The organism is Porphyromonas circumdentaria (assembly GCF_900167105.1).
GTDB classification, from domain to species: Bacteria; Bacteroidota; Bacteroidia; order Bacteroidales; family Porphyromonadaceae; genus Porphyromonas; species Porphyromonas circumdentaria.
Map to the genome: position 1 here is coordinate 115,343 of NZ_FUXE01000002.1, position 57,671 is coordinate 173,013.

At 43.5% G+C, this 57,671-nt stretch carries 42 protein-coding genes and 1 tRNA gene (1 of these 43 cut by a window edge); 29 read left to right on the forward strand and 14 right to left on the reverse strand.

The features are described from left to right. The 4 genes in view from carA to B5D06_RS01300 are tightly spaced (at most 59 nt apart) and all read right to left on the reverse strand, a layout consistent with a single transcriptional unit that may run on beyond the window. Positions 1 to 645, reverse strand: the 5' portion of a protein-coding gene (carA, locus tag B5D06_RS01285) for a glutamine-hydrolyzing carbamoyl-phosphate synthase small subunit (RefSeq protein WP_078736224.1). 432 nt of this gene lie to the left of the window's left edge; 645 of the gene's 1,077 nt are visible here — the first part of the coding sequence; it begins with the start codon at positions 643 to 645; its stop codon lies beyond the left edge, outside the window. Positions 646 to 647: 2 nt separating this feature from the next. Continuing rightward, positions 648 to 2,537, reverse strand: a complete 1,890-nt coding sequence (locus B5D06_RS01290) for an amidophosphoribosyltransferase (RefSeq protein ID WP_078736225.1) — start codon at positions 2,535 to 2,537, stop codon at positions 648 to 650. Positions 2,538 to 2,554: 17 nt separating this feature from the next. After that, complete coding sequence (yidC, locus tag B5D06_RS01295; protein ID WP_078736226.1) at positions 2,555 to 4,414, reverse strand: membrane protein insertase YidC; 1,860 nt, start codon at positions 4,412 to 4,414, stop codon at positions 2,555 to 2,557. Positions 4,415 to 4,473: 59 nt separating this feature from the next. Beyond that, complete coding sequence (locus tag B5D06_RS01300) at positions 4,474 to 6,090, reverse strand: CTP synthase (protein WP_078736227.1); 1,617 nt, start codon at positions 6,088 to 6,090, stop codon at positions 4,474 to 4,476. Between the two features lie 1,066 nt (positions 6,091 to 7,156). Between B5D06_RS01300 and B5D06_RS01305 the strand changes: the two genes are divergently transcribed. The 9 genes from B5D06_RS01305 to B5D06_RS01345 all read left to right on the forward strand — a co-directional run bounded on the left by B5D06_RS01305 (position 7,157) and on the right by B5D06_RS01345 (position 18,414). Further along, positions 7,157 to 8,710 (forward strand): acyl-CoA carboxylase subunit beta, encoded by a 1,554-nt coding sequence (locus B5D06_RS01305; protein WP_078736228.1) that lies wholly within the window; start codon positions 7,157 to 7,159, stop codon positions 8,708 to 8,710. A gap of 5 nt (positions 8,711 to 8,715) precedes the next feature. Continuing rightward, the gene (locus tag B5D06_RS01310) at positions 8,716 to 9,666 is read left to right on the forward strand and encodes an OadG family transporter subunit (protein WP_078736229.1); all 951 of its coding nucleotides are present in this window, start codon (positions 8,716 to 8,718) and stop codon (positions 9,664 to 9,666) included. Positions 9,667 to 9,729: 63 nt separating this feature from the next. Beyond that, positions 9,730 to 10,158 carry an acetyl-CoA carboxylase biotin carboxyl carrier protein gene (locus tag B5D06_RS01315; RefSeq protein ID WP_078736230.1) on the forward strand — a complete coding sequence of 143 codons (429 nt, stop codon included), beginning with the start codon at positions 9,730 to 9,732 and terminating at the stop codon, positions 10,156 to 10,158. Positions 10,159 to 10,178: 20 nt separating this feature from the next. Continuing rightward, entirely contained in the window at positions 10,179 to 11,336 is a 1,158-nt protein-coding gene (locus tag B5D06_RS01320; protein ID WP_078736231.1) for a sodium ion-translocating decarboxylase subunit beta, read from the forward strand. 260 nt (positions 11,337 to 11,596) lie between these two features. Then, positions 11,597 to 12,070: a Fur family transcriptional regulator gene (locus B5D06_RS01325; RefSeq protein WP_159442659.1), complete on the forward strand. Its 474-nt coding sequence runs from the start codon at positions 11,597 to 11,599 to the stop codon at positions 12,068 to 12,070. A 36-nt stretch (positions 12,071 to 12,106) separates the two neighbouring features. Beyond that, entirely contained in the window at positions 12,107 to 13,372 is a 1,266-nt protein-coding gene (locus B5D06_RS01330; RefSeq protein ID WP_078736233.1) for an adenylosuccinate synthase, read from the forward strand. Positions 13,373 to 13,381: 9 nt separating this feature from the next. Then, on the forward strand, positions 13,382 to 14,692 hold the full coding sequence (locus B5D06_RS01335; RefSeq protein ID WP_078736234.1) for a bifunctional folylpolyglutamate synthase/dihydrofolate synthase: 1,311 nt from the start codon (positions 13,382 to 13,384) through the stop codon (positions 14,690 to 14,692). 24 nt (positions 14,693 to 14,716) lie between these two features. Then, positions 14,717 to 16,375, forward strand: a complete 1,659-nt coding sequence (locus tag B5D06_RS01340; RefSeq protein WP_078736235.1) for an MFS transporter — start codon at positions 14,717 to 14,719, stop codon at positions 16,373 to 16,375. Between the two features lie 5 nt (positions 16,376 to 16,380). Continuing rightward, on the forward strand, positions 16,381 to 18,414 hold the full coding sequence (locus tag B5D06_RS01345; protein ID WP_078736236.1) for a transketolase family protein: 2,034 nt from the start codon (positions 16,381 to 16,383) through the stop codon (positions 18,412 to 18,414). A gap of 487 nt (positions 18,415 to 18,901) precedes the next feature. Here B5D06_RS01345 and B5D06_RS01350 read toward each other — a convergent pair whose 3' ends face one another. The 6 genes from B5D06_RS01350 to B5D06_RS01375 all read right to left on the reverse strand — a co-directional run bounded on the left by B5D06_RS01350 (position 18,902) and on the right by B5D06_RS01375 (position 27,462). Beyond that, positions 18,902 to 21,238: a leucine-rich repeat domain-containing protein gene (locus B5D06_RS01350; RefSeq protein WP_078736237.1), complete on the reverse strand. Its 2,337-nt coding sequence runs from the start codon at positions 21,236 to 21,238 to the stop codon at positions 18,902 to 18,904. A 248-nt stretch (positions 21,239 to 21,486) separates the two neighbouring features. After that, the gene (locus B5D06_RS01355) at positions 21,487 to 24,525 is read right to left on the reverse strand and encodes a leucine-rich repeat domain-containing protein (protein ID WP_078736238.1); all 3,039 of its coding nucleotides are present in this window, start codon (positions 24,523 to 24,525) and stop codon (positions 21,487 to 21,489) included. 511 nt (positions 24,526 to 25,036) lie between these two features. Continuing rightward, positions 25,037 to 25,945 carry a PepSY-like domain-containing protein gene (locus B5D06_RS01365; protein ID WP_078736240.1) on the reverse strand — a complete coding sequence of 303 codons (909 nt, stop codon included), beginning with the start codon at positions 25,943 to 25,945 and terminating at the stop codon, positions 25,037 to 25,039. Positions 25,946 to 25,970: 25 nt separating this feature from the next. Then, complete coding sequence (locus tag B5D06_RS01370) at positions 25,971 to 26,423, reverse strand: PepSY-like domain-containing protein (protein ID WP_078736241.1); 453 nt, start codon at positions 26,421 to 26,423, stop codon at positions 25,971 to 25,973. 115 nt (positions 26,424 to 26,538) lie between these two features. After that, positions 26,539 to 26,715: a hypothetical protein gene (locus B5D06_RS08915; protein WP_159442661.1), complete on the reverse strand. Its 177-nt coding sequence runs from the start codon at positions 26,713 to 26,715 to the stop codon at positions 26,539 to 26,541. A 156-nt stretch (positions 26,716 to 26,871) separates the two neighbouring features. Continuing rightward, on the reverse strand, positions 26,872 to 27,462 hold the full coding sequence (locus tag B5D06_RS01375; protein WP_078736242.1) for an RNA polymerase sigma factor: 591 nt from the start codon (positions 27,460 to 27,462) through the stop codon (positions 26,872 to 26,874). 783 nt (positions 27,463 to 28,245) lie between these two features. Between B5D06_RS01375 and murD the strand changes: the two genes are divergently transcribed. From murD to B5D06_RS01440, 12 genes are all read left to right on the forward strand, one after another. Beyond that, complete coding sequence (gene murD / locus B5D06_RS01385; RefSeq protein ID WP_078736244.1) at positions 28,246 to 29,616, forward strand: UDP-N-acetylmuramoyl-L-alanine--D-glutamate ligase; 1,371 nt, start codon at positions 28,246 to 28,248, stop codon at positions 29,614 to 29,616. A gap of 51 nt (positions 29,617 to 29,667) precedes the next feature. Next, entirely contained in the window at positions 29,668 to 31,071 is a 1,404-nt protein-coding gene (locus B5D06_RS01390) for an FtsW/RodA/SpoVE family cell cycle protein (RefSeq protein ID WP_078736245.1), read from the forward strand. A gap of 26 nt (positions 31,072 to 31,097) precedes the next feature. After that, positions 31,098 to 32,231: an undecaprenyldiphospho-muramoylpentapeptide beta-N-acetylglucosaminyltransferase gene (gene murG, locus B5D06_RS01395; protein WP_078736246.1), complete on the forward strand. Its 1,134-nt coding sequence runs from the start codon at positions 31,098 to 31,100 to the stop codon at positions 32,229 to 32,231. After that, positions 32,228 to 33,625, forward strand: a complete 1,398-nt coding sequence (gene murC / locus B5D06_RS01400; RefSeq protein ID WP_078736247.1) for a UDP-N-acetylmuramate--L-alanine ligase — start codon at positions 32,228 to 32,230, stop codon at positions 33,623 to 33,625. The genes murG and murC overlap by 4 nt, the downstream gene beginning before the upstream one ends. Continuing rightward, positions 33,622 to 34,410 carry a cell division protein FtsQ/DivIB gene (locus B5D06_RS01405; RefSeq protein ID WP_078736248.1) on the forward strand — a complete coding sequence of 263 codons (789 nt, stop codon included), beginning with the start codon at positions 33,622 to 33,624 and terminating at the stop codon, positions 34,408 to 34,410. The genes murC and B5D06_RS01405 overlap by 4 nt, the downstream gene beginning before the upstream one ends. Positions 34,411 to 34,467: 57 nt before the next feature. Then, the gene (locus tag B5D06_RS01410; RefSeq protein ID WP_078736249.1) at positions 34,468 to 35,034 is read left to right on the forward strand and encodes a hypothetical protein; all 567 of its coding nucleotides are present in this window, start codon (positions 34,468 to 34,470) and stop codon (positions 35,032 to 35,034) included. Positions 35,035 to 35,109: 75 nt separating this feature from the next. After that, positions 35,110 to 36,594, forward strand: coding sequence for a D-alanyl-D-alanine carboxypeptidase/D-alanyl-D-alanine endopeptidase (gene dacB / locus B5D06_RS01415; RefSeq protein WP_078736250.1), 1,485 nt, complete (start codon positions 35,110 to 35,112; stop codon positions 36,592 to 36,594). A gap of 18 nt (positions 36,595 to 36,612) precedes the next feature. Beyond that, positions 36,613 to 38,133, forward strand: coding sequence for a PepSY domain-containing protein (locus B5D06_RS01420; RefSeq protein ID WP_078736251.1), 1,521 nt, complete (start codon positions 36,613 to 36,615; stop codon positions 38,131 to 38,133). An 11-nt stretch (positions 38,134 to 38,144) separates the two neighbouring features. Beyond that, the gene (locus B5D06_RS01425) at positions 38,145 to 39,545 is read left to right on the forward strand and encodes an alpha/beta hydrolase family protein (protein WP_078736252.1); all 1,401 of its coding nucleotides are present in this window, start codon (positions 38,145 to 38,147) and stop codon (positions 39,543 to 39,545) included. A 435-nt stretch (positions 39,546 to 39,980) separates the two neighbouring features. Then, on the forward strand, positions 39,981 to 42,254 hold the full coding sequence (locus B5D06_RS01430; protein WP_234989533.1) for a cation:proton antiporter: 2,274 nt from the start codon (positions 39,981 to 39,983) through the stop codon (positions 42,252 to 42,254). A gap of 31 nt (positions 42,255 to 42,285) precedes the next feature. Beyond that, entirely contained in the window at positions 42,286 to 43,314 is a 1,029-nt protein-coding gene (locus B5D06_RS01435; RefSeq protein WP_078736253.1) for a L,D-transpeptidase, read from the forward strand. Between the two features lie 83 nt (positions 43,315 to 43,397). Further along, positions 43,398 to 43,787: a rhodanese-like domain-containing protein gene (locus tag B5D06_RS01440; protein WP_078736254.1), complete on the forward strand. Its 390-nt coding sequence runs from the start codon at positions 43,398 to 43,400 to the stop codon at positions 43,785 to 43,787. Positions 43,788 to 44,249: 462 nt separating this feature from the next. On the opposite strand, the gene B5D06_RS01445 is transcribed toward B5D06_RS01440, so the two are convergent. From B5D06_RS01445 to B5D06_RS01460, 4 genes are all read right to left on the reverse strand, one after another. Then, positions 44,250 to 44,323, reverse strand: a tRNA-Asn gene (locus B5D06_RS01445). Positions 44,324 to 44,591: 268 nt separating this feature from the next. Continuing rightward, positions 44,592 to 45,050, reverse strand: coding sequence for a GatB/YqeY domain-containing protein (locus B5D06_RS01450; protein WP_078736255.1), 459 nt, complete (start codon positions 45,048 to 45,050; stop codon positions 44,592 to 44,594). Positions 45,051 to 45,052: 2 nt separating this feature from the next. After that, positions 45,053 to 46,516, reverse strand: coding sequence for a cell division protein FtsZ (gene ftsZ / locus B5D06_RS01455; protein WP_078736256.1), 1,464 nt, complete (start codon positions 46,514 to 46,516; stop codon positions 45,053 to 45,055). A gap of 65 nt (positions 46,517 to 46,581) precedes the next feature. Continuing rightward, on the reverse strand, positions 46,582 to 48,057 hold the full coding sequence (locus tag B5D06_RS01460; RefSeq protein ID WP_078736257.1) for a cell division protein FtsA: 1,476 nt from the start codon (positions 48,055 to 48,057) through the stop codon (positions 46,582 to 46,584). Positions 48,058 to 48,498: 441 nt separating this feature from the next. Here B5D06_RS01460 and mutY point away from each other — a divergent pair, with 441 nt between their 5' ends. The 8 genes from mutY (at position 48,499) to B5D06_RS01500 (ending at position 57,118) form a co-directional block, all read left to right on the forward strand. Beyond that, a complete protein-coding gene (mutY, locus tag B5D06_RS01465; protein ID WP_078736258.1) occupies positions 48,499 to 49,596 on the forward strand; it encodes an A/G-specific adenine glycosylase in 1,098 nt (365 codons plus the stop codon). 66 nt (positions 49,597 to 49,662) lie between these two features. Next, entirely contained in the window at positions 49,663 to 50,340 is a 678-nt protein-coding gene (gene trmD, locus B5D06_RS01470) for a tRNA (guanosine(37)-N1)-methyltransferase TrmD (protein ID WP_184227855.1), read from the forward strand. Between the two features lie 36 nt (positions 50,341 to 50,376). Continuing rightward, positions 50,377 to 51,012, forward strand: a complete 636-nt coding sequence (gene pyrE / locus B5D06_RS01475; RefSeq protein WP_078736260.1) for an orotate phosphoribosyltransferase — start codon at positions 50,377 to 50,379, stop codon at positions 51,010 to 51,012. 29 nt (positions 51,013 to 51,041) lie between these two features. Next, a complete protein-coding gene (locus B5D06_RS01480) occupies positions 51,042 to 51,452 on the forward strand; it encodes an SRPBCC family protein (RefSeq protein WP_078736261.1) in 411 nt (136 codons plus the stop codon). Continuing rightward, a complete protein-coding gene (locus B5D06_RS01485; RefSeq protein ID WP_078736262.1) occupies positions 51,452 to 51,949 on the forward strand; it encodes a Rieske (2Fe-2S) protein in 498 nt (165 codons plus the stop codon). Before B5D06_RS01480 ends, B5D06_RS01485 begins: the two co-directional genes overlap by 1 nt. A gap of 85 nt (positions 51,950 to 52,034) precedes the next feature. Continuing rightward, on the forward strand, positions 52,035 to 54,095 hold the full coding sequence (locus tag B5D06_RS01490; protein WP_159442662.1) for a putative porin: 2,061 nt from the start codon (positions 52,035 to 52,037) through the stop codon (positions 54,093 to 54,095). 229 nt (positions 54,096 to 54,324) lie between these two features. Further along, positions 54,325 to 56,046: a SulP family inorganic anion transporter gene (locus B5D06_RS01495; protein WP_234989534.1), complete on the forward strand. Its 1,722-nt coding sequence runs from the start codon at positions 54,325 to 54,327 to the stop codon at positions 56,044 to 56,046. Between the two features lie 130 nt (positions 56,047 to 56,176). Continuing rightward, on the forward strand, positions 56,177 to 57,118 hold the full coding sequence (locus tag B5D06_RS01500; RefSeq protein ID WP_078736264.1) for an NAD(P)H-dependent flavin oxidoreductase: 942 nt from the start codon (positions 56,177 to 56,179) through the stop codon (positions 57,116 to 57,118). Positions 57,119 to 57,671 lie beyond the last annotated feature (553 nt).

Sequence of the window (57,671 nt, forward strand, 5' to 3'; positions counted from 1 at the left end):
GTCGAAGTCAATAGTGGTAAAGTCATAATTCCAAGGCACCCTTATGATAGTCAGCTCTGGATGCAAGAGACGACGAATGATATTATGCTTTACTCCGCAATCAAGAAGCACTACTTTTTTAGGTCCACTCCCGTAGTGAACAATCTCTTTACACGAAGCCTCTGCCACAAGATTCCTCTCCTCAAACCGCTCATCAACAGCCTCCTCCAAAATACCTTCTATAGTAATAGTGCCTTTCATAGCACCTTTTTCTCGTATATGCTTGGTTAAAGCTCTCGTATCGATACCTCCGACACCGATTACTCCCTCACGACGAAGAGCAGAAGCCAAGGACTCTACAGCATTCCAGTGGTTATACTCTCTTGCATAGTCTGCAACGATAATCCCCTGCATGTGCATCTTTTCGCTCTCCCAGTGTAAAGAAATTCCCTCTGGATTTAGATCCGAAGAGGGAATGCCATAGTTCCCTATCATAGGATAGGTTGCTACCATTATCTGTCCTTTATAACTAGGATCGGTAAGACTCTCTGGATAACCATTCATAGCCGTATTAAAGACTACCTCTCCTATGATATTCTTCTCTGCCCCAAATGAGTACCCTTCGTAAAGAGTCCCATCTTCAAGCTTAAGGATAGCTTTCTTCATATTTATTCTTTATGCCAATCTTGTTCTACATAATCTATAAAAGCCTCGTTAACGAGGTGTGCTCCTCCTGGAGTAGGATAATTACCCGTAAAGTACCAATCTCCTGGATGGTTGGGAATAGCGTGATGTAACTTTTCAATCGTCTGGAATACAACCTTTACATCTGCCTTCACATATTGAGGTTTAACTAACTCCACAATTTTTGCCGAAATCTCTTCTGCCGTAAAAGATTTGTAAATCTCCTTTACCACGTTAGGCACAAACTGATTTTTAGAAGTACCTCGTAAAGACAAAGCTTTGCGATACTGCTCTTCGATGACATTCTCAGAGCCACGCTCTTTATGCAAAGCAATTGCAGCACGAAAAGCTATAAACTCTTTCATCTTACTCATATCTATACCGTAGCAATCGGGATAACGTATCTGCGGAGAGCTTGAGACGATAACGATAAGTCGAGGCCCGATACGGTCCAATATGTTCAAGATACTCTGCTTTATCGTCGTACCTCGCACGATACTATCATCAATAATAACCAAGTTATCCTGCCCTCTTCTTATGCTTCCATAGGTTACATCATAAACGTGAGCAGCCAAATCATTACGGGTATTACCCTCGGTAATAAACGTCCTTAGCTTAATATCCTTGATAGCCACCTTCTCTGTGCGGATACGACGCTCTACGATACTGCGTACTTCTTCTTCTGTGCAATTTCCCGTTTGAACAAGGGCTTTTACTTTTTCCTCATTCAAGTAATAATTTAAGCCCTCTATCATACCATAGTAAGCGACCTCTGCCGTATTAGGCACAAAAGAGAAGACGGTATTGTCTACATCATAGTCTATCGCTTTGAGAATCTGCTCGGTGAGACAATTCCCCAACTCCTTACGCTCTCTATAAATATCGTAATCGCTTCCTCGAGAGAAATAAATTCTCTCAAAAGAGCAAGCCTTAAATTCAGCAGGGAGAAGTATTTGCTCCAATCGATGTGCCCCCTTTTGGTTGATAAAAAGAGCTTCGCCTGGTTTCAACTCGATTACTTTATCATAAGTCAAGTTCATGACCGTTTGAATTACAGGACGCTCAGAGGCCACAACTATAATCTCATCATCTATATAATAGAAAGCAGGGCGAATGCCATGAGCATCTCTAAGGGCATACATCTCTCCACTACCGCTGAGACCAGACATAACAAAACCTCCATCCCATAAAGGAGCTGTCTTCTTGAGAACGTTAGACATATTGATATGCTCCTCAATAAAATGGGTAATATCCATACCATCGAGTCCATGCTCTACATGACCGATGCGATATACTCGCTCTACCTCTCGGTCTAAAGCATGCCCCACTTGCTCCAACAAGATGTGCGTATCGCTCGTTAGACGCGGGTGCTGACCTTTACTGGTAATAGCCTTAAAAACAGCCTCTACGTTGGTTAGGTTAAAGTTGCCGCAGGTTGCCAATGTCTTGGCACGCCAGTTATTACGACGCACCATAGGGTGTACAAATGTAAGACCACTGCGCCCCGTAGTTGAGTAGCGTAGATGTCCCATGTAACACTCTCCTGCAAAAGGGATATGCTTCTCTGCAAAAGAGGCATCTGCTTGCTCTTGCTGCGAGTAATCTGCTATTGTATGATAAACTTTTCCAAATATTTCCTGTATGGCATTTGTACCCTCTGCCCTTTGTCTAAAGAGGTACTCTTCTCCTGGCAACGTTTGCAATTTTACACAGGCTAAGCCAGCACCCTCCTGACCTCTATTATGTTGCTTCTCCATAAGAAGGTACAACTTGTTGAGACCATACATCCATGTGCCATATTTTTCTTGATAATAAGATAAAGGCTTCAATAGACGTACGAGAGCAAACCCGCATTCATGTTTGAGAGGTTCCATATAGTTGGGTTAAAGGGTTATTTTTTCTTTTGTTGAGCACGCATTTGCTGCTGTTGTAAACGCTGTGCTTCTTCCAAACGTGCCATGAAGCCAGACTTTTTACGAGGTTTCTTTTTATTTTCTTCCAACTTAGCCAACACCTTTTCTTCGTTGATCATGAGGCGACTTGCCACAAACTGAATAATGGTAATCAGCGTAGAAACGAAGTAGTAGTAGCAAAGACCAGAAGAGTTGCTATTGAACATGAAGAAGAACATAATGGACATAATGTAGGGCATCCACTTCATCATCTTCATTTGTTGATTGTCTCCCACTGCATTTTGTCCCATGGTATACTGTGAATAAAGGATATTGGTCACAGCCCAGAGCAAACAGAAAAGGCTTAAATGATTTCCCATAAGCCCGCTAAGTATAGGAATATCGAACGACCACGTCAATATCGCATCGTATGTAGAGAGATCCTCTGCCCACAAAAAAGACTCTCCTCTCAACGCTATGGCCGTAGGGAAAAACATATACAATGATATTAAAAATGGCATTTGCAATAGCATAGGCAAACAACCACTCATAGGACTTGCCCCCGCAGCTCTATAAAGTGCCATCGTTTCCTGACTGCGCTTCATCATCATCTGTTGGTCGTTTCCTGCATATTTTTCATTAATCTGCTGTACCTGTGGTTTGAGCACACGCATCTTTGCTTGGGACACATAGCTCTTAAAGGTAAGGGGGAAGAGAACCGTCTTAATAATCAAAGTCAGGAGCAAAATAATGATACCCCAGTTAGATATATACTTGGCCAAAAAGTCAACGAGAGGCATTATGAGGGTTACGTTTATCCAACGAAACACACTCCCCCCGACATAAACAAGATGATCCAAGTTCATACGCTGTTCTTTAGCTACACCTTTATCATAAGCCTTTAAGGCATGATGCTCCAAGGGACCCATATAAAGGGTGAAACTCGCCTTTACTCCGTTGTCGCTACTAAAGGGAATAGAAGTTGTAACTTCGCACTCTTTTGTATAGTTCCCGTTCTCTTCCAACGTCTTTTGATTCATCTGAGTAGCCTCAAACGGGTTACTTCTATCGGCAATCCACACTGTTGCGAAATATTTATTCTTGAAGGCAATCCAGTGTAGATGCTCTTTTACATCTTCCGAAACTACACTTTTATCACTAAGGTGTTCCACATCGTCCGATAAAAGCTTGTAGTAAATAGAAGAGTATTGATTTTCGTTCTTCCAAGATTTTTCCTGACGACGCAACTTTTGCATAATCTCCAAATCTAAGAAACGCAAGTTTCTCGGGAAGAGACGATCTAAATTCTCTCCTTCTATGGTAAAGCCTAAGCGATAATCCTCCTTATACAACGTGTAGCGGAAGTCGAGATGAGCAAGACTATCTACCGCAAGGCGCATTACGAGGGTCGTGTCAGAGAGCTGTATAGGAGTGAAGTTCAAATCTTTTGTATCTACCACCTTACCCGATACGGTACGTAAGGGAAGGTTAAAAGAAGCATCTTCTGCCGTAAAGAGAAGTAGTGGAGCTTTTTCCTGCGCTTCATACTTGAGCAGTTGAGCCTGCTCCAACTTTCCACCTCGGGAAGAGAAAGTAAGTGCCACGTTGGCATTCTTTAAAACAACTTTCTTCTCATTTTCTTCTTGAGCCGAAGCAAACATACTTGTAGAAGCCTCCTCTACCGCCGCTGCGACACTCGAAGCTGTTATCAAATCTGTACTCTGTGGAGTACCTTCTTCGATAGTATTCTCTGTACGAGGTGTAGTTTGTTGGCTTGTAGGGTCTGGTTTGTTGATTATAGAAAATCCTATTAAGACCAAAGCAATAAGAACTACTCCAATAATGGTGTTTCTATCCATATATTTCTCTCTGAAAAGCGATTATTTCAACTATTTGTCAAGGTAAAACAGCTACAATACTACTTTTGAGTGTTGGCTATTACGGCGCGAATGAATCCCATGAAAAGAGGACTCGGATTTACCACCGTACTATTGTACTCGGGGTGAAACTGAACCCCAATATACCAAGGATGCCCTTGTAGCTCAAGAGCTTCTACCAACCCTGTATCGGGATTTTCCCCTACACAAAGGAAGCCATGATCTTCAAACTCCGTTCTGTATTGACTATTAAACTCGTAGCGATGGCGATGACGCTCCTTGATAGAAAGCGTTCCATATGCCTCGGCAATTTTAGAGCCTGGCTTCAACTTACACTCATAAGCACCCAATCTCATAGAGCCACCAAGCTCGGTTATCGACTTCTGCTCATCCATCAAATCAATCACTCTGTGCAAACTCTCGGGAGCTATCTCTGCAGTATTAGCATCGGCATACCCCAATATGTTGCGCGCAAACTCGATAGCCATACATTGCATACCTAAGCAGATGCCCAAAGTCGGTATCTTATGCTCACGAGTATAGCGAAGTGCCACTAATTTTCCCTCTACGCCACGCTGACCGAACCCAGGTGCGATAATGACGCCATCACACTTTTTAAGCGTTGCCTCTACGTTATCGGGTGTTAGATGCTCGCTCTGTACGCTAACAAGATTAAGCTTTTTATCGTTGTAGATAGAAGCTTGAAGTAGGGACTCATCGATAGATTTATAAGCATCTTGTAACTCTACATACTTCCCAACCAAAGCGATGGTCAACTCCTCTTTGGCATTCTTTAGTTTCTCCAAGAAGTTTCTCCACGCCTTCAGTTCTGGTTTTTCTCCAGGTTCTATGCCAACTTTGCGCAAGACAGCCTCGTCCATCTTCTGATCTTGTAGTAAAAGAGGGATTTCATATATGGTAGGCATGTCTATACTTTGTATAACCGCATCACGAGATACGTTACAGAAAAGAGCTACTTTGGTAAGCAAATCTTCCTGCAAGGCTTTTTCCGTACGAAGCACCAATATATCAGGTTGAATACCCACCTCCTGCAGTTGTTTTACAGAGTGCTGGGTAGGTTTAGTCTTAAACTCTCCCGCAGCATTGATATAAGGTACATAAGTGAGGTGTACACAAAGACAATTCTTACCCAACTCCCACTTAAGCTGACGAACAGCTTCCAAGAAAGGAAGCGACTCGATATCTCCTACTACCCCACCAATCTCTGTGATAACAAAGTCATAATTATCTTTCTGTCCCAAGAGCTTTACATTACGCTTAATCTCATCGGTAATGTGAGGAATAACCTGAATAGTTTTACCCAAGTAATCCCCCCGACGCTCTTTGCGAATTACGTTTTGGTAAATTCGCCCCGAGGTTATATTATTGGATCTTGATGTTGGGATATTTAAGAAACGCTCGTAGTGCCCCAAGTCCAAATCTGCCTCATGACCATCGTTGGTCACGTAGCACTCTCCATGCTCATAGGGATTAAGTGTCCCTGGGTCTATATTTATATAAGGATCGAACTTTTGAATCGTTACATTATATCCTCGAGCTTGGAGCAATTTTGCAAGTGAAGCTGCGACGATTCCTTTTCCGAGAGAGGAGACTACGCCTCCCGTCACAAATATGTACTTCGTATCTGTAGCTGCCATGATCCTTAATACCTTACTTAGTTCCTTTTCATTTATGATTTTATTGGGTTTTGCCTCCTTTTCAGTCCATTACAAAAGGCTTTTGGGACAGTTTCCAGAAGCCTTTCCTTACCTATAAAGACACAAAATCCATACTCGTTGCAAAGGTACACTTTTGCTACTTATTAGGAAAACTATCTACAGAAAATAATTATCCTACATCTAGCAGGAAACTAAGAATAGTGGAAGGCGTTGTATTTCGGGATAAAGTGCTACAAGACTTAAAAGTCTGGAAGAAAAAACTTTTCCTTCACGACCCTACAACGTTCAAAGAACCATAGAGAGGATACACCCCAACTCCTTAATTATTCTCTTTCTTATACAGACAACTCTTTTTGCTCTCTTCGAAACGCTTCCTCAAGACACCTTACACAAAACAGAGTAACACACAGGCAATAAATTGCTTAGGCCTTACAAGAAACTCATTATCACACTAACGATTCTTTATTTACAGATTAAATATATATAAACGCAGATTGAATATATATATTTGCAGATTGAATATATATATTTGCAATCTACAAATAAAGAATTACTCAAGAGGAAATATTTTTTACTTCAAATCGTTTGAACTTTTCGCCAAGGAGCTTTCTCTTTATAGGAGATTACATGCACCTCAAAATGCCTCTAAGTAGCCTTTTGAAACCTATGACAGCACCATTAATTTGTTAAAATGGCATTTTTAGAAAAGATTTTTGAGAACCAATCATGGCACCCCACTGCAGAGTATAAACATTGAGAAGAAGCGTGTAAAAGTTTGTTGTATAGCGACAAATCTCACTCCGCTATTGCACAAAAATCTCCTTTGTGTGCCATAATTAACACCTCAGCCTCCTCTTTTACCTACAGGAGGGTATGCCGATACTTTTCTATTCTTTACTATATTTGCATCGTTCATAAGGGGTGTTTTTACCAAAATAACTCCCGTTTACTGAGCCTTTTTACAAGGTGATTTTCATCGAGATATCGCCCTGTACTTTGTGCAAAAGTTGAAACAGATATAGAACAAATCACAGACAGAACAATTATGAGTCAACAGTTAGAAAAGATTAAAGAGCTTGTTTCTAAACGGGAAGAGGCTCGTCTTGGAGGAGGCATCAAGCGTATTGAAGCTCAACACGAGAAAGGCAAGTACACAGCTCGCGAGCGCATCGCCATGCTGCTTGACGAGGGTAGCTTCGAAGAGATTGATATGTTTGCCATGCATCGCTCCTCCTATTTCGGATTGGACAAAAAGAAGTTTTTAGGAGACGGAGTGGTAGTAGGTAGCGGCACTATCGACGGACGTTTAGTGTATATTCACGCCCAAGACTTTACCGTATTTGGCGGTGGTCTGGGAGAGATGCAAGCAGCCAAAATATGTAAAGTATTGGACCTTGCGATGAAAGTAGGTGCCCCTGTAATAGGAATTAACGACTCGGGTGGTGCTCGCATTCAGGAGGGAGTAAACTCTCTGTGCGGTTTCGGTGAGATTTTCCAAAGAAACATTATGGCCTCTGGTGTGGTACCTCAAATCTCTGGTATTTTTGGTCCCTGTGCAGGAGGTTCGGTATACTCTCCAGCCCTCACAGACTTTAATATAATGGTACGTGGTACCAGCTACATGTTCTTGACAGGGCCTAAGGTTGTAAAGACTGTGACTGGTGAAGATGTGTCTCAAGAAGACCTCGGAGGGGCTAACGTTCACTCTGTAAAGAGCGGTGTGGCACACTTTGCGACCGATAGCGAAGAGGATGGACTCGCTTTGATACGTAAACTTTTGAGCTATTTACCTCAAAACAATATGGAAGAGGCCCCTTATGTAGCCTGTACAGATCCTATAGATAGAGCAGAAGATCTCCTTAACGAAATCATACCCGACGAGCCTAACCGTCCGTACGATATGTATCAAGTGATCGGTGCCATCGTCGATAATGGAGAGTTCCTCGAGGTACATGCAGACTATGCGCGCAATATAATTGTCGGCTTCTGCCGTTTCAACGGTATGAGCGTTGGTATCGTAGCCAACCAACCACAAGTGATGGCGGGTAGTTTGGATAGCAACTCATCACGCAAGGCTGCTCGCTTCGTTCGTTTCTGCGATGCCTTCAACATTCCTATTGTGTCGCTTGTAGACGTTCCTGGCTTCCTCCCTGGCACAGGACAGGAGTACAATGGAGTTATCGCTCATGGAGCCAAACTTCTTTACGCCTATGGAGAGGCTACTGTGCCTAAGATTACCGTTACGTTGCGCAAAGCCTATGGTGGAGCTTACATCGTGATGGGTTCAAAACATATGCGTAACGACTTGAATTATGCTTGGCCTTCTGCCGAAATTGCAGTAATGGGACCATCAGGAGCAGTAGAAGTTGTCTTCTCTAAAGAAGTAGCTGCGGCAGAAGACCCTGCTAAGGCTGCTCTCGAAAAAGAGGCTGAATACCGTGCAACCTTTGCGAATCCATACAACGCAGCATCGTACGGTTATCTCGATGACATTATAGAGCCACGCAATACTCGCTTCCGTATAATCCGTGCATTAGAGCAACTTCGCACTAAAAAGCAAAGTCTCCCTGCGAAAAAACATGACAACTTACCTTTATAATTAAGATGCGTACCTATAATATATGGAGGGTGCTCCTGCACTCTTTGATTATTGGCACTGCGCTGCTCTTATCGCTCACCTCGACGAAGGCACAGGGCATTAGCTCTGTTCGCATCAACGAGGTGGTTGTCGACAACACAGCTGGAGCCATCAATCCTTATGGAGAGCATGTAGGGTGGATCGAGCTCTACAATGCTGGAGCCGCTACGGTTAACGTAAAGGGATGTTACTTAACCGATGATTTGAAAAACCTCACAAAGTATCGCATCCCTATGACCGATGCCCGCACCATACTCCCCCCCTACAGACAACTTCTGTTTTGGGCAGATAATGTGGCGGCAAGAGGTGCTTTGCACTTAAACTTTGTTTTAACTCCAGGTGCGGAACAAACGATTGCCTTGGTAGACACAGATGGTAAGACTATCATCGATCAAGTTACCGTTCCTGCCACTTTGCCTCAAAATGCTTCTTGGGCTCGTATTCCCGACGGTGTATTGGAGAGCGTGAACTCTAACGTTTGGCAACAAGCAGACCAACCTACTCCCTCTTCCAACAATACAATGCCCGAGGTAAATGAAAAGGTAGAGCGTATTAAGGTAGAGGACCCTACTGGAGGGATTATGACCATCACAGCGATGCTCGTGGTCTTCTCGGGCTTACTCTTACTCGCCCTTTGCTTTACAGCTATAGGACGCATAGCTATGCGCCTGTCTGCACGTAACAAAGCAAGAGCCGAAGGCGTAAAACCTGCTGTAAAAACCTCTAAGGGAAGTGTAGAAGAGGAGACTTTTGTAGCTATCTCTATGGCTCTTATCGAGGCAACAGAAGAGGTACATGACGAGGAGAGCGGAGTACTTACGATAGAACGCAACGAGGCTTCTTCCTCTGCGTGGAGCATGAAAGCGCACAATCAGCGGATAGCCGTACAGCGTAATCCATTCAGTAAACGCTCATAACAAGAGAGCAACGGAGTATAACAATCAATTTTAATAATCAGAGACTCAATCAGATTACAATATATGAAAGAGTATAAATACAAGATTAACGGCAATGACTATGCCGTTAAAATCAACAAGATTGAAAACAATCAAGCCGATGTAGAGGTGAATGGGAAAAGCTATTCCGTAGAGCTTTGCCGCGAGGAGAAACAAGCCCCCAAACCTGTAGTCAGAAGAGTACAGCCCACAACGTCAACCGTCTCTTCTGCCCCTAAGCCTGCCGCTACCTCGGGGGCTAAAGGAGGTATTAAATCTCCACTACCTGGGGTTATCCTTGAGCTATCGGTAGCTGTCGGCGACGAGGTTAAGAGAGGCCAGAGAGTGGCTATACTCGAAGCCATGAAAATGGAGAATAATATCAATAGCGACCGTGATGGTAAAGTGCTCGAGATAAAGGTACAAAAGGGAGATTCTATCCTTGAAGGTACCGATATTCTCATAATAGGTTGAACTAAATAACCCGCACAACGATGAATTTCGGACAGTTTTTAATGGAGAATTTAGATGTCTTTTTCTCCTACACTGGTTTTGCCAATGCCACATTAGGGCATTGGGTTATGATAGCCATTGGCTTGTTCTTCATCTTTTTGGCTATTCGCTTTGATTTCGAGCCACTACTACTGATACCTATTGGCTTTGGTATGTTGATTGGGAACATCCCTTTCAAAGATGCTGGCCTCCAAGTAGGTATTTACGAAGAGGGCTCTGTGTTGAATATTCTTTACCAAGGGGTAAAACAGGGGTGGTACCCGCCTCTCATATTCTTAGGTATAGGTGCGATGACAGACTTCTCGGCTCTTATTTCCAACCCTAAATTGATGCTCATCGGGGCAGCTGCACAGTTTGGTATATTCGGTGCATATATCATCGCTCTTTTGGTAGGATTCGAGCCCAATCAGGCAGGGGCTATCGGTATCATTGGAGGGGCAGATGGACCAACGGCTATTTTCCTTTCATCCAAATTGGCTCCTGAATTTATGGGAGCTATTGCCGTGTCTGCGTATTCTTACATGGCCCTTGTGCCCATCATACAGCCTCCTTTCATGCGTTTGCTAACATCGAAAAAAGAGCGTTTGATTCGCATGAAGACACCACGCCCCGTATCCAAGACAGAGAAAGTTATCTTCCCTATCGTGGGCTTACTCTTGACTACATTCCTTGTACCCTCTGGGTTACCTCTTTTGGGAATGCTCTTCTTCGGCAATTTGCTCAAGGAAAGTGGCGTTACCAAGCGTTTGGCAGACACAGCTAAGGGTCCATTGATTGATACGATCACTATCCTTTTAGGGGTTACCGTAGGAGCCTCTACCCAAGCTACCGAGTTCCTCACTTTCAGCTCGGTAAAGATTTTCGGGCTGGGAGCACTCTCTTTCGTCGTAGCTACCTGTACAGGTGTGATTTTCGTTAAGATTATGAACCTCTTCTTGAAGAAAGAGAATAAGATTAACCCTCTTATCGGCAATGCAGGAGTTTCTGCCGTACCAGATTCTGCACGTATCTCTCAGGTCGAGGGGCTTAAAGCAGATCCTTCTAACTACCTGTTGATGCACGCTATGGGACCTAATGTGGCAGGAGTAATCGGCTCTGCACTCGCAGCAGGGGTCCTCTTAGGATTCTTGGGCTCTTAAGAAAAAACTTCTCATAAGATTTTCGTTTATAACGAACGGGAGGGATTCTTCCCTCTCGTTCGTTTGTTTTTATTTCTCCCACAACTTATGTCCCAATGCCTCCTTTCAGAGAAGTATTCCCTGAAAGAAATGGAGGGCGAGAGTTCTTATCTTATCTGTTAGATGTTCCTAAGTCTGTCATTTATCCCATTTTGTATTTAGGAGTTTCATTAAAAGCGTGTATCTTTGTAGAGGCTATCTGTTCAGTCCCAAACAGTATTATGCAGAAGAAACCTTCTATACTTGAATTAGAGCAGGTTATGAACACCTATCTACTTGCTTGTGATCTCAAGCCAACCCGAGGGCGTTCTAAAATTCTATCCACCATTTACACTATGGATAGACCCTTTGATGCAGATACTGTGTTTGAAAAAATGAAGCAGGTAGGGTATGCTGTTAGCCGAAGTACAGTCTACACCACTTTAGATTTATTGAGTCGTTGTGGAGTATTGATTCGTTTAGCAAGAAGCAATGCTTCGGTTTACCTTTTTGCATGGCGATGCGTTGGTTACTCTTTAGTTTTTTGCACAGAGTGTGGTAAGGTCAATTACTACAGACAGACCTCGCTGATACGTCGGCTGCAACTGTTACAACCTCCTCGCTTCAAAAAGCGTCAGTCAGTGGTTTTAACTCTGGGGAATTGTAGCAATTGTGCCAAAGGATTAAAAGGGGGAACAGGCAAGAAAAATGAATAGTTAAAAACAGAACAAACATCAAAATAGAAAAACTGTATGGGAAAGGTTGATGTACTACTGGGACTCCAGTGGGGAGATGAGGGGAAGGGCAAAATAGTAGATGTTTTAACGCCCAACTACGACATGGTGGCTCGCTTTCAAGGGGGGCCCAACGCTGGTCACACCCTCGAGTTTGCTGGAGAGAAGTATGTGTTACGATCTATCCCTTCAGGGATTTTCCAAGGAGACAAAACGAATCTGATAGGAAATGGAGTAGTCCTGGATCCCATTCTATTCAAAGAAGAGGTAGAAGGGCTTCTTAAGTGTGGGCATAAACTGACCGAGCGTTTGGTAATATCTCGCAAAGCCCATCTTATACTACCTACCCACCGACTACTGGATGCTGCTGGAGAAGTAGCCTTAGGAGCGACCAAGATTGGCACGACAGGTAAAGGCATTGGACCTACTTATACCGATAAAGTGGCACGTAGAGGTCTTCGTGTAGGAGATATCGAATTAGACTTCCAAGTCCGCTACACAAAAGCGAAAGAGCGTCACCTCTCTATGTTACGAGGAATGGGAGTAGAGATACCCGACCTAACAGAGGTAGAAAAATCGTTCTTCAAAGCCGTGGAATACTTGCGTTCTTTTCGCTTTGTCGATAGTGAATTTGAGATAAACGATGCGCTCCGTACCAACAAAAAGATATTGGCAGAGGGGGCACAGGGATCTATGTTGGATATTGACTTCGGCTCCTACCCATTTGTTACCTCAAGTAATACTGTTTGTGCAGGAAGTTGCATTGGTTTGGGAGTTGCACCTCACCAAATAGGAGATGTGTATGGTATATTTAAGGCCTATTGTACTCGTGTAGGAGAAGGACCTTTCCCCACTGAGCTTTTCGACGAAACAGGTAAACTCTTGGCAGAGCGAGGGCATGAATTTGGCTCTGTAACAGGGCGTCCCCGTCGTTGTGGCTGGATCGATTTAGTGGCATTACGCTATACAATCATGATTAACGGGGTAACCAAACTCATCATGATGAAAAGCGATGTTTTGGATACATTCTCTACAATCAAAGCGTGTCGTGCTTACAAAATAAACGGCGCAGAGACCCGTAATTTCCCTTACTCTATAGATCAAACCATAGAGCCCGTATACGATACACTTCCAGGATGGAACTGTGATTTGACGGCTTATGATAAAGAGGCAGACTTGCCCAAGGAATTTTTGGCTTATGTAGCCTACTTAGAGAAAGAGTTAGAGGTACCTATCACCATTTTATCGGTAGGCCCAGATAGGAAGCAAACTATAGTTCGTTAATTCTTTCTAATGTCTTATCAAGAGACGATAGATTTTCTTTTCTCTTCTGTAGCTTGTTTTCAGCAACAGGGAGGGGTGGCTTACAAGCCAGGCTTAGAACGAGTACTCGCTATGGCAGAGGTTATAGGCAATCCTCACTTAGCACTCCGCTCGATACATGTAGGCGGGACCAATGGGAAAGGCTCTACGGCAAGTACTCTTGCAGCCATACTTGTTGCCTCTGGCTATAAGACAGGATTATTTACCTCTCCTCATTTGGTCGATTTTAGAGAGCGTATACGCATAAACGGTATACCTGTAAGCAAGGATTTTGTAGTCGATTTTGTTAATAAGGCTCGCCCTTTACTCGAAAAATATTCCCCCTCTTTTTTTGAAATAACTACCTTGATGGCCTTTTCTTTCTTTGCAGAGCAAAAGGTAGATGTGGCTATTATAGAGGTAGGTATGGGAGGTCGTTTAGATAGTACTAATATCATTCATCCAGAACTATCTATTATTACGAATGTTAGCAAAGACCACACGCAGTTCTTGGGCACAACCCTGCCAGAGATTGCGTTTGAAAAAGCGGGAATTATCAAAAAAAGAACTCCCGTTGTTATAGGCGAAGCCGAGGGGGAAGTACAAACTATCTTTGAAAATAACGCAAAAGAAAAATCTGCTCCTATATACTTTGCCGAAAAAGCCCAAGTGCTGCTTTTCTGTAAAGATAAGCCCGATGGACTACTGCTAAAGAGTCGTGATTATGGTTCTTTTCATGCCCAACTGGGCGGGGCTGCACAACACTTGAATGCCCGCACTATACTAACTGCTCTTTCTGTTATAAAAGAGCGAGAGATTTTGTCTATCCCCGAGGCAGCGGTGCACGAAGGGTTTGCAACCGTAATAGAAAAGTCTGGACTTTTGGGACGCTGGCAACAGCTCTCCTCCACGCCTCAAATCTTTTGTGATACAGGACACAACGAAGCGGGTGTAGCATTGGTTGTACAGCAAATAGCAAGACAGAAGTATAACCATCTGCACATCGTTTTTGGCATGGTAACCGATAAGGACTGGCAAAAGGTATTGTCTCTTTTGCCCAAAGAAGCCTTTTATTACTTCGTTGCCCCTCCATCCGAGCGAGGATTACCCAATGATACTTTAACCGATTACGCCCAACGAATAGGCTTAAAAGGATGTAGCTACCCAACGATAGCAGAGGGTTTTTTGGCTGCCAAAGGTAACGCTCAACCAAGCGATCTTATTTATATAGGAGGAAGTAACTATGTCGTAGCAGAAGTTCTACAAAACTTTTTTTCTCAAATACTTCAAACGAATTTATAATAAGTAATAACTAATAAAAAGAGTATGACTCAAGCAATTCAACAAACTCTGCGCGACAAAGCGTGGGTAAGGTGGTCGGCATTGCTCCTTTTGTCGTTCGCTATGTTCTGTTCGTACATCTTTATGGATGTACTTTCTCCTATCAAAGACTTACTGGAATCCACACGGGGATGGGATTCGGACGCTTTTGGGACGTATGCAGGTTCTGAGACTTTTTTGAATGTCTTTATCTTTTTCCTCATTATTGCAGGGATTATTCTCGACAAAATGGGGGTTCGATTTACGGCCCTTCTTTCAGGAGTTGTGATGTTGATAGGGGCTAGTATTAACTGGTATGCCATAACAGAGAGTTTTATGGGTTCAAATCTGGAACAGTGGTTTACCAACAATTTGAACTATATCCCATTGTTTGATGAGCTTGGTGTTTCTCCTTTTTATGACGGTATGCCTGCCTCGGCTAAACTATCTGCCATTGGGTTCATGATATTTGGTTGTGGTTGTGAAATGGCGGGTATTACTGTTTCCAGAGGCATTGTAAAATGGTTTAAGGGCAGAGAAATGGCTCTTGCTATGGGGTCAGAGATGGCTTTAGCTCGTTTGGGTGTAGCAACTTGTATGATTTTTTCTCCTGTTTTCGCCAAGATGGGAGGTACAATAGATGTATCTCGCTCTGTTGCTTTTGCTGTAGTTCTCTTGTTTATCGCTCTGATAATGTTCATCACCTATTTCTTTATGGATAAGAAATTGGATGCACAAACGGGCGAAGCAGAAGAAAAGGACGAACCTTTTAGAATAAAAGATTTAGGAAAGATTCTTTCCAATGGAGTTTTTTGGATGGTTGCATTGCTCTGTGTCCTCTACTACTCAGCTATATTTCCATTCCAGAAATACGCTGTTAATATGCTTCAGTGTAACATTGAGTTTGTTGCTCCCGATGCTTCTTCTTTCTGGGGCTCAGAACAGATTGCTTTTCTACAGTACCTTGTGATGTTGGTCGTTGCGGCAACAGCTTTTGTGAGTAATTTCTGCAAGAGGAATGTTAAGCTGGGGCTTCTCCTTCTTTCAGTTCTTTCTCTAATCCTCTTCTGCTTTATTTCCTACAAGAGACAGTCTGCCGAATCTATATTTGCTGTATTCCCCTTGTTAGCCGTGGGTATTACTCCTATTTTGGGCAGATATGTAGATAATAAGGGAAAGGCTGCATCAATGTTGATGCTAGGAGCTATCCTCCTGATTGTTTGTCACATGACTTTTGCTTTCTTGCTTCCTCAGTTCAAAGGGAACAATGTTGGAGGAATTGTGCTCGCTTTTGTCACAATCCTTGTACTCGGGGCTTCTTTCTCTTTGGTTCCAGCCGCCCTTTGGCCAAGTGTTCCCAAACTTGTGGATAGTAGAGTAATAGGTTCTGCTTACGCATTGATATTTTGGATTCAAAATATAGGTCTTTGGCTCTTCCCATTGCTTATTGGCAAGATTTTGAAGGCTTCTAACCCGACTATCGTACAGCAATTAGCAGACGGTACTATGGCTCCAGAAGTAGCTGCGGTATCATATGACTACACCAATCCATTACTTATGCTCTCCGCATTAGGTGTGTTGTCTTTGTTATTAGGTTTTTGGCTTAAAGCGATTGATAAGAAGAAAGGATACGGGTTAGAATTACCTAACATAAAGCAGAATTAAATAGTATGAGTTCACTTGATTTAATGAACCGCGCAGCCGACAATATACGTGTGCTGGCGTTGTCTATGGTAGAAAAAGCCAAAAGTGGTCATCCTGGAGGAGCAATGGGGGGAGCGGATTTTATAAACGTTCTTTACTCTGAGTACTTACGCTTTGACCCTGACTGTCCGAGTCGTTACGCCCGAGATCGTTTCTATCTCGACCCTGGACACATGTCTCCTATGCTTTATGCTCAATTGGCTTTGACAGGGCACTTCTCTCTCGCAGAGTTGGAGGCTTTTCGCCAGTGGGGAAGTACCACTCCAGGGCATCCCGAGAGAGACTTGGAAAAAGGTATAGAAAACACAAGTGGTCCTTTGGGACAAGGACATACATTCGCTGTCGGTGCTGCCATTGCAGCCAAATTCTTGGCACAGCGTTTCGGGACGGAAGTTATGCCCCAACGTATATATGCTTACATCTCGGACGGAGGAATCCAAGAAGAAATTGCTCAAGGGGCTGGACGTACAGCAGGACACTTGGGCTTGGATAACCTTACCATGTTTTATGATGCCAACGATGTACAACTCTCTACCATGGTAGATGAGGTTACAACTGAAGATATTGCACAGAAATACAAAGCTTGGGGTTGGCACGTCGTAACCATCAACGGCAATGATGTGACAGATATCAGAAAAGGATTGGACGAAGCAATCGCTACCAAGGGACAACCTACTCTAATTATCGGCAAGACTATCATGGCGTACAAAGCACTCAATGCCGAAGGAAAGGAGATCACAGACCGCATTCCGACGCACGGTCAACCTTTGAGCAAGGCTGGAGTTTCTGTAGAAGCCACTCTCCGAACAATGGGATTCGATGCTCAAACTCCTTTTACAATAGACCCAGAGGTCGCTTCCCTTTACCAAAAGAGAGCGGAGACTTTACGCGCCGAATGGAAAGCATACGATGCGAAGTTCCATTCTTGGGCAAAAAACAATACTGAAGATGCAGCGACGTTTACCGATTGGTTCGAGGGGAAACTTCCTTTTGTAGATTGGTCCTCAATTGAACAAAAGAGCAATCAGCCTACCCGTTCGGCTTCGGCAACTGTTTTGAAAGAGCTTGTTGACAAGGTTCCTAATATGATTGTCTCTTCTGCCGACCTTTCCAACTCTGATAAAACCGACGGATTCTTGAAAGGAACAAAGGCAATTACAAAGGATGACTTTAGTGGAAGATTCTTGCAAGCTGGTGTATCGGAACTCACCATGGCAGCCGTTTGCCTCGGTATGATGTTGCATGGAGGAGTTGTTGCTGCTTGTGGTACTTTCTTTGTCTTCTCTGACTACCAGAAGCCCGTTATCCGTATGGCAGCTTTGATGGAGATTCCGCTTAAGTTTGTTTGGACGCACGATGCTTTCCGCGTAGGAGAGGATGGTCCTACGCACGAACCTGTAGAGCAAGAAGCTCAACTTCGTTTGATGGAAAAACTGCATAACCACTCTGGGCAACGCTCTATGTTGGTACTCCGCCCTGCCGATGTACACGAAACAACCGTTGCTTGGCAAATGGCAATGGAGAATGACCAAACACCTACGGGGCTTATCCTTTCTCGTCAGAATATTGATGATTTGCCCAACGATGGATTAACCTCTTATGCTCGTGCCACACGTATTATGTGTGGAGGGTATATTGTAAGCGACGACGAAAATCCAGAAATGGTACTTCTGGCTACAGGTAGTGAAGTTTCTACACTTGAGGCAGCAGCTACCCTACTTCGCACAGAAGGCAGACGCTTAAGGGTCGTTTCTATTCCTTCGGAAGGACTTTTCTCAGATCAGCCCGAAAGCTATCGTAAAGAAGTATTACCCGAGGGAGTAAAACGCTTTGGTTTAACGGCAGGATTGCCCATAAACTTAGCCTCCTTAGTTGGAACTAATGGCACAATCCATGGTCTAGAAAGTTTCGGTTACTCGGCTCCCTATACGGTTTTAGATGAGAAACTTGGCTTTACTCCAGAGTCGGTAGCAGAGAAGATACGTACCGTGCTCCAGTAATAGACATTATTCTATTGAGAGGGAAGCACTCTCAGAGAGGTCTTTTCTCCTAGGAGCTCCAACGATAACCTTAGATGAGATTTTCTGACTTATAATTATGAGAGGAGACAGCTTGACAAGTTCAATAGTTGTCTCCTCTGCTTTTATTAGGAGCATTCCATCCTACAAATCCTACGTCTACTATTATATTAAGAACCGTTGGTCGGTTGCTCTAAAAGGCTTTCTAAGGCGGATTAGCTTTCGGAAAAAAGTTTAAACAAGCCACATGTATATGCTTTAAGAAGGCTTATAATAAAGTAATAACTAAGAAAGGACTACTGCTCAGATAATTGTCTTAATCCTCATCTTTGGGACATAGCCAAGAAACCGTTGCATCCTCTTACAAAAAAGAAAATTAATATCCTTTTTGCAAGATGGTACAACGGTTATTTATGATAATAGGCTATAGCACCCTTTGCAAGAGAGTGCTACAGCTTCGCGATTGCATTTACTCTACTACCAATCTATGGCAAGAGTTTCCGCTCCTTACCATGTAGATTCCTGCTGGTAAAGTACTTACTTCCAAACAGCAACCTCCCTCATCATCGGTCAAAGTTTCTGAAAGTAAAACTCCTTCCAACGAGAAGATTTGCACCCTCTCGTTTTCTTCTAACCCTTCAATAAAAAGAGTATTACGAGCTGGATTGGGATATATAGTAACTTCTTGCGAGGTGATTCTCTCTACGGCGGTAGGTTTTCCTGCATAGTCTATAGAGTTTCCACCGTTGCTATCCTTTACTTTCCAATGTTTTTGAGTAGCCAAAAGAACATCTTTATCGGTACATACATTATTCTCTTTCTCTGCTTTTAGGTCTACGACAACGAGTAACCCAGTGGCACCCTCCTCTCTCAAGGGCAAAGACTCGACTAGTGAGGTCATAGCCTTTTCCTTGATTTCATTTCCCTGAATAAATACCTTGGCAATGGAAGGACAAGAAGAAAAGTTGAGTTGTGTCAGTGCATTGTTTTCTCCCCTGAACCCTACCAAATGAGAAGAGGATGATAAATCAAGTGTTTTAATAGCATTGTCATTACAAACCAAACGTAAAAGGGCAGGCGTTTGCAAGAGATTCAACGCTTCAAGATGGTTAGTTGAACAATGCAAATCGTTCAAAGAAGTATTCTTTTGCAAAGTCAAAAGTTCCAATTTATTATTGGAAACATCGACAAAAGAGAGTAGCTCCAAAGAAGATAGGTCAAGCTCTTTGAAGTTATTCTGGTATGCGTATAGCTTGGTTAATTTAGGGTTTTGAGAAAGATCTAACTCTGTAAGCTGATTTTGCGCACAATTTACGACACTCAACAAAGGAAATTCTTTGAGTGAAAGTTCCGACAAACCATTGCCTAAACAGTAGAGGATTTCTAAGTATTCATTATCCTTTAGACTCAAGCTGGAGAGTTTATTGTTACTACAATAGAGGGAACGAAGAGCTGTACACTGCTCTAACTTTAATTCTTCTATTTGGTTTTCAGAGCAATACAATTCACTAAGGAGTTCTATTCCCTCGAGAGGTAAAGTCTTTAGCTTGTTGTTATTACAGGTCAGCTTTACAAGAGCCGAGCAGCCTTTTACATTTAATTGCTCCAATTGATTTTGATAACAAGTTAGTTCCCTTAGTTGAGTGTGATTAGAAAGATCTAATGATGTTAGTTTATTACCATCGCAATTAAGGTATTCCAAGTTAGTAGCCATGCTTAAGTCCAATACCGAAATAGCATTGTTTTCGATGATTAGGGTCTTTAGAGCAGAGGCATCTGTACCGAAATCAATCGAGGAAATTTTGTTTTCGGCGCACTTTACAGCACTATACTTACCATATAATGCAAGAGAAGAGGAGGTTCTGGGTATTTCCATTAAAGTCTCAAAGAGCTTTAACTCCTCTCCCTTCTGATAGCTACCATCATTATTTAGATCTATCCAACAGGTATTCCTATGTTCCTCTTCAATATTCAAGCTAATAATCCACTTACCAGTGGTTTCAGATGAATGTAGTATCACTTTAGGATCTTGTGCTACATAGTTGTTATCATTAGGATCGGGAGTTCCCGTATAAGGATTTTCTCCCTCATCTTTGCCATCTTTCCAGTCAAATACAGCCCAGTTCTTAGCCTCTAATTCTGCTACCTGTTTTTTGGTTACAATGTTTTCCAACTCTGGTCCTATTACGCTATTAATAATATGTATTTTCCCCGCCCGATCTTGTCCAGTACGATCGACCAAAGAACGTACTAAACGCCACATATTCTCTCCCTGAATATGGTTTGTATAGCAAGAAAGACGACGTAATTTTTTATTGGCCGAGCAATCCAATACCTCAATGCGATTGTTTTGGCAAATCAGATTGTACAACTTGCCATTACGTGAGAGATCCAGAGTGGTGAGTTTGTTGTTGCCTACTTGCAAGTCTTCCAAAGCATCATTATTCGTCACATCCAATGTTGTAAGATAGTTGAACGAAGCAGAGAGCATCGTTACTCTTCCGTAGATAGTTATTGTCTGACTTGTTACAGGGCTACTGTTGTTGTATAGGCTAAAGTCATACGCCTCTCCCTCTTCATACGTGGCATTATTATTCCAATCAATCCAAACAGAAGATTGGTCTGCCTCCTTAGCCTTAAGTCGGATAGACCACTCCAAAGTAGTATCCTCTCGAGTTAATACCATCTTATTTTGCGCTGTGGTATACTCAGATTGCGCTTGGGCAGTAATAGGAATTGATAATGTTAACAATAGAGGCAAAGCCAATAGATTGCGCATTTTACATGCAAATACAAGTTTTCTCATAGTATAGATTTTTTTCAAAAATTAGACGTGCCATAAAATTAGCAAAAACCACTAAATAAACACGCTGAGTAAGTTATACGACCTAATTAAATCGCTTGTTGAAAGGCGTATTCGAGATAAGAGAGAGATTATAAAAACCGCAGGATCTATACAATTGGAGTATAGAATCCTGCAGATTATTAGAGAAAGGCAAATCAGTTCAGTGCTGCATTAAAAAGCGCAAAAGAACTGAACAAGAAAGCTCTTTCTTAGAGAATAACTTTTCTTATCTCTTTTTTATCTCCTTGTACTACTACAACTACATATTGTCCATGAGCAAGAGAGATAGAAGTTTCTTCCTGTATGCTCATACGCTTGATAGCTTCACCAGCCATGTTGTAAACAGTAATAAAAGAAGGAGTAAGGGTAGTTATAGTAAGAATACCATTTTGAGTAGAGAATTTAACTGCAAGAGTATCTATTTCTTCTACCGAAAGATCTTCTTCCTCTACAATATTCTTGAAAGCCTTCCATCCAGCAGCTTTTGCATAGACTTCTTTTGTGCCGATAGGTACGTGCAATACAGCAACATCTATATCGGCAATATCAGAAAAAGCTAAGTCGTCGAGAATAGGAGGAACCATACCATAAGAAAAGACTTGAGCAAGAGATTGGCATCCTCTGAAAGCATTGGCTCCTATCTGCACCTTCTTAGGTACATTGAGAGAAACTATTGCCGTTCCCTGTAGAGCCTGCTCCCCTATGTAGGTAACTCCCTCGCCAGGTAGTTCAAAACTTGCCAGTTTGAAACATCCTTTAAAGCTAAAGTCTCCGATACGTTTAAGATTATTGCAGTGATCTATCTTTAATTCTACCAAGTTAGCAGCTCCATTGAAAGCATAGTCAGCTACTTCTTCAAGTGCCTGTGGAAGTTGTAATTTCTGAGGGAAGAAATTGAATGCACAGGCATACTTCTCGATTTTCTTGATATCATCGGGAAGCTGAATCAGCTCTACTTTCTGCCCAGGTTCTATAAATGATGGGTAGTGTATCAGAGCTTTATCGACTTTGCGAATAAGCATTCCGTCTATAGTTTCAAAGAAATCATTAGCTCCCTCAATCTTCTTAACAGGCATAGCAAATGTAAAGGCTCCCATACGCACCTTTTCCACGCTCTTGGGAAGAGTAAAAACTTCTTTGGGATAGGCGGTTGCTATCTGTACAAGCTCTTTGCCATCCTTTGTGTATACGGCATTGTCTACAGAGGTAAAGTGCTTATTGTTAGTATCGACGGAAAGTTTCTTTAGGCTGCCGCAGAACATAAAAGGAAGTTCTCCTATAGTTTCCACTCCAGCAGAGATGGTTAGACCAACTAAATTGGCTCCTTTGAAAGCAAAGTCAGCGATATGTTTTACATTATCAGGTATCACAACTTCTCCTACCGCATCCCATTTTATCAAAGTATTACCCTCTATGACAGGTTGATGGTCAGGGTCTTCATGATTGTCTTGACGGCACACTAAAAACACCTCAAGGTCTGCTATTACATTATTGACCCTAAGTTCTTTTTCAGTGGAGGTTTGTTCTTCGGTGTTAATTATCCAGGTACCCACTTTATAGCCTGGATTGGGTTCTGCTACGAAGATGAGGTTCTTTCCTCTGGGTATAGCCTCTCCGTCTACTATGGCAGTTCCATCTTCCATCTTCGCTGTAAGTTTTCCATTGCCACTTAACTCTCTGTATTTAACAACCACAGAGCCACTCATACGTTCAAAGCTAACATAGAAATCGAGGGGCTTAGTTGGCGTTACGGTCCAAGTAGTCTTGCCTTTAAGAGCTGGATCAGCCACATACTGTCCATCGCTATTTTCAAACAACCAGTCTGTAACTTCGTATCCTTTTTGAGGGGTAGCCGTAAATGTTACCGATTTGCCATTTGGAACCAAATCGCTCGAATTAAAAGGTTTTCCATCCATTACGGCTGTGACAGTGCCTGCCATCGTATTGGCCGATTTGAAGAAAATTCTATTCCCCTCGGGCAATTTATTACAGTGCGCTACGATAGTTAGATCTTTATCCACAGAAGATATTTCAAGAATTTGAGGTTTACCCTCACTTCCAGGCAACCTCTCTCCATTAACGATCCAATGAGAAAACTCGTAGTTTACGAAGTCGTAACGACACTCCAGCTTGAGCAAACTACCTTCGCCCACTTGGTCGCCATTGTTTACATTTACGGGGCCCGCAATCCATGCCTCAATAAAACCTGCCTCGACAGGATTAACACTGAAATTAACAGTATACTTTGTCAGTTCTCCCTCGGGTGCTCCTATCTTAATAGTAGCACGAGTGTAGTGCTTAGCTAAAGCGTTTTTTACTGTTTCGTTAGCTACATAGATTGTCAATGCTGCAATATCACTGGGACCACTAATGTTATTACTGCCAAAAGAGGTAAAGTTTTCACTCTCATGAATATCAACAAGTTTAATACCTCCTATTTGTCCAAAAGAAAAGAATCCGACACTCTCCAATTTAGGCAGATAAACACTCTCTAAAGCATCGGCAGATGCAAAAGAATTTTCGCCAATTACTTTAACAGATTTTCCCGTAATTATTTTGAGCGTCTTCACGTTTTGGGCAGCCCCTTCGGCTACTTCGGTAGTTTCTGAGGGTAAGGTAATTTTCTCATAACCAGGTAGTAGGATAAGTGCGGTGGTTTTATCTTTTGTTAGAACTGCCCCACTTAAAACAAGGTATTGAGCCTGTGGATTTGTAATCTTAAACTCCTTGATATTAGGACAATTACTAAAGGGATTTTTGGCAATCGTCTTTAACTCCCCTCCTAAAACCACACTTTCCAGAGAAGAGCAACTAAAGAAACTATTTTTGCCTAACACCTTAATTGATGGGAGCTCCAATGTTTTGAGGGCTTGATTATCGCACGAAGCAAAAGCCTCTTCGCCAATTTCCTCGACATGGGGCATCTTTACAGATTTAATACCCCTACATTCCTTGAAAGCTTCCTTGCCAATTTTCTTAACGTTGTTGAAGTCAACAGAGGTAATCTCGTTATTGGACGAGCGGAATGCACCAGGATTATTGTATCCTTCCCAATCATCATCGTCTCCCCAACCTCCGCCACTTTCAAAAAAGCAATTTGGAGCAATTTCAACCACTTCGTCTGGCATCTTGATATCACCTGTGGCCATAGGCCAGCTCACAAGCACTCCGTTTTGAATAGTCTGTGCTTTGAGTCCTAAAGGAAGCAGTATCAAAGCAAACAGGATGAAAAGAGCATTTTTTTTCATGAACTAATTAATTAAAATATAAACTCTACTTTGCCGCTACAATCATCCTATCATGGCGTGTAGCTGGCCTATCACTCTTTTTATGTCACGAATAGGTGGTCTTAATCTACCGAATGGAGTTTTTCTTTTGTCTGCTTTCCTCGGATGGATTAGATACGTAAAACAACTATTGCGTTACAAGGCTCTTAAAAATAGGATGCAGGCTAAGGAAGCTACTGAGTGTTTTCATTGGCCTTTAGTTTCTAAATATAGTGCCGTTGGCAAAAGTAGGAATAGATTTCTAATATCACAAGAAATAGGTATGAAAGATGCTCTTTTATTTTGGGAGAGATGACTGTAAATGCTCCTTATAAAATATCTGACAAGGTTTCTATACCTATAAAAAAACATCGGCTGTAAATAATGGGGAATATTACAACCGATGTTAGATAAGCTTCAGAGATACTATTTGACGAATACTCTCTCCTTTTTCTTATGTGATTAGCAAGATTTTCTTGCCGAGTGGATGAGGTTAATCTCTTTGCCTTTTGATGAGTTCTCCTGTGTGAGAAAATTTCAATTCGTAATTTCCTGCTTCTACTTCGTAGTGATTTCTTTCGAGTTTAGCAGAAGAAATAAAATCTATCAATCGTTCATTGACGAGGTACGAAACGGCTACAGAAGGCAAAAACGCCTCCAGAGCACTTTTGGGTATGAATACTCGCCCATCTTCATCACCTTCAATTTCTACGAGAGTAGCAGGCTCTCTGTACTCCAGTTTATATCCTTCGTTGTAGCTCTTTTGAATGTAGAATTTATGATGTATCGTACCATCTTCTCTCTCTTTGTTGGCGTAAAGAATCTTATACCCAGGAAAATGTGCTTCTGTAAATTTCAAAGCAGCTTCTACCGTAGTGCTTTCGGATGCCATGGATGGGCTTTCAGGCTCCTTATTACTAATGAGCTTGCCCATTTTATCAAAGTAGAACTTCTTGTTGTCTGTAGTTTCTACCTTAAAGCCATAGGATTTACGCTCAATTTCTTCAACTCTAAGGCGATTTGCTTTGATATATTCTACGATTTTCGCGGGAAAGTGGAGCAAACTCTCAATAGTCTCATAAGGGATCTCGCCAATTTCTGCTTCAACATCTGTCCAAAGACCATTAATATCAAACTCAATCTCAATAGAAGAGGCTACCGCTCTCATAGAGGCAATCAACCGAGATTCGTAAAGAGAGCCTCTATCTGTTGCCCTGGAAAATTTTGTAGAAGAAGCCACCGTATATCCCTTTATGGCATTCAACGTAGCTTTTGCCTCTGTGGGCAACTGATCGGTAGTGACAGAAACAGTAGGGATAGAACTTGCATCTACCCCTTTTTTCGAACAACCCGCCCAAGCGAGCCCCCCCAATGAGAGGGCTAAAAATAAAAGTTTTTTCATGGTATCTTAGAGTTACACGGCTAAATTAGTCGTCTATACCCACAAAAGCGAGCTTAGAGTTGAACTTAAGTTCTACTCCGTTAGAGAGTTCTACTTGGTACCCCCCTCTATCACGTTTTTCGATTTGTTTGATGGTAGTTCCAGGAAAATGCTTAACTACGTAGGTAGAAATAGCCTTAGGAATAATCTGGTTAGGTACCACACTTCCACGTTCAACCTCTACATCTTTCCAAACGCCTTTTCTGTCAAACTCCATACGAGTACCGTCTACCAATAGTACCTCATAGGTCTTTCCGATCAAGTCGTTGTCTACAGTAACAAGAGAGACCTGAGCAGAGAAATGTTGCTTTACAAACTGCTGAGCCACTTTTGGGAGCTGAGCAAAACTAATAGGTTTATCGTCTGCTTTGAGGATAGATGGTAAAACGACTAAGCTCACGAGAGCGAAAAGCATTAAAACAATCTTCTTCATTTTCATTCTACTTTTTAGTTTATACTTAATAATAAGGGCGTTCTATTTGCCTTTATTTATACGCAAAACAAATAAGAAAGAAATAGGTTCATTTTCAGGGAAAACAAAGCTTTCTTTTACTTTACCCCCTTTGACGACGGGGCAAATTTATTTTTCTCATCTTTTTCCCTTCTATTTTTGAAAGTATCATGTTTTTTGTTGTAGCTGGATTGTACAAATCGGGAAAATAAAAGATTTCCTCTTTAGGAGATACTCCATTCATGGCAGAGTGATGGCTCCCTTTGTATATGGAGCGCATAGCTCAAAGGAAGCCTTCAACTCTACGATAATTCTTTTTGCTCCTTTTGAAAGGCGTTGGCCGCATGAAAGATAGCCCTACCCATCAATGCTTTCTTATCTTTTTGATTAAGAAGCAGGAACTTACACATACCTCTCGGACGCTACGGATTCTTACTTATACTGTAGCCTGTTGCCTTTGGGCTATTTTTCTCAAATTGATAAGTGCATAGCGCATACGCCCCAAGGCAGTATTTATACTTACCCCCGTATAATCTGCAATCTCCTTAAAACTCATCTCTTGAGAGAAGCGAAGTATCAGTACTTCTCGTTGCAGCTTAGGTAGTTGAGCTACCCACTCCCGCACCTCTTTGCGAGTATTGTTGGCGATTAGCAGCTCCTCCACATTAGGCGAACTACAAGGGACACGCTCAATAAAATCCTCGCGATACGCATCGTTAGATATAGAAATTGTTTTCTGGGCTTTTGTACGACGAAAGTAGTCTATCACGGCGTTGTGTGCTATACGCATAAGCCACGAACGGAACTTACCTTGCATCTGGTAACGCCCTTCGCGAACCGTATTGATAACCTTTATGAAAACCTCTTGGAAAATGTCGTTGGCATCGTCCCAATCGGATACCGAAAGGCGTATATAAGATAGTACTTCAGAGTCGTAACGCTCTATTAAACAGTCAAATGCTTCTTTGCAACCAGCCGCGAACGAAGATATCAACTCATCGTCCGATCTTAATTTGAAATCAACCATATTGCTATTATCTTCAATCAAGTAGCAATGTTTCGATAGGCAATTCTGTTTAGAGTGTTACAATTATTATTGTTGCAAAGAAAAGTAAAAAAAGTATTTCTTGCAAATCCGACACATATCAAGCTCTCTTAGCAGGTTCTTGATTAATCCCCGCCCTCCAAAGAAAAATCCATTTCCCCGCATCAAAAAGTTTGAAAGAATCGAGGCAAAAGTTGATTTCCATTTGAGTAAATCTCTATTTGCAGATTGCATATATATATTTTGAGTACTGAATATATATATATTCAAGTTGAAAATACATATTTGCAATCTACAAATAAAGAAATTCTCGTTAGCAAAGAAGTTTTTGGTCAAGTGCAAACTACTTTTCTGACGTAATTTATAGAGTTGTTACGTGGTTCCCTTGAAAAGCCCTACTCAAAACATTACATAGAGCCTCCTCTTTTGCTTCGCCTCTCTATCCCTATACCTATAAAAAAGAGACCATAATTAGTGGCAAACTATACAAATAGTATTACATATATGTCCTATCTTTGTATTGCTTTCAAGAGCAAGGGTTTGGCACGCTTGGGGTTGTGCTGTAAAGTTGCTAAAAGGGAAGTTTTTTCAAACTTAATGGGTACTTTTAGCTTCTTTTTCTGTAAAAAAACAACGTTTAAAACTGTATCCTCTTGGGCAAAACGGAAAGGTCTTGCCCAAAAGCTGCTGCCCCACCCGAGAAAAATCTCTCTTGAGAGCTACAGAGATTATCGAATGTATTAGGGCAAAAGTATCGGTTAAAATATGTCTTACCTTCTTATATTAGGTGGTGGAGAAAGCGGTGTAGGAGCCGCTTTACTTGCACAAAAAATGAATATCCGCTGTAGATTGAGCGACAACGGCACCCTCAAAGAGGAGCATCGCAACGAGCTTACACAGCGAGGGATAGAATTTGAGGAGCGCGGGCACTCTGCAGAGTGGCTCTCTGAGGCAAGCGAAGTAATAAAAAGCCCTGGCATCCCCGACACTGCCCCTATGATAAAAGCGTTGCACGAACGTGGCATTCTGGTAATCAGCGAGATCGAGTTTGCCGCTCGCTATATTGCCCCCAAAAGCCGACTAATAGCTATAACTGGCTCAAACGGCAAGACTACTACAACTACATGGCTTACCCATGTGCTCCAAAAAGCGGGCAAAGACGCCATTGCCTGCGGTAATATCGGAGTCTCTCTGGCGCGCTTAGTGGCAGAGGAACCGCACGAATACTACGTAGCAGAGTTAAGCAGCTTCCAACTGGACGGCACGATTGCCTTCCATCCACAGATCGCCATCGTACTGAATATCACCCCCGATCACTTAGATCGTTACGACTACAAATTTGAGCTCTATGCCCAATCGAAGATGCGCATCACGCGCAATCTCTCCGAAGAGGATAGCTTTATATACTGGCAAGAGGATAGTTTTATAACAACAGCTCTACAGGAAAGAGCAACGAGTTACAATACGCTCTCTTTCTCTTTGGAGGGAAAAGGCAATGCCTATTTTGATGCCGAGAAACATCTGCTATACTTTGCACCTACCGATACCCTCCCCTCTTTCTCAATTGCTCAGGACGAATTAGCTCTTATGGGCAAGCATAACTTACTGAATGCTATGGCTGTAGGATTGGCAGCGAGAGCATTGGGCGTAGAGAATGCCCCTCTCTATGAGGGTTTACACCACTTTGTGAATGTACCTCACCGTATAGAAACCGTTGGCAGGGTCGATGGCGTGCTCTACATCAACGACAGCAAAGCCACCAACATACAGTCTACTTACTATGCACTCGAGGCACAGACCCAGCCAGTTATACTCGTCTTGGGAGGTACGGACAAGGGGAATGACTACTCCGAAATCGAGGAGTTGGTACGCTCGCGCTGTAAGGCTTTGATTTTTATGGGGGTAGACAACAGCAAACTGCACTCCTTCTTCGACGGGAAAATAGCCGAGATAAGAGATGCCAGATCTATCGAGGAGATGCTCCTACATGCGCGCTCCCTCTCGAGAGCAGGCGATGTAGTACTACTTTCGCCCGCCTGTGCGAGCTTTGATCTTTTTAAGAATTACGAAGATCGAGGAGATCAATTCCGCTCTAAGGTACAAGCTATGGCTACCTCCTCCTCGAAAAACATTTAGAATCTTTTCCTTGCAAAGAGCCCTTACTTACCCTTTTAAAAGCTCAGCAATATGTCGCTTATAGCTCGAATATTTAATGAATTCAAGAGAAACCAAAATCGTGTTATTTGGTTTATATACATCGCTTTCATGCTCATATCTCTACCTGCCGTGTACACAGGTTCGGCCTCTGAGATAAGAGAAGGTATCGGGGGGATGACCTTCTTCAAACATATTGTCTTCTCGATTGTATCGTTGCTTCTGGTTTATAGTTTGACGATGATACCTATCAAGAAAGTATTACGCACCTTGACCTATCTTATCTATCTGAGTGGTACCATTCTGGCTATCCTAACGCCTATATTCGGTGAAGAGATAAACGGGGCCAAGCGATGGATTAAAATACTCGGCTTCAATTTTCAGCCTTCGGAAATTACCAAATTGGGTATTGTGCTTATCGGTGCTTACATCTTTACTCGCAAAGATGACTTCGATCGTTTGGTCTCGGTACGCATACTCAAAGGGCTAAAAGAATGGATTGGCAAAAGGCTTTCCATACAAATCGTACCGAGGAGGGTCTGGAGGCTTGAGGAAAAACAGATCTATCTATTCCTCCTTGCCGTTACCATACCTACTCTTTTTATCGTATTGGAAAACTTCTCTATGGCTATTGTCTTTGCCCTCACCACTCTTGGGGTAATCTTCATTAGTAGCGGTCTTTCGCGTGTTTTCAATCGTATTGTAGGCTTGGGAGTCGTATTCTCGCTGCTCTTTCTCGCTTTTCTATACATTACGCCCAAGAGTACGTTGGAGCAATTACCTGGACGTTTCAGCACTTGGAAAGGACGTATCTTCACCTCTTCGACACACCAAGTTCCCGATAGTGTATATCAGAAGATGACAGAGGAAGAAAGGCATGCCCTAAAGTTTAAGGAGACAAAGCAAAATATGCAGCCTCGAAGAGCCAAAATGGCCATCGCTAAAGGATTAGGAGGGGTAATCAACGGCCCTGGTTCGAGTAGAGCTCGTTATGACTTGCCCGAGGCTTCCAACGACTTCATCTTCGCCATCATATTAGAAGAGTATGGCATCGTAGGGGCTATTCTTATACCCCTTCTGTACCTTCTGCTCATGTTTCAGGTGGGTGTAGTAGGTAGGCAAACCTTGAGCAAGCAGTATTTAATACTACTCTATGGTATCACATTCCTCTATGTCTCGCAGGCCTTCCTCAATCTGCTCGTTGCGACCAATCTCTTCCCCGTAACGGGGCAAACATTGCCCTTTATCAGTTCTGGAGGTACCTCTTACATCATTGCCAGCTGTGGTATGGGGATTATCCTCGCCATAGCCAAGGACTCAAAAAAGAAGATGAGAGCTTTGAAAGAGCAGTACTCAAAAGAGGTGCAGCAGGAAATAATCCTCGACGAGGAACAAGAGGAAGAATACAGCGAAGAGAATGCCTCTAACGAGTTGTAATCAGACGATAAAATAGTTACATCCTTATGGAACAGGAAATAGAACGAGTAATCATATCTGGCGGAGGGACGGGCGGACATATCTTCCCCGCCATTGCCATTGCCGATGCGCTCAAGCAGAAATACCCCCAAATCGAAATTCTTTTTATCGGAGCCGAGGGACGAATGGAGATGGAGCGAGTACCCCAAGCAGGCTACCGTATAGAGGGATTGAAAGTGCAAGGATTAAATAGAAAGCAACTATGGCGCAACATTTCTGTTCTTTTCAATCTGTACAGAGCACGGGCTCGAGCGCGACAAATCATACGAAAGTTTCGTCCCGATGCTGTAATTGGTGTTGGGGGGTATGCCTCGGCTCCTACGCTTCTTTCGGCTCAGAAGTTAGGCATCCCTACTTTGATTCAAGAGCAGAACAGTTTTGCGGGAAAAACCAACAAACTTTTGGCTCGTAAGGCAAAAGCTATATGCGTAGCCTACCCCAATATGGAGCGTTTCTTTCCCTACACGCTTCCCGTCATAACAGGCAATCCTATACGCCCCATTCTGGAAGAAGCTCCTTTACCAGCTCGTTCCGAAGCTCTACGACACTTTGGATTCGACGATGACAAAAGTCCTTTAGTATTGGTCGTTGGGGGAAGTTTGGGAGCAAGAACAATCAATGAAAGTATCCGTAACGGGCTCGAACTATTCCTCAAAAAAGGGGTGCGATTGATATGGCAAACAGGCAAAGGCTATGCCGATGAAGCCCAAAAAGCAGTACAGAAATTGGGCAAAGAAGCAGAGGGAAAGATTATTTTTCTTCCCTTTATAGAGCGCATGGATATGGCATATGCTGCCTCTGACCTCATGATATCACGAGCAGGAGCCTCTACTATTTCTGAAATTTCGTTATTGGGGAAACCCTCCATACTTGTACCCTCGCCCAACGTTGCAGAGGATCATCAAACCCACAATGCTAAAGCTCTTTCTTCGCGAGGTGCGGCTCTTTTGATACCCGACAATGAGGCTTCGGAAGAGTTGGTCAAGCAAACCCTCAATTGGGTTACTCAGCCCGAGAAGTTACAGAGTATGAGCAAGGCGGTTTTACGCTTAGCCTCCCCCCAATCGGCAAAGAAGATCGTATCTATTCTTGAGCAAATAATTTTTTCCCCTAAGGTATGACAACACCCAACAGCTATAAAAAAGTTTATTTTATCGGTATCGGAGGCATCGGCATGAGTGCTTTGGCGCGCTATTTTCACAGTAATGGAGCCGAAGTTCAGGGCTATGATCTCACCCCCTCTCCCCTTACCGAAGCGTTACAAGCAGAGGGTATTCCCATTCACTACACAGATAATCCAGAGCTTATCGCGCAATCCTATCCTCATCCTTCGAAGGTACTGGTGGTTTATACTCCTGCTGTACCCGAAGATTTGGGAGAACTAAAGTACTGTCGAGAGAAAGGCTTTCGGGTGGTAAAGAGGAGTGAAGCTCTCGGGGAGGCAGTGCGCACACAACAGCTCTTAGCGGTAGCTGGCACACATGGAAAAACAACAACCTCCTCTCTGCTCGCACACCTTATGCACAGCAGTCATGTTGGAGGCAACGCTTTCTTAGGAGGTATTGTAACGAACTATTCATCCAATCTCCTGTTAGATACGAAAAGCGACTTCGTTGTAGTAGAAGCAGATGAGTACGACCGTTCTTTTTTGCATCTCTCTCCTCACATGGCTATTGTTACCTCTCTTGACCCAGATCACTTGGATATATACGGTAGTCCTGCAGGATATAGAGAAGGTTTTGACCAATTTGTCGCACGGATCAAGCCGCATGGAGTACTGCTTCACAAAAAGGGGATCTATACAGAGCTACCTCAATGTGCAGAAGGCGTACGCATACTATCTTACGCAATGGGAGAAGAGGCAGACTTTTATGCAGACAATCTCCAATTCAAAGAGGGGAAACTATTCTTTGACTGGCACAGTAAGGTACATAACATAGACCTATTGAGATTAGAACTGGGGGTACCCATAGCCATAAATGTGGAAAACGCTACAGCGGCCATGGCTATTGCTTACCTCAATGGTGTTACGGCAGACGAGCTGAGGGAAAGCCTCGCCTCATTCAAGGGTATTCACCGTAGATTTGAGCGTTTGGTAGATACCCCTCGCTATGTTTTTATTGATGACTATGCACATCACCCCGAAGAGCTACGGGCGGCTATTACTTCGGTACGGCGACTCTATCCCGAAGAGTCTATCTTAGGCATTTTCCAACCCCATCTTTACTCTCGTACACAAGACTTCTACAAAGAGTTTGCTCAGTCCCTTTCGCTCCTAAACGAAGTAATTCTGCTCCCTATATACCCTGCTCGCGAGGAACCTATACCAGGAGTAACGAGCCAATTGATCTTTGACAAAATCACCTCCCCTTGCAAGAGTATTGTAGAAAGAGAGGAACTCGTGACTCATCTTGAGAGGAGGGACGATTTACCTCGCATAATCCTCACACTCGGAGCTGGTAATATAGATCGAATAGTGCCTCCATTAGCTCATCTATTACGTACAAAACAATGATTAAAAAGCTTCTTATCAGAGTAGGAATACTCTTGTTCATAGCCCTTCTCGTATATATGGCTTTTACCATTCCTCAAAGGAAGCAAGAGGTCGTTATACGGGATATAAAAGCAACTGTTAAGAGTGGAGATACTCCTAAATTCGTCAAGGAAGAGTGCCTTATAGAGGATATCAAGCGTCTGCGCCCCGATGTTATAGGACTTCAAGCAGACTCGATAGAACTCTTGGCACTGGAACAAACTCTTCTTGAGAACACACTTTTTAAGAAAGTAAATATATTCTACACTACTAAAGGTACGCTGCATGTGGAGGTTACGCAACGAGACCCATTCTTCATCGTCTCTACGTCCACGACCAACTACTATGTGACCAAAGATCGAGAGATTGTACCTCTGCACAGACAGGAGCAATACTCCTATCCACTCATGGTAGTGCATGGACATGTAGACGAGGAGAGTGCCAAAGGTCCCATCTATAACCTGCTATCCTTGACATCGCAGGATCCTTTCTGGAGCTCCTTTTTCACCTCCTTTTACGTGTCATCTCCCGAGAAGCAACTCATAGCGCAAACTCGCATTGCCGACTTGGAGGTTAACTTCGGACAGAAGACCCAATGGAAGCGAAAACTCTGGCAACTGCGCACTTTCTTGAATAAAGTGTACCCTCGCCTCGGATGGGGAGCTTTCCACTCCATATACCTCGAATATCCCGATAGGGTAATAACCGTGCCGACACACGAAACAGCCTCTTTCTTACGACAAGACTCCCTTTTCATAGCACAATAGCTATACTTTTCTATCTATATTTGCAATCAGAATCACTCACATAACAAAACAGATATTATGAGCATATTTAAGGCATTTACACTTATAGGGTCTCTTCTTCTTCTCTTTACGTTAGGAGGCTGTGCCTCTAAGAAGAGGGCTACTCAACAGGATACTGCAGCGATGAATACAACCGAAATAAATGCCCATCAGATGCCTATCGGCTTCGGAGGGCGAGGAGCACAACAACTTGCCCCTATCGTGATTTACAAAACTCGGAGTAATTACAATAAGATGGTACCCGTTATGTTGGGAGCAGATGGTGCTATTGTGAGTTACCCTTCTCGGGGAGATTTGGGCAGTGGCGATAGATACTTCTACCCCATAGAACTAACCGATGGTTATCTTTGGGATCGTCGCGGAGTAGGTCTTACCACGGCTTTTCTCAGCCTCTCGTACGAAGAGTACAGTGCTTTCCCAGCAGACCCGACAGCAGCAGAACTGCAAAATTACATCATGGACAGGTCTCCTTTTACTTTCCTTGCCGTGTGCGACCGCTCACAACTTAAAGAGATAACTCCCGAAGAGCTCAATCGCTACATCGCATCTGGTATGCCAGGAGCCAATATCCTGATAAAGGAATAATACATTTTTTCAAGAGGTAGAACGCACAACCGTACAGTTCTACCTCTTTTTTCTTTATATCTCCTATATAGAAAGATGCGACACAAAGCTCTATATACTCCCTACAAGGTCTATTCCTTTGGCATTATTTTTCATCTTTTTCTCTTATCGTTATCCCTTCAAGCACAGACTAACTCTGAGGTTGCAGAAAAGGCTTATGAAATACTTCAAAAGAGCGAACAAAAGCAAGAGGCTATCTACTCGATTGCTATACAAGATGTTTTGGATGCGTCGGTACGCTACGACTTTCTCTCGGAGCGAGCACTCTGCCCCGCATCGGTTACTAAACTCTTTACCACGGCTATAGCCTTAGATGTATTGGGTACTGACTACTCTTTCGTCACCGACCTTTTTATCCGAGGGGAGGTCAGGCAAAATGTTCTTGAGGGTGATGTCATAGTCGTAACTAACGGAGATCCTTCTATTGCTTCTAAATACTTTCCCGAAGACTCTACTCGATGGATCGAGAGCGTTTTCCTTACACTCCAAGCCCACCACATAAAGGAGGTAAGAGGCAATATAATTATAGAGTCCTCTGCTTTTGACTCGATAGGAGTGAATCCCCGATGGGGCGAAGAGGATAGAGGCGAATATTACGCAGCTGGAGTCTATGCCGCCAACATCTACGACAATTGGGTCGATCTCTTCTACAGCACAGGGAGGAAAAGATCAGACTTCTCATTTTTGGGCACTTACCCTCCCGATACGGGCGTCGAGTGGAGGCACCAATTGAGCGTTGACTGTAAGCGGAGTGGCTGGGGGAGTAGAGGCTTCGGGCGAGAAGAGCAACGTACCATTAAAGGAACCCTTCCGTGCAATCGGGAGCGAGTTACTCTAAAATCAGATCTTCCCAACCCACCTCGTTATATGGGGATAATACTGAAAAAGAGACTTACCGAGTATGGTATCCCTGTTGAGGGTGAAGTGCAATTCTCGTTTACACCTCTGCAAGAGAGGGGCGAGCTGGCAGGGAAATACTATTCGCCGTCACTCAAAGAACTCTGTAGAGTCATGAATTACAGGAGTTTGAACCACTATGCAGAATCCATTCTCAAAGCCATTGCATTAGACACATCTGAGGGAAATCCCTCTTCCACTGATAAAGCATTAAAAAAAGCTCTCTTCTTTTGGAAAGAGGAAGGTATATCCTTCTCAAAAGAGTTCAAACTATACGACGGTTCTGGTCTTGCCCGTACTAACCGTACATCGGCCTCCGACGTTCTTTCGTTACTGAACTATGTAGCATCGAGCAGGATAGAACTGGTAGATGCCTTTATGCAAAGTCTGCCTCAAGCTGGAGAAGAAGGCACTGTAAAAAGTTTCATGAAAGGGAGTTACCTGCGTCTTTTTGTCAAGAGCGGTTCCATGAGGGGCATCCAGACCTATGCAGGTTATCTCCATTACAACGGGCGCACCTACAGTGTAGCCTTATTGGCCTCTGAGGTAAAGAACAGAACCCAAGTGCGCCTCACTATGCAACGTTACTTAGAAACACTCTTCCCGTTGCTTCCTACAACTTAATCATAATCCTTCCCCTATATGCTACGAGGACTTATTCGCTGGCACAAGTGGCTTAGTTGGCTACTCACTATCTTTCTTCTTTTCTTTGCCGTTTCGGGCATCATACTAAACCATCGTAGCGCGCTCTCGGATATAGATATTTCGAGAGGCCTGCTTCCCCCCTCCTACCGCTATAACAACTGGAACCAAGGGTCCATGGTCGGGACACTCTCCGTAGCTCCAGGGCGAAATTTGGTATATGGATACTCAGGGATATGGTCAACCGACTCTCTTGCCAATCGCTTTACGGACTTTAGTAAGGGCTTACCTCGGGCAGCAGACCGACGTATGATACGGGCACTTAGGGAGGCTCCATCGGGTACTCTCTTTGCCGTAACACCCTACAATCTGTATCAATATCAAAAGAATCAATGGAACGTACACCCCTTGGGTATAAAGAGGGGAGATGCTCACTTCACAGATTTGACTTTTAAGGGCGATAGTATGCTCGTTTTATCGCGCTCCGAACTTTTCCTTTCATTACCTCCCTATACCCATTTTACTCAGCTCCCCCTAAAAAAGCCCGAGGGATACAAACCCCAGGCATCGCTTTTCCGCACACTGTGGATGTTACATAGCGGTGCACTTTTCGGCACAGTAGGCATATTGATAGTAGATGTAATAGGGGTTTTGCTCATCATCTTGATTGTCACGGGGATACTTATCTCGCTGTACCGTATCAGAACACGTAAAAACAAACAAAAGAAACTCCGCAATAACACCATAGTAAAGCGATGGAATAGCTCACTCCAATGGCATAATTGGGTCGGTAAGAGCTTTTTTATACTTCTGCTTCTTATCACTCTTACTGGGATGTTTTTGCGCCCCCCACTGCTTGTCCCTATCGCTCGAACTAAGGTACCTACCGTTCCAGGCACCGCTCTTCACAGCGACAATCCGTGGGAGGATAAACTCCGCAAACTGCGCTATGACCCGACAGCAGGGGATTGGTTGCTCTCAAGCTCGGAAGGATTTTTCTCTTTGCGAAGTTTGGATGCAGAACCGCAACGCGTTGCCTCTCCTCCCCCCGTTAGTGTTATGGGAGTAAATGTTTTGGAACAAGAAGCAGATGGACTATGGGTCGTAGGCTCTTTTAGCGGTATTTACCTCTGGGATCGTGCCGCGCAAACAACTTTTGACTATATCTCTCGTGAATTGGTACAGCCCGCTCGGGGAGGTATGCCCTCTTTTGACAATGCAATTTGTGGCTTCTCTCCTCATTTTGCACAGGGACCTCTGGTCGTAGACTATCGAAAAGGAGCCTTTTTCACTACATCTAACCTACCCAGTCCTCCTATGCCCGAGGGATTGGCTCCTGGCTCTATTTCTCTATGGCAGGTTGCACTGGAAGCCCACACAGGACGCCTTTTCATACCTCATACAACGCTCTCTCTTCTATACATATTCGTTGCAGGGCTTTTCATCCTTGTAATAATCATTTCGGGCTATATCGTGTACAAAAAACGGTACGTAAAAAGTCGTAAGACAGAGAAAAAGTAAAACAAAAAAAGATGATGATATTACGTAAGTTGCCTCCTCTTCGATGGCTGGCTCTCCTCTTTTTCCTCTTGAATACGGGGATTACCTCCGCTCAATCTCTATCGGGTACTTGGTATGGCAAGCTACAGTTACCTTTTGGGACAGAACTAAGTTTAATACTTCACCTAACGGAAGAAGAAAAAGGATGGAGTGGCCTCTTGGATAGCCCCGACCAGAATGCTTTTGGCATCCCACTCTCGGAGGTTACTGTTACAGACACCACGCTCTATTTCACACAGAGAGATCTCTCGCTTACCTACAAGGGAAGTCTCAATGATGAGGGGAAATGGGAGGGTACCTTTGAGCAAAATGGACTTTCTCTCCCTCTACTTTGGGGAAGAAAAGAGAGTAGACATCGCCCTCAAACACCGCAACCACCTTTCCCCTACACAGAAGAGGCCTGTACTTTCGAGAGCGATAAAGAGGAAAGAATAACGCTATCGGGCACCCTAACCCTACCCCCCAACACTACAACGCCTCCACCTGTAGTACTGCTTCTCACGGGGAGTGGTCCCCAAGACAGAGATGAAACCATTATGGGGCACAAACCCTTTGCACTGCTTGCCGACATTCTTTCTCGCAATGGCTTTGCCGTACTGCGCTATGACGATAGAGGGGTAGCCCAAAGCACGGGTAAGTTTGATTTGGCCACCCTCGATGACTTGAAGGAAGATGCCCTTGCTGCCATTCGCTTTTTACAGAAGCATCCTGCCCTAAACCGCGATAAAATATTCCTTTTAGGGCATAGCGAGGGGGGAGCTATTGCCTCAATGATTGCGGCAGGAAACAAAGAGATAGCGGGCATAGTGCTACTGGCAGCACCGATACAACCGCTTACCGAGCTTTTAGCTATGCAATCAAGAGCATTAGGTTTGCTGGAAGGCTTACCCAGCTCTGTACTGGACGAGAATGATCGCATCAATAGAAAACTATTTGCCATAGTGGTTCGGGAAGGTACTACAGAAGAAGAAACTCAGAAAGCTCTACGAGAGTACATTGACTCTTACGAGAAAAAACACTCCACTCTTACCTCATTGGAAAAAAGTACTCTCGAAAAGGCGGCTTTCTCTCTATTGCAACCAGGCATACGTAGTCTCCTTAGTCTGCGTCCATTGGAGTATATCTCCCAAATCTCCTGCCCTGTTATCGCTCTTCAGGGAGGAAAAGATATGCAAGTACTACCCCTAAATATCGACTTGTTGAAAGAGCACTGTCCGCAAGCTCAAACACAACTCTTTCCACAACTCAACCATCTCTTCCAACCAGCCGTTACGGGAAGCCCTAAGGAGTATGCACAGATTGAAACTACCATAGCTCCCGAGGCTTTGGAATGGCTCTTAAAAGAGCTAAAAAAGGTAGCCCTTTCTCAGTAGTTACCGTAAAAACTTCAGCAAGCACATACAAGAAAAGTAGTTTACTCCCTACTGAAAACCTGTTTTCTTACGAGCCAATCTCTATTTGCAGATTGCGAATATGTATTTTCAACTTGAATATACATATATTCAGTACGCAATATATATATATTCAATCTGCAAATAGAGAATTTCTCAAACGAAAAACAACTTTTGAGTGAAAGTTATGAACTTTTCCCACCTTGATAAAGACTTTTTCATCGAACTCGAAAAGAGTCTCTCTCGAGTTGCTATTTTTACTTTTCTACGAACCCGACACAACGCAGAAGAGGAGATAAAACAATCAAATAGCCCCCTAACCCTAACTTTCCCCTCTTGGAGATGATAAAAAAAGGATAGTAATAACCTGTCAAATAACACAAACGAAGTATCTTTGCAGAGAAAATAACAAGATTGATGAATATGCAAGAAAATAAATTGGCAAAGAGAAACGATAAAAAATCACTCATATTTTACATTTTTCTGCTGCTTGTTTTTATTTCAGGTATATGGGCTGCTGCTACGATTGCACTCCCTATACTCTCCCCCGACGAAATGGCCAAAAGCAATTTTCGCGTGGGAACAAGTGCCTTTGCCACTTTTACCGAGGGAGTACAACACCACTTAGGTACCACAATAGGACTACTACTGCTACAAATTATTGTTATCCTAAGCGTGGCAAGAGGTATAGGGATACTCTTTTCCAAACTCAAGCAACCTACTGTTGTTGGAGAAATTGTAGCTGGTATCCTCTTGGGTCCGACCCTTTTGGGGGCTGTATGGCCCGAGGGTTTTGCGTTCCTCTTCCCCGAGTCAAGTTTGGGGAGTATTGAGCTACTGAGTCAGTTCGGGCTCATCCTTTTCATGTTTACAATCGGTATGGAGCTCAATATCTCTGACATCCGCAAACAGGCACGCAATGCCCTTATCATCAGTCAATCGGGTATATTCATTCCCTTCGTTTTGGGGATTGTCTTATGCATTGCTACCTACACCCGTTATGCGAGCGAAGTGCCTTTCTTGCCTCTCGCTCTCTTTATGGGTATATCAATGAGTATCACAGCCTTTCCCGTATTGGCTCGTATTATTCAGGAGCGTTCGATGACACGAACTCCTTTAGGGAAATTGGCATTGAACACCGCCGCTGCAGGAGATATCATAGCTTGGCTACTCCTTGCAGGTATTATGGCCATTACGCAGAGCGGCAGCTTCAACAGTGCTATATTCAACTTCCTTTTTCTTCTACTCTATCTCATTGTAGCTTTCGGCATTCTTCGCCCTCTATTCTCTATCATCGGGCGTATCTATAACAAACAAGAGTTAATTAGCAAGTCCATCATCGGGCTCATCTTCATACTACTACTCGTAAGTGCCTATGTGACTGAAATCCTCAGTATGCACGCACTCTTCGGCTCTTTCATATTGGGGCTTATCATGCCAGAGGATGTTAAGTTCCGCCACATACTCACAGAGAAAGTAGAGGACGTATCGCTCAATGTGTTCCTTCCGCTCTTCTTCGCTTCATCGGGGCTACGTACCGAGCTTGGACTTATCAACACTCCCGAACTTTGGCTACTCCTTATACTCTTCATAGCGGTGGCTATCATCGGAAAAATAGGGGGTACCTATCTCTCTGCACGCATCTGTGGATTAGAAATAAAAGAGAGTTTGTACTTGGGTGCCTACATGAATACAAGAGGGCTCATGGAGCTTGTAGTACTTAAAATAGGTCTTGACCTTGGTGTACTCCCCCCTGTATTCTTTGCTATATTGGTGCTTATGACCTTGGTTACAACCCTAATGACGGCACCCCTAATACATCTCATAGACACGGTAGACGAACTCCTAAAAAAGAGAAAAGGGAAGTTACGCCAAATCAGTCAACGTATTCTACTCGCTTTCGGACGCTCCGATACGGGACCTACGCTACTTCGTTTGGCGCATCAGGTTTTCAGTCGAAAAGACTTGAGCAATGGTCTCTCGTTGCTACACATAACCATGAGCTACAATATCAGCGTGATAGACGAAGAGACTTTCTTTGAAGAAAACTTTGAAGAATCTATCGAGGAGGGTAAACGTCTATCCCTAAACGTTCACCCCATCCACAAAGTGTCGGATCAAGCCACATCGGAAATTATCCATTGTGCCAATAATGGTGAACATAAGTTCCTATTGGTGGGGGCAGGACTTAACCTATCAGACTCTGAAATTGATAAGAGTATCATCAGCGAACACCAGTCTCTGCAAAAGTTCTGGGGCAAACTATCGGTCAATACGCCCGAAGCTCTTCTTAATGCCCGCACGATGTTTAATGATAAAATGGCGCGCTTTGCCGAAGATTCGAAGTGCTCTCTCGGTGTGTTCGTTAATCGCCGTTTCTCCAATCCACGACGCATATTGGTAGCTTGCAGCAGAAAAGAAGATACTTTCCTACTATCTTATGCCCAAAATATGGCGTCGCTCAATAAGGGAACGGTATCTCTACTCCCCCTACAACTCACCAACTCCGATGCAGCAGAACTCTCTCTCCCCACGACTTCAGTACATCTTTTGGCTCCCACTAAATCGGGTATAGAGATTGCTCAATATGAGTTTATGTTTATTTGCTACGAGACTTGGAGCCTTCTGACAGAGCTGCGCCCCGAAGTTCTAACCAACCTACCCAGTGTGCTAATTGTACATCCAAAATAATTGGATACTTTTTAAGATTCCATTTTCTCTAATGAAAAAAAATACCTCGAGTATACTTCTGACTTTACTTCTACACATCGGGTTATGCCTGCATACCCCATTACAAGCACAAACCGACACACAAGACTTTAACTTTGACCCCGAAAAAATCTCCAAGGAAGAAAAGGAGCTACTACTGCTACCCGTACACTTTGCTGAAGATATATCTTTGGAAAGGATTCTCCTCTACGACAAGTACACTCTAAAGGATACTTATACGTACAACAAAACACGGAGGCAAATCCAATGGGCACAAATCCGTTCCAAACTCGCCCTCGTGGAGAATATGCAAGAAGGCTCTTTTCAGTGGGGCGTACTGCAGAACTATAAGAACCTAAAAGGCAAAGCTCCGCACCCCAAGAACCCTCGCATAGAGGGGAAAAAAGTGTTCGACTCACTCGGTATAGAACGCTATCAAGCTATTCCTCTCTACGAAGAAGAAGACTTGGAGCAACCTCTTCTTTATGCAAGAGATGGATGGATAGCCATCAATAAGGGACTTGAAAACGATTATTATAGAGTATATCCACTGGAGTTGGAACGAGAGTTTTTGGTTCCGCGTACCTATTTCAAACCCTTGCCCGATACAGTCTCTTTTCATCATGCCATATTCATCGACCGTAAAAGGCAATACATCGTTACGTTAGAGCGTATAAAGCCCCTTCAATGGGCTATTCGGAGTGTGAACCCAAGTACCACGGGTAGGAATAAGCCTCCCTACTCACAAGAAACGCCTATCGGGATGTTTCTACTACAAGGGAAAAAAGAGAAAATGTCTTATCTAAAGGATGGCTCTCACACAGAGATTGCAGGTTTTGCACCCTATGCCTGTCGTTTTTCAGGCGGAGCCTATGTACACGGAGTACCCTCTGTACGCCCCAAAGAGAGTATCACAGAGTACAGCAGCTCTTTAGGAACTCGTCCGCTCTCCCATATGTGCGTACGTACCCCCTCTTCTCATGCGCTTTTTATTTTCAAATGGGCTCCTTGGGAACGAACTATTATATTTGTGATTGAATAGTAGTAGAGAGAGCCCCGTCAAGGTATAACAAAGGGAGTCTCTCTATACTTAAGGGAATATCCACTATAAAACAATTGAAGATTATGAAACGTAAATTCGCACTTCTATTGGCGGTTATCATAGGTTCTTTTTGCATTGCCTTTGCACAAAACAGTATTAAGAATCTAACTCCTCAAGAATATGACAAAGCTGTAAAAAAAGACCCCAAAGCTGTCATCCTAGACGTACGCCAACCCGAAGAATACAAAACAGGACACATAAAAGGGGCTATCCTTCTTAACGCACTTGACGAACAGAGCTTTGAAAAGGGGCTAAAGCAAATGGACAAGACAAAAACCTATTACCTCTACTGTCGTAGTGGAAAAAGGAGTAACATGGCAGCCCAAAAGATGCAGAAGGCAGGATTCAAAGTAATGGAACTAAAGGGAGGACTAAAAAGCTGGATAAAGGCAGAGATGCCCCTTGAAAAGTAACCACTTCAGTATCGCCAATTCTATCAGGGGTTCTATTAGCAATGCAACACAGATCTGTTGCATAAGAAGGGGTTCGTTACGTCATGCAGTACTTGAGAGTAGTCTCTTCCAGTGTAGTTCTAACCTTCTTTAGCTTCAAATCTATTGCGACCAAAGCCCATTCGGCTACCTACCTGGTAATCCCAACCTCGCACTTCTCAAAACCTTATAGCGCAAACCTACTTGCCTCAGTAGAAAAATAAAATTGCCCTACCGAGGTTTTCCTATTCTATCTCTTATAAAACGAGCAATCTCTCACAATAGAAATTCTACCATAAAAGTCCCATAAACCGCTATCTCACGATAGAAGAACTTATTCTAAAAATGGAGTTTTTAGATTTCACGTAACGGGAAAAGTAGGAATACAAGCATATTCTAAAAAAGAAAGGTTGCTACTCTTATCGAATAGCAACCTTTTCTCTGCGCTCCCTCAAGGACTTGAACCTTGGACCCCCTGATTAACAGTCAGATGCTCTAACCAACTGAGCTAAGGAAGCATTTATGATTTCCGACTGCAAAGATAGATATTATTTTGAAACTAACAACACTTTTACCCAAACTTTTATCCCAACCTCCCGCTTGTACAGCTATTAAGCACTCTAAGTGAAAGAGTGAAAATACTGATATACAAAAGTTTTTAGAGCCATACTCAGAGGAAAACTCTCCTAAAGATTTTCACCAAAAATCTCCAAATAAAGGCTACACGCAGATTGCCTATAGGGAGTTGACAAGTGCAAGCCCATTAAATTGTATCGGGAAGAGGATTTAATTCAAACTTTCCAGTACCGCCTCAACTACTTCTCCTATGAGTTTTCCATCGGCCCTACCTGCCAATTCTTTGCACAGAACGCCTGTTACACGCCCTTTCTGTTTAACATCTGTAATACCTAGCTCTTGCAGTTTGGCTACAACAATAGGATGCAACTCCTCGGCAGAAAGCTGTTGAGGAAGATAAGTTTTAAGCACTTCTGCTTCTTCCAGTTCTCGCTGAGCCAAGTCTTCACGACCATTCTCCTTGTATATAGAAGCACTATCAGATCTTTGCTTTAAGAGTTTCCGGATTATAGAGAGGGCCTTATCGTCAGTCAGCTCCCCCGTAGAACCCTTAGCTGTAAGAACTTCTTGAAACTCTTTTTTAACACTTCGAAGGGCTTCCAAGCGCACTTTCTCTCGGGCCAACATGGCCTCTTTTATATCTTGATTTATCTGTTCGAATAAAGGCATAATCAAAAAAAGTTATTTATCGTTTGCGTATCCTCGTTCTCGTCTATAGAGTTTTTTGTTGAGAGATTCTCTTGATTAAAAAAGCTCATCTGTGACTGTTTAGAGTGGCGGGGAGTTTTACTCTTGCGCAACTCTTCCAAAACATAATGATCTCGGCGGAAAGCGGGTTGCGCCTCCACTGCATATATAAAAGCATCATTATCCAATTCCTCCAACGTAAAGATGAAAGGAATAGTAGAAGACTTTACATTACCCCCAATCTCGTCGAGATTATAATACTTACGTATAAGCGTATCGTCATCTCTCTTCTTACAGGCAAGTTGATAGGAAAGCATTGGATCAGCCTCTTCCTGTCTTAACCCTAAGGCATCATAAGTAGCCTCGGGCGCAAAACCAGAAGCCACAATCGTTACACGCATATTGTCCTTGAGCGTATCGTCGTAGTAATAGGCTCGGATGCAAGAGTATCCGCTCTGGAGCGTACGGGTAAAATCGGTTATTACACTCTGCTCTTCCATCTTCAAAGCATAGCGCTCATCTTTGGAGTGATACACAGCTATAAGAATACGGCGCGCCTGCTCGACATTATTATTATTGAGCAACGGAGATTTTAGAGCCCTATCAATAGCCTCTTGCATACGATTGGGACCATTGGCTGTACCAGTACTTACGATGGCAACATTTCCATTCTCAAGCGTAGTACGAATATCGTTTAAGTCGGCATTTTGATACCCTTGCTTCCAAATAATTTCGGAAAGGCTTCTCACTGCATTGATCAAAACCTCATTAGCCTTCTGTAATGCTGTGGGGAATGTCAGTCCCTTATAGGCGTGTAACATACGTTCATTGCTAATTACCATAAGAGCATCAACTTCCTTATGTAACTCTTCCAATCCTTTTAGAGCTTTGATAATCTGGTCTCTACCATCTGTAACAAAAGGAATTGTTACCACTGCAATGGTCAATAAACCCAGCTCTTTTTTGGCAATACGCGCCACGACAGGACTTGCGCCCGTACCAGTTCCCTTACCCATACCAGCTGTGATGAATACCATTTCGGTACACCCATCATTGAGTTTATCATAAATATCTTGAAAACTCTCTTCTGCTGCTTTTCGGCCTTTTTCAGGGAGGTCTCCAGAGCCCAACCCTCGTGTAACCGTAGGCCCCAATAGGAGTTTATCGGGTACCGCACTCTTATCCAAATCCTGTTGGTCTGTATTCACCAACAGATAAGAAACACCCGATACTTTAGCTTGATACATATCGGTAGTAGCATTACCTCCACAACCACCAACGCCGATAACTTTGATGTTAGCTTTTTTCTGCGTTTTTGGGTAATTAAAGGATAGGACAGGACGACGCTCTCCACCCGCAGTAGGACGAGATGGGTTCATATCTATTATCGGAGCCTCTCCCGCAGAAGCACTGTTAGCTCCCATTTTATTCTGTTTATTATCTTCCATATTCCCCTATTTTCTAAAAAGGTTTTTCATGGGCATAGCATTCTTAGCAATACTCTTGATAAAGTTTAATAATCACCATAAGGAGTTTCTTCTTCCTCTTCAGAAGGGGGGAGCAGTGTTCCAAGTGCCTTTGTAACGCCTCCTAAAATCTTTTTAGGTTGGAAGCTAAACCCTTTCTTTCCTCTAACTTTCCCCTCATGTTTATCGTTTTGACCGCCTTCCGACATGTTCTCTTCGTCATACTCCTCGTCTTCAAACAAACCTTCTGTTTCTTCTTTCTCTACATAAGAAAGTTCTGGTTCGACAGCAGTACTATCGACAAGCTCTTGAAGAGTTTTGTGAGTTACCTCTAAGCAGTCTTCATTTGCCTCTAATGCCAATCCCAAAAGGGTTATATAACGAGGGTCTGAACCATACAGCTGCCCCTCATTAGTAGCAATTATTTCGTCCGAAAGAATCTCCCTTCTCACCGCTTTACTCAAGGTGTAATTGCTGGAGCAGAAGACCTCAATCAGTTCGTTCATCTTACGGATTTTTGCTCCACCTCCCGCAAAGATGTAACCTGCACGGATATCTTCCTTGGGGACATCGGAGTAACCGACTACGGCAACAGCATTGGCAACAATCTCTTTCATACGCATGGAGCTGAGATTATTGATATCAATCTTGCGATAAGTGGTATGCTTACCATCCTCTTGCGCAACCAATTCGACAGTCTCATTACGATCTTCCGAGGAGCGAACGGCACTGGCGTACTCTATTTTAAGACGCTCTGCATCCTGCTCTACAATCTTAAGATCGGTAAGGTCTTTCGTTACGTTGATTCCCCCAAAAGGATATACCCCCAGCAACTCTAAACAACCTCTCGAAAAGACCGACACTGAGGTCGTCCCTCCCCCAATATTTATATAGGCACAACCCAATTCTTTTTCGGTTGGAGAGAGCACTACATTGCTTTCACAAAGAGGGGCAACCAGGATTTGCAACAACTTTAACTGTAGATGATCCTCTATAACCGAGCGTATATTACGAGCAATATCGCTTCGTACCGAGATTACGCGATAATGAACCTCAAATTTATCTCGACACACCACACCAAGAGGTTTTGTAGTATGTATCGTATCTATCATAAAGAAAGGCTCTGCGATGTAAATAACCTCTCGGCCTTCATAATGTTTTCCCCTTACCCTTTGATGAAAATCATCGAGCATCTCCTGAGAGATAGGAGTACTCTCTTCACTCATTTTATGGGTAAACTTCTCCTCGTGTGAACGTAAGGTCATACAATCGACCCCTACATAAACTCTTTCTATGTGATAGTTCTCTTCAAGAAAAGTATTCAACTGCTGCACAATAGAGCGAATAATCTCCGCTGTGCTGTCTATATTATGTATCACACCATGGAATATCGCCTTATTGCTGGGACTTTCTGCGTATCCAAGGGGGATAACGCGCCCCGTCGCATCTTTACAAGCAACCATTCCAGAGATTGTGGAGCTACCGAGATTTATCACGGCATAAACAGGAGACTTATAGGGCATAAAACTATAATCTAATCATCCAAAAATAAAAAGGAAATCATCACACCAAGAGCACTCGAAGCATTTCCAACCCCTCTAAAAAAGGAGCACTAAGGCACTCCCAAACTAAAGAGAAAAACAGGGCACAAACACTCTACAACCACTACACCCTTGATGCCGTACAAAAGTATAAAAATAGGCTGACAAAAACAATAAAAAGAGCTTTTTCTCAAATATTTACACTCCCCAAAAAGAAGTATCATACTCTCAGTGGCAAAATACTTTGCCAAGCTCCATCCCCAAGAGCACAAATCCTCCCTCCTGCAAGTAGATTTCAATGCTCTTCTTGGCACACTTTTTCTCTCTTACTATTACCATGCAGGAGGCATTTATAGCATGAAGTTTCTTCCATTACACTTCTCTCGTTATCTTTGTGCCTCTAATTAGAACGATGTTTTCTCTATGCCTCTCCCCATCTCCCAACGCATTCCCCAAGCTCTTCAAGAGTGGTACCTCTCTCATCACAGAGCTCTTCCATGGCGGGAAACACAAGACCCCTACCGAATATGGGTATCGGAGATCATCCTTCAACAAACACGGGTCAATCAGGGCCTCGAATACTACGAACGATTTATAGCTCACTTTCCTACCGTCAAAGACTTGGCAGAAGCCCCCGAAGACAAAGTTCTATTACTCTGGCAAGGCTTGGGATATTACAGCCGCGCTCGTAACCTACACCGAGCGGCACAGATGGTCATGGAGCAGCATGATGGGCATTTCCCGAGAGAGTTTCTTGAGATAAGAGCCCTGCCTGGCATAGGAGACTACACAGCAGGTGCCATAAGTTCTTTTGCTTATAATTCGGCCTATCCTGCCGTAGATGGCAATGTACTCCGAGTAATGAGTCGCATAACGGCTTGCACTATCCCTATAGACACAACTACGGGAAAGAAAGTACTAACCGAGGCCGTAAGTTCCCTGCTCAAATCGGCAGAGCCCTCTATTTTCAACCAAGCGGTCATCGAACTGGGAGCACTTATCTGCACTCCCAAAAAGCCTCAATGCTCGGCATGCCCCATCTCGCAACATTGTGCCCTCTCTGGCACTCCAGAGGTAGAGTTATACCCTTATAAGGAAAAGCAAATATCTATACGCCACCGATACTTAAATTATATCGTTATCGCCTCATCCTCTGGAGGATATTTCATCCGAAAAAGAGAGGATAAAGATATATGGCGAGGGTTGTATGAGTTTCCTCTAATGGAAACAAACAAAAGCACCTGTGCTAATGAACTTTTAGACCTATGGAAAGTAGAGTTTGCACCTATGACAATAAAAAGCCTCTCTGCACCGAGTTTTGAAATGGAGCATAAACTAAGCCACCAATTGCTACACATCAGGGTATACCGAGCCGAGCAAACGGGGCAAGAGTCCCTTTCGGAGCCATTTTTACACGTTACTCAGGAGGAACTCGCCAACTATGCTTTTCCTGTTCCCTTGGCTCGCTTCATCAAAAAACATCAAAAAGAACTCTCGACACCTCTAAACCTCCTGTTGTAATTGAGATATACCCTATTCCCTATTGCTCTGATATTGTTACCTTTGTGGAGAGTTCAGATTGCTATGATGCATATAGATATTATCACCATATTACCCGAAATGATTGAGCCATTGCTCTCTATCTCCATCGTTGGCAGAGCTGTTCGAGAGGGGCATGTATCTATCAATCTACATAATCTGAGGGACTACTCCAACGATAAATGGCGTCGGGTAGACGATTACCCCTACGGAGGCGAGGCAGGCATGATTATCGGTATAGAGCCTATAGCCAATGCCATTGAGAGTTTGAGTAAAGAGCGTACATATGATGAGATTATCTACACCTCTCCCGATGGCGAAAAGTTCTGTCAGCCCATTGCAAACGAACTGAGCCTAAAGAAAAATCTTCTCATTCTCTGTGGGCATTACAAAGGGATTGATCATCGCGTCAGGGAGCACTTCATAACCCGTGAAATCTCCATCGGAGACTATGTTCTTACAGGCGGAGAGCTACCTGCTGCGGTTATGACCGATGCTATTGTGCGCCTTCTTCCTGGTGTAATTGGCGATGCCGAGAGTGCTCTAAGCGACACTTTCCAAGACAATCTTTTAGCTCCCCCCATATACACCCGCCCCGCAGACTTTAGGGGATGGCGTGTGCCCGATATACTCCTCAGTGGACATCAAGCAAAAATCGAAGCGTGGAAACAGGAACAAGCTCTCGAACGAACCCAACGATTGCGCCCTGATTTACTAAATCAATAAACTCGAAATAGTATCTTTTTACCCAATACATATATTATGGATCACTTGACAGAACAAACAGTAGCACGCTATCTACTGCAAGTAGAGGCTGTTCGCCTTAGTCCCAAAGAACCTTTTACATGGGCTTCAGGGTGGAAATCTCCTATTTACTGCGATAACCGCCGCACACTCTCTTATCCAGAGGCACGTAACTATATAAAAATGGCTATGGCCAAAGCTATCATAGACCGCTATCCAGAAACACAAGTTATAGCAGGGGTTGCCACAGGAGCTATCTCTTGGGGTGCTTTTGTGGCCGATGCTCTAAACCTCCCCTTTGTATACGTACGCTCACAAGCCAAAGATCATGGAATGAAAAACCTTATAGAGGGTTATCTTCCCGAAAAGAGCCGAGTACTCGTTGTAGAAGACCTTATCTCTACAGGGGGTAGCAGCCTAAAAGCAGTAGAAGCTCTGCGAGATGCGGGTGCCGATATATTAGGTCTCTATGCCGTATATACTCATGGTTTCGAAGTGGCAGAAAAACTCTTTGCAGAGGCTGGTGTAGCGATGCACACACTCAGTAACTACAATGCAGTTATCGAGGAGGCTCTCCGCACAGGCTATATAAGCTCCGACGTAAAAGAAGTACTTCAGGAGTGGCGTAAAGACCCTGCCAACTGGGGTAAGTAAATAGCTCTTTTATTGTTCAACACTACATAATGAAAGTTAGCAGTACACCCCGAGAAATAAAGGCTCCCATTGCACTCGTTTTTGCCAAAGTATCCAACTTTGAGAATCTGCGACCTCTCGCAGAAAAGGGAGCTGTAGGTGGGGTTTCCATAGTGGTACAAAATCGAGATACATGTTTCTTGGAAACAAGCATTGTTGGCAATATCGAGCTTACCATTGTACAACGAGAAGAGCCCACTCTTGTAAGCGTATCTCCCAAAGGGGCTCCTGTAAACGGCTCTTTAAGTTTGATACTTACCCCTCTTTCTGAGGAGACTACCTCTCTTACTCTTACTTTGGAAGCGGATGTACCTATATTTGCAAAGGCTATGGTAGCAAAGCCCATGAGCGAAGGCGTCGAAAAAGTAGCAGAGCTACTCAGTAGCATATCCTTTAATTGATGCAGAAACATTGCTCCTACATAAGAAGGCTTTTAGGCAAGAGGAGAGGGACCGCCCTTCTCTTGGCTTCGAGCCTTCTTTCGTCTCTTTTGGTAGGATGTCTGTACGAGTCGGAGAGTACCATCCCTCCCTACCCTGTATACTATCAGGTAGATTTCTCTTCCTCGATTGGGAAAGCACTCATCCCCCCTGGAGGATACCTACGCGTAGAACATACGGAGGTTGCCCACTCTGCCATTGGATACGGAGGACTATTAATCATACACTCTCTACAAGGAAATAACACCTTTTATGCCTACGACCTCTCATGCCCCTATGAGCGAAAAAGAGAGGTAAAAATCTTCTTTAATGACCGTTACGAAGGCGAATGCCCTCAGTGTAAAAGTCGCTTTAGTATACAGTATGGAGACGGAAGTCCTCTATCCGAACCAGCACGCACTCCCCTGCGCCGCTACTCGGTGCACCCCTCTCCGCAGGGTTTAACAGTGCGCAACTAACCTCTTACTCCTGCACGACAAACAACATCACACCTCGATTGTTTTGCATACATTCATGAGAAGAAACAGCCCTACAAGCAACCCTATGAAAAAGCTTCTACTATCTTACCCCACGGCGAAGAGCATGCTGCTCCTTTGCCTACTGCTCTTGGGTCAGACGTACGGCTCTTTTGCATGGGGACAAACGGGCTATTTCATCGAAGGAGAGAAAGAAAGAGGAGATGTAGAACTTATCAACCGAGGAAATACCTTCAGGGGATTCAAACTACACCCCATAACTGGCATGCCCTACGAGAGCAATGTAGATACGATTGCCCTTGATTACTATCGAACTACAATTGTAGAGGGGAAAGGGCTTGCCATGGGATACAACGGAAACTTAATAGGACCTCGACACTTCAAAACCTATTTCGATAGAGACTACCCCTCGAATCCTTTTATTTTTGGTTCGGCTTATCAAGGCATTCTCTATGCCGCTCCCTCTATCTGTTTTTACGATACGCAATCGCCCTACACCAACATGCTTTATCAAAGGAATGGTGCTGCCAACCAACGAGAGGAAGAGTTGGATATGACCATGGCACTAAACATAGGAAAGCCGATTGCCTTAGGGGGCGACTTTAACTACACTCTCTCTCGGGGACAATACATCGGCAATCTTTCTCAAGGGATAAGCTATCGGCTCTTTGGGAGTATATCTCTACCCCGCTACGAACTATACGCCTCGGCAGGCAATAACTACCTCCGCATGAGTGAGAATGGAGGAGTTAAAAATGACGAACATATCAATAACCCCTCGGGATTTGGCGGGGGCAGAAGCAATCTACAATCCATAGAGATACCCGTACGATTTCCCAATGGTGTAGGTAATACCCTTTTTGTCGGACACGTATTTGCTTCTCATCGATTTAACATGGGTAGTTATCGCAGTTTTAGAGGCGGGGAGAGATTGCCCGACGGAAAAACTACACAACAAGATACTACTCTTTTCGTTCCTGTGGGTAGTATTAGCCATCGTTTCTCTTATGACAGAGGAACGCGACTTTATATAGGCAAGAATAATGGCTTAGATACCATTTACAAACGCACCTACCCCTATCTATGGGAAGAGAAGAGCAGTCTCAAAACAGATACTCTTATGGTACTGCCTTTTGACTCTATCCGTATGACGCAAATCTCAAACACCGTAGCCCTTTCGTTACGTGAGGGCTTCCGTCCGTGGATGAAGTTTGGGCTAACCGCCTATGCTCGTCTGGAGAATAGGACGTTCTTCCAGCGAGATACCCTCTTTACGAACCGCAACACCCACGAGTTCTCAACTTTTATAGGAGGGCGCATTGAGCGAAAAAGCGGTACGGGGTTAAACTTCGATGCAGGTGGCGAAATAGCGGTTTTGGGTAGTGATATCGGTGCCTTACACCTCGATGGCAAGATTCAAAGTGCCTTTAAGGTAGGTACTATTCCTGTCGGGATAACAGCCACAGGATCGCTACATATAGACCGACCGCCCTACCTTTTACGACATCACCACGGCACCTTTTTCCGTTGGGATCAAGAGTTTGCCTACACCCGTCGGTTACTTTTTGGGGGTATGCTTTCGGCACCGAAATGGGGAACCGATATCTCTGTACACTCAGCTACAATAGGGAATCAAATCTACATAGCACCCGACGGATTTCCCCAACAGTATAACCAACCCTTACAAATAATGGAGGGTCGACTACGCCATAAATACCATTGGGGATTTTTAGGATGGCAGATGGAGGGTTCTTATCAGCTATCGAGCCATCAGGAAGTAATGCCTCTACCGCAACTATCTGCCTATGCCTCACTTTACCTTCACTTCTATGTAGCCAAAGTTATGCGCACACAAATTGGGGCAGATTGCTATTACCACACTATGTACCATGCTCCCTACTACGAACCTGCGACCCAGCAGTTTATCAATCAGAGAGACGTGCTCGTGGGCAACTATCCGATGATTAATTTTTTTGCCAACTTCAAATTACGGCGCGTGCGTTTCTTCCTCATGATGCACAATGCTACGGAACTTTTCCTCCAACCCTCTAAGCGTTTCTCCTTAGCCCACTATCCCATCAACCCGATGACTTTGCGCTTGGGGATTAACTTCGACTTCAACAACTAACCCACTCTTTAAGACCTCTGCACAGAGCGAGAGACAAAAAATTCCGAACCGATTACTTAATCCAGAGTCGGGATAAGTTGTAAAAAACTATCTTCCCCTTCTTCTTATAGAGCCAATCTACCTCATAGGCTATACCTCTTTTGTACAAAAGCATTAGAGCTTTTGAGAGCGTTACTTTTTGAAGTACCTTTGCAGCATAATTTTCACATTCCATAGAAATAATAGAAGTATGATGCTCAGCGAACGCGCCTCTGCTCTTTGGGGGCATTTTACCCCACAACTATTCAAAAGTCTCCGTGACTATAACCGTGAGAAGTTTGCCAAAGATGTAATGGCAGGTCTTATAGTCGGCATTGTTGCTCTTCCTTTGGCCATAGCCTTTGGGATTGCCTCAGGCGTAAGCCCCGAGAAAGGACTCATCACAGCCATCATAGGGGGCTTTATTGTCTCCTTTTTTGGGGGGAGTTCCGTGCAAATCGGGGGACCAACGGGGGCTTTCATCGTGATCGTTTACGGTATTATACAGCAGTTTGGGATAGAGGGCTTAGCTATCGCCACTTTTATGGCGGGACTTATACTACTTCTCTTAGGGTTTCTTCGTCTCGGTACGGTTATCCGTTTTATACCTTATCCCATTATTATCGGCTTCACCAGTGGGATTGCTGTAACCATTTTCACAACTCAAATTAAAGACTTCTTCGGGCTTACCACAGAGCCCCTTCCAGGCGACTTTTTAGGGAAATGGGCGGTTTACCTACACTCTTTCGGTACGGTTCAGTGGACGGCAACCGCTATCGGGGTACTTACTATTGCTATTATCTTCCTATTCCCTAAAATCTCGAAACGCATCCCTGGCTCTCTTATTGCCATTATCGTAATGACTCTGCTGGTATATATACTGCACGAATTTACGTCTCTAACTGGTATGGAAACCATCGGAGACCGCTTCTCTTTCTCTGCCTCTCTACCCCAAGCCGAGTCTATCGGATTGAGTATGGAGAAGATCAGGCAACTTCTCCCCTCGGCCTTTACCATCGCTATGCTGGGAGCTATAGAGTCACTTCTCTCTGCCTCTGTAGCAGACGGAGCTATCAATGAAAAACACAACTCAAACATGGAGCTAATAGCTCAGGGAACAGCTAACATTGTAGTTCCTTTCTTCGGAGGGATACCCGTAACAGGGGCTATTGCTCGCACTATGACCAATATAAAAAACGGCGGAAAAACTCCTATCGCAGGTATTGTACACACCATTGTCCTACTTCTCATCATGCTCTTTTTAGGGCAATTAACCGCCTTTATCCCTATGGCCTGTTTGGCAGGAATTCTCATGGTAGTGTCTTTCAATATGAGTGAGATCAAGTCGTTTACCGCCATACTTAAAGGACCCTTGGGCGATAGAGCTGTACTACTGGTAACCTTTTTACTCACCGTGCTTATCGACCTTACAATAGCCATCGAAATAGGTATGCTGCTCAGTGTACTTCTTTTTATGCGTCGCACTTACAGAGCAACCGATGTGATTTTGCACAAAAATCATATCGACTTGGACAATGAAACAGACCCTTCCGTACAGGAAGAGCAACTAAAAGTGCCCGAGGGAGTAGAGGTATTCGAAATCAATGGGCCTTTCTTCTTCGGCATAGCAAACAGATTTGAAGAGGTTACCAAACTCGTAGGCAAACGTCCTCAAATAAGGATTTTGCGCATGCGTCGTGTTCCTTTCATGGATGCAACGGGTGCACATAACCTTAAGATGATGGTCAATGCCTGCCAAAAAGAAAATATCACACTCATTCTCTCGGGAGTGAACGACACCGTTCATGAAACCCTATCACAAGTGGGTATAGCTACTCTTTTGGGCGAAGAGAATATTTGCCCCAACATCCACAGAGCTATTCACAGAGCACAATCTCTGCTTCAAGAAGTGTCTACACCAGTCGAAGCGTGAACACTTCCCAACGAAAGCTGTTTCCAATATGGAAGAGTGAGAGAAAATACCCACTTATTAGCTACTCTTTTCTGAGTATAAAGAAGTAGCTTTGTAACTGGTAATTATAAAAAGATATTGTTTTAATCAGATGACTAACAATAGAATAACATCACTATTAGGAATAGAGTACCCCATCATAGCAGGGGGAATGGTTTGGTGTAGCGGATGGAGGCTCGCTTCTGCCGTGAGTAATGCAGGCGGTTTGGGGTTAATTGGAGCTGGCTCTATGCACCCAGAGACCCTTAGAGAGCATATTGTAAAATGTAAAGCAGCAACACAACGCCCCTATGGAGTAAATGTACCTCTGCTTTACCCAGAGATGGATAAGGTTATAGATATTATCATAGAAGAGAAAGTACCTATTGTAGTAACCTCTGCTGGCAACCCTAAGACTTGGACAGCCAAGTTGCACGAAGCAGGATGTAAAGTACTACACGTAGTAAGTAGCTCCAAATTTGCCGTAAAGGCAGAAGCGGCAGGCGTAGACGCCATAATTGCAGAGGGGTTTGAAGCAGGTGGACACAACGGAAAAGAAGAGACTACCACCATGTGCCTAATACCCTCAGTAGCAGATAGCGTACAAATACCAGTAGTAGCAGCTGGAGGGATTGCCTCGGGGCGTGCCATGGCAGCAGCTATGTGCCTGGGAGCAGAAGCGGTGCAGATCGGTACCCTTTTTGCCATCAGCGAAGAGAGTTCGGCACATGAGAACTTCAAAAACCTATGTTGCGAAGCGGGCGAAGGCGACACAGCTCTCGTTCTTAAGAAATTAGGACCTACCCGTATTCTCAAAAGAGAGTTCTACGACCAAGTTATTGCTGCAGAAGATAGAGGTGCTTCGGCAGAAGAACTCAAAGAGATACTCGGTAAGGGACGCGCTAAAAAAGGTATTTTTGAGGGAGATCTCATAGAGGGCGAACTTGAAATAGGTCAGGCAACTGCACAGATTTCTAAAGTACGTCCCGTTGCAGAGATTATGTCGGCTCTCGTGGAAGAATATCAACAAACCCTCAACCGTATGCAACGATAAAAACAGTCGACGACTTACAACTGTCGTTGCCCGTTATCATTTTTCCCCTAAGTACTACGGGAAAACTCTTGAAAACAAACCTCACAAATCGAGTTTACAGCTCCTTTTGTGAGGTTTTTCTATGCTCAAAACGTCTCTTGCATAAGTGAGTTTGCAGAAACCATATACCCTACAATACTCTACGTTCTTCAGCACACTCCGAAAGGAAGGGTAGAGAACAGCTTTTCTACTTGCCCTAAAATCTTTTTATACACAAGCTGAAAATCATTATATTACAAGCAAAACTTTATACGCAATCTAAATATATATATTCTAAGGTTCAATATACATATATTCAAATTTAATATATGTGTATTAAGATTGCGTATAGAAAAACTAATAGGTGCAAAGCAATAAATTGCTACTCTGTAAAAGTTTTTATTACTGTGAAGTACATTTTTTCGTTCGCTTACCTCTAAGGGAACTATCTCGTTCGGGGCTTATCTACAACTTATACTCTTTTTCGCTCCACCGTTGCGTTCATTTAACTATATTTGCCCGCAGGAACAAATAT

Bases quoted from the DNA above. Each gene is read 5' to 3' on its own strand.
- B5D06_RS01485 (WP_078736262.1), top strand. From the start codon at position 51,452: ATGCAGAAACATTGCTCCTACATAAGAAGGCTTTTAGGCAAGAGGAGA.
- dacB (WP_078736250.1), top strand. From the start codon at position 35,110: ATGCGACACAAAGCTCTATATACTCCCTACAAGGTCTATTCCTTTGGC.
- pyrE (WP_078736260.1), top strand. From the start codon at position 50,377: ATGGATCACTTGACAGAACAAACAGTAGCACGCTATCTACTGCAAGTA.
- B5D06_RS01460 (WP_078736257.1), bottom strand. From the start codon at position 48,057: ATGCCCTATAAGTCTCCTGTTTATGCCGTGATAAATCTCGGTAGCTCC.
- yidC (WP_078736226.1), bottom strand. From the start codon at position 4,414: ATGGATAGAAACACCATTATTGGAGTAGTTCTTATTGCTTTGGTCTTA.
- B5D06_RS01335 (WP_078736234.1), top strand. From the start codon at position 13,382: ATGTCTTATCAAGAGACGATAGATTTTCTTTTCTCTTCTGTAGCTTGT.
- B5D06_RS01425 (WP_078736252.1), top strand. From the start codon at position 38,145: ATGATGATATTACGTAAGTTGCCTCCTCTTCGATGGCTGGCTCTCCTC.
- murD (WP_078736244.1), top strand. From the start codon at position 28,246: ATGTCTTACCTTCTTATATTAGGTGGTGGAGAAAGCGGTGTAGGAGCC.
- B5D06_RS01365 (WP_078736240.1), bottom strand. From the start codon at position 25,945: ATGAAAAAACTTTTATTTTTAGCCCTCTCATTGGGGGGGCTCGCTTGG.
- murC (WP_078736247.1), top strand. From the start codon at position 32,228: ATGACAACACCCAACAGCTATAAAAAAGTTTATTTTATCGGTATCGGA.
- B5D06_RS01435 (WP_078736253.1), top strand. From the start codon at position 42,286: ATGAAAAAAAATACCTCGAGTATACTTCTGACTTTACTTCTACACATC.
- B5D06_RS01410 (WP_078736249.1), top strand. From the start codon at position 34,468: ATGAGCATATTTAAGGCATTTACACTTATAGGGTCTCTTCTTCTTCTC.
- B5D06_RS01310 (WP_078736229.1), top strand. From the start codon at position 8,716: ATGCGTACCTATAATATATGGAGGGTGCTCCTGCACTCTTTGATTATT.
- B5D06_RS01500 (WP_078736264.1), top strand. From the start codon at position 56,177: ATGACTAACAATAGAATAACATCACTATTAGGAATAGAGTACCCCATC.
- trmD (WP_184227855.1), top strand. From the start codon at position 49,663: ATGCATATAGATATTATCACCATATTACCCGAAATGATTGAGCCATTG.
- B5D06_RS01315 (WP_078736230.1), top strand. From the start codon at position 9,730: ATGAAAGAGTATAAATACAAGATTAACGGCAATGACTATGCCGTTAAA.
- mutY (WP_078736258.1), top strand. From the start codon at position 48,499: ATGCCTCTCCCCATCTCCCAACGCATTCCCCAAGCTCTTCAAGAGTGG.
- B5D06_RS01405 (WP_078736248.1), top strand. From the start codon at position 33,622: ATGATTAAAAAGCTTCTTATCAGAGTAGGAATACTCTTGTTCATAGCC.
- B5D06_RS01420 (WP_078736251.1), top strand. From the start codon at position 36,613: ATGCTACGAGGACTTATTCGCTGGCACAAGTGGCTTAGTTGGCTACTC.
- B5D06_RS01330 (WP_078736233.1), top strand. From the start codon at position 12,107: ATGGGAAAGGTTGATGTACTACTGGGACTCCAGTGGGGAGATGAGGGG.
- B5D06_RS01300 (WP_078736227.1), bottom strand. From the start codon at position 6,090: ATGGCAGCTACAGATACGAAGTACATATTTGTGACGGGAGGCGTAGTC.
- B5D06_RS01325 (WP_159442659.1), top strand. From the start codon at position 11,597: ATGCAGAAGAAACCTTCTATACTTGAATTAGAGCAGGTTATGAACACC.
- B5D06_RS01490 (WP_159442662.1), top strand. From the start codon at position 52,035: ATGAAAAAGCTTCTACTATCTTACCCCACGGCGAAGAGCATGCTGCTC.
- B5D06_RS01480 (WP_078736261.1), top strand. From the start codon at position 51,042: ATGAAAGTTAGCAGTACACCCCGAGAAATAAAGGCTCCCATTGCACTC.
- B5D06_RS01390 (WP_078736245.1), top strand. From the start codon at position 29,668: ATGTCGCTTATAGCTCGAATATTTAATGAATTCAAGAGAAACCAAAAT.
- murG (WP_078736246.1), top strand. From the start codon at position 31,098: ATGGAACAGGAAATAGAACGAGTAATCATATCTGGCGGAGGGACGGGC.
- B5D06_RS01450 (WP_078736255.1), bottom strand. From the start codon at position 45,050: ATGCCTTTATTCGAACAGATAAATCAAGATATAAAAGAGGCCATGTTG.
- B5D06_RS08915 (WP_159442661.1), bottom strand. From the start codon at position 26,715: ATGCGCTCCATATACAAAGGGAGCCATCACTCTGCCATGAATGGAGTA.
- ftsZ (WP_078736256.1), bottom strand. From the start codon at position 46,516: ATGGAAGATAATAAACAGAATAAAATGGGAGCTAACAGTGCTTCTGCG.
- B5D06_RS01320 (WP_078736231.1), top strand. From the start codon at position 10,179: ATGAATTTCGGACAGTTTTTAATGGAGAATTTAGATGTCTTTTTCTCC.
- B5D06_RS01430 (WP_234989533.1), top strand. From the start codon at position 39,981: ATGAATATGCAAGAAAATAAATTGGCAAAGAGAAACGATAAAAAATCA.
- B5D06_RS01340 (WP_078736235.1), top strand. From the start codon at position 14,717: ATGACTCAAGCAATTCAACAAACTCTGCGCGACAAAGCGTGGGTAAGG.
- B5D06_RS01355 (WP_078736238.1), bottom strand. From the start codon at position 24,525: ATGAAAAAAAATGCTCTTTTCATCCTGTTTGCTTTGATACTGCTTCCT.
- B5D06_RS01305 (WP_078736228.1), top strand. From the start codon at position 7,157: ATGAGTCAACAGTTAGAAAAGATTAAAGAGCTTGTTTCTAAACGGGAA.
- B5D06_RS01345 (WP_078736236.1), top strand. From the start codon at position 16,381: ATGAGTTCACTTGATTTAATGAACCGCGCAGCCGACAATATACGTGTG.
- B5D06_RS01495 (WP_234989534.1), top strand. From the start codon at position 54,325: ATGATGCTCAGCGAACGCGCCTCTGCTCTTTGGGGGCATTTTACCCCA.
- B5D06_RS01370 (WP_078736241.1), bottom strand. From the start codon at position 26,423: ATGAAAATGAAGAAGATTGTTTTAATGCTTTTCGCTCTCGTGAGCTTA.
- B5D06_RS01440 (WP_078736254.1), top strand. From the start codon at position 43,398: ATGAAACGTAAATTCGCACTTCTATTGGCGGTTATCATAGGTTCTTTT.
- B5D06_RS01350 (WP_078736237.1), bottom strand. From the start codon at position 21,238: ATGAGAAAACTTGTATTTGCATGTAAAATGCGCAATCTATTGGCTTTG.
- B5D06_RS01375 (WP_078736242.1), bottom strand. From the start codon at position 27,462: ATGGTTGATTTCAAATTAAGATCGGACGATGAGTTGATATCTTCGTTC.
- B5D06_RS01290 (WP_078736225.1), bottom strand. From the start codon at position 2,537: ATGGAACCTCTCAAACATGAATGCGGGTTTGCTCTCGTACGTCTATTG.